The organism is Exiguobacterium sp. K1 (assembly GCF_033721435.1).
Lineage (GTDB): Bacteria > Bacillota > Bacilli > Exiguobacteriales > Exiguobacteriaceae > Exiguobacterium_A > Exiguobacterium_A artemiae.
In genome coordinates this window covers 287,077-344,130 of the sequence record NZ_JAOTIT010000003.1, presented here as the reverse complement: position 1 = coordinate 344,130, position 57,054 = coordinate 287,077, and the positions used below count along the sequence as shown (strand labels likewise).

Sequence of the window (57,054 nt, the reverse complement as noted above, 5' to 3'; positions counted from 1 at the left end):
AATTTTCGATAGCAGATAGAATAGGCTGGAGGCACAATTGTAAAAACTGAATGTTGTTCTGTTCTAACGAATTATATTTGTTCCTATTCGTAGAAATCATAGATTCAGGAAGATTAAACAGTCGTGCGATCTCAGAAATAAGCGAACTATTTTGTTCAACCATTTGCATATCTGCTAATGAATTGGAGATCGGTTCATATTCCATGCCACTCTCTAAGATAACGGTTTCACCTGAATTTTTAGCTCCAGTATAAATCTCTTTCCAAGATTCACGAAGTCTCTCAGCAACATCTTTTGTTAACTTGCTATCCGTTTTAAGCACACCCGCTGGAGAAGTTCCATTATATAAGGTCGAGGAAATTAGATTCAACCCATTGAGAGTTGCCCGAAGAATAACTTCTCCATTTTCTAAAATCCCGCTTTCAGCAATTTTAATAATGATTAATTTATCTTCTGGAATTACCTTTGTGGAATATTTAGAGTATTTATAAATGACTTCTCCAACTACTACCTCGGCTTCATCTGTATATTTTTCAAGTGACATATGCTTTGTATCTAACACATATAAATCTTGATCTGATTTATATATATAAGCAGTTCCATACAGTAGTAAGTTTTCAACAAGTTGTATTTTCATATAGAATGCAGTGTCAAAAGTATTTGGTTTAAAGTTAAATAGATAATGCAACTCATGATCTACAGGAATTACTTCATTATTTAAGTGTTCATAATTCTTGATTTCTAGATTTGCAATTGTGTTTGTAATAATGTCCATTGCCATTTTAAAAGCTGGAATCTTATATGCTTCATCAAGGCTAATTCCGCTATTATATGATTTCATGATGGCTAAAGATCCAATTTCTTCGCTAATAGTTATCAGAGTTTTTTGGAACAAGTTGTTAAAATTAAACGCCATTTAAATATTTCTCCTTTTTTAACTTTGATACAGTCTTCTTTACTTTTGATGAATAAGAAAGCTCTTTAAAAGATTCGGGAGTATTTAAATCTTCACAAGAAATATATTCCACCGCTCTTTGTACTGATAATTCTTTTTCAAGAAGTAAGTTAATCAAAGCTTCAGGTAATAGTTTTTTGTAAGTACCTTGAGATACATTAAGCTTAATAAATATAAATTCTTCAATGTAATCGTTTAGATTTTTTACAATTTCTGAGTTAAAAGCTTTCATCATTACCATCCTTTTGTAAAATTTAGTCTTACTTTATTTTTTGTGATATAATATTTGTGCGCTGATTGTCAGTGTGCTTGTCAATATGAGGTCACCTACTTTCGGTAGCAATACCGAGGAGGATGATATACATGACAAAAACGTATGCAGTACTATTAGTTCTATTAATGATGGGTGTAGTATTAAGCGATATTTTTTCCGTTTCTAACGGGAAGATCGTAGTGGATACGAAAGCCCTTAAAAGCTTTTATTTCACAACTGTTATACCAGTAATTGCAATTCTTGTTTCCATCTAAGAGGTTGCATCGTTCTCAGTGATGGGGGGCTGATTTAGCCCTCTAGAGAACACTTTATTTTATAGGAACGAAGCCCACATTAACTAGATGTACACGTGTACGGGTGTTAAGCTGAAACACAATTGGCGCTCAGCCACTTTGCTGATCCTTCTGTCGCACCTGTTATGTTATCGCTCTTCCCCTCGGTATATGAAACTTGCTCAAGAATGAAATTATTCTTGAGTAAGTTTCTTTTTTGTTTTTTTTCTAGGTTCCTTATAAGAATTGCACTTATATTATGATCTATCAGAAACAAGGAGAGTCCACCTTTAATTGCTTGAATTAAGGGTGAACAAATTTTTATGAAACAGCATGAAGTTATTAATGAGACTGATTAACTCTAATAGAAAAAACAATGACAATTAAATCTAAAAATAAATTAAAAGATGTTATTTCTCAGATATAAGATCTGATACTTTATTTTTAGATAAAATTACACTCGTAGAAATTTCAAAGAAGATTCAAATGAAGAAACTGATAACTATCTTAAAACTTTGATTAGAAAGTTTAACCAAAAGATAACCCAATTAACCATGGATAGTTAATTGGATCATATTCCAACATGGAAAAGGAGAAAACACAAACAAATTTAATGTTTACGCATTAAATACGCTTACACTATATAAATGCTTATTTAAGGCATTGTGCGTAACTTTTACAGACTTTTTTTCTTATTTTTAGCCCATTTTTCTTATTTTCAGCCTATATATTTAGGATAATTTTTATTTTGATTAACGATAATAAAAATTAATAATGTTTGGTATCTTAGTAGTATGGTTGCATACATAAATGAGCAGTTATGCGTAATTACAATCAAATAAAAAAGCCTAAGATTAACTCAGGCTAAAATTAATTATTTAATTATTTAATTATTCAAAATGTTAAATTAATTTTTTTATATGCTTTTTCTGTCAACGATTTAGAGAACATTCTTACGGGAAATCCTTCATATTGGACATAGATTTCATTATAGGCGTCAGTACTAAATTTTTGGGCAGCCAATTGCTTTGAGAGTCCTTTTGATAAGAACAAATAGTACTTAGATTGTCGGCCCTTATAATACTGAGCAAGAACAAATCTATATTGTGAGTAAGGAATTTCTGTTTTTTCTTTATTCCGACCGTATAAATAGTATTTATAGTCTTTTGAATCATTCAGATCTATTCTTTTCCCCATAATGATTTCTCCAGTTTCTAAATCGATTTCTCGAATACGTTCATACGGAAGCTTAAATTTTAAAATTCCTACCTCGCGAAATAAGTTTATATACTTACCGATTGTCTTACTCGATAGTTGCATTTTCTCCGCGATTTCTTCATCACTGCTCGTAGATAAATCCTCTTTAATGAATAAATATAATAACTTTTCCGCGGTCTTTTCATTAGGAAATTGAACTTCAACTTCTGCAATAGATTCAATTGTTTTCATAAAGTTACTCTTTTTATAAAAGTTCTCAATATGATAAACATAGGTCCCTTTACATAATTTTTCTCTTGTATAAACCCATATTTTTAGCTTTGTTTTATGTGCTTGTTGTAATGTCCGGAATGCAATATTTAATTCAATTGCCAAATCCTTTTCTGTAAACGTATCAATGTTTTTCTCCATAGTATTCTCTCCTAAGTTCATTTGTCTTTACATTTTTATTATGCTTACTATAAAAAAAACTAAGAAAGAAACAGAAAAAACCCTATATTTTAACAGCCAATTAAGGACGTTAAGATGTAGGACTGAATAAAAGGATTAATTTTAATGTATATAACCGTGGCTAAATAAAGCGCACATTAAGATTCATGCTCTGTTTATAATAAAATATAGAACTTAGATATGTACTTTTTATTAGCACTAAGAAACGTGATCTTAGTTTCTTAGTAAGGTGCTCAAACCTGTTTGAGTGCCTATATCTTGAACTTTTATAATAGTCGATCAATCTAATAATCTAAGTAAATCATATTAGTTCATTCATACAGACAAGCAATGGTCTTCTGCTTAGCTGTAACATATCTGAGCTTGCGAAGATATGTAATCTCTTGAACTTAGATGAGGCAATCTTATATGCTACTACCTTCTACGAATCCTTTATACAATTTGTATTTAGAATCAAGTTCAAGAGACTATTCATCGAAACGAGGAGCATGTTTCGATGAAGCAATTAAATTTAATTAATCTATTATGAAATCTACAATCCACTATAAATAGCTATGACATACTTAAAGACATTGTGTCCAAGCAAGCTTGAACACGTACTAACAAATGGTGGACCTATTTGTTAGTAGTAATCAATCATATAGTAAAACACACAGAATATAATTCTAGGTCTTATTTAAAAAACAGAGCTAGAACTTTATCGTGTGTTTTTTTAATAGTGCCGCTTAACTTATTTCACAGCCCCATTATTGCTTTACCTACCTCTAAAATCCATCGCTCATCAACAATAACTTTAGATACCGATTGAAGTAAAACTTGGTTTCCGAATTTCATTAACGAAGTAGCGATGTTATTTATTTTGTTTGGCTTATTCTTTTCGTCAGGGCTATTTAGTTCCACAACTAATGCTTTAATTAATTGATTCACTTCTTCTTCTTTACCATTTAAATCGATTTCATCATTCTTAATTTGATCTATCACTTCCATCACAAGCGAATCACTTTGGTTAGCAGTAATATTTTCAATGGTAGATTGAAAATTGTATATATTCCCTTTTGAAACTCCACCATTATGATTAATCGTTATAGATAGATTTTCTTTTTTTATTTCATTTTTATTTTCTTTTTCCGCTTCGAAATGATTATCAATTATCTCAACCATATATCTAAAAGTTGATCGAAGTATGTCAGATCTAAATTTTTTTTCATAAGAGGTCCTGCCATACACTTGATTAACGTAAGACACATAATTAAGATCATCTTTAGTAATTTTTTCAATGAGTAATAGCAGATAGATAATTCTTGAATCAACATTTGTTGGTAACTGTAAATCAAGCTGCCTCGTGATTCCTGAATGTTCATGAAAATCTTCAAGTGTTTTCCCGCTATTTAAATAGTCCTTTAATATCTCACTAATAATTAAATCATCATGGATCATATTATAAACGGTGGCTATATTTTCTGAAATAAAAAACGTATCAGAATTTATTACATTATCAATGGCATACTTAAGCATTTTAATCGCATGATTAACATTTTTTATATCAGTTTTTTCCTCCATTAAACTTTTCCTGCCCCCTCTTAATTAAAAGATAGCCTCATTTTTTAGTAAATTGAGGCTATCTAATCTTTACATTCGGAAGTCATATAGTTTCTATGTCAAAGAGTCATTTGAATTAATTTAATGATTAACGTAGAAGCCTGCAATAAAAACAATACTGTAGAAAATGATAACTTATTGGATTCATTTTCATCATTTGGTGTTTCTACTTTTTTATTCGGGCGGCTGATTTCCATATTAATTTTGAAATTGATCGAAGTTTTATTATTGTCATCGTTGTTTTTCATTTTGTTAACACCCTTCGTTTTTTATAATCAAGCATTTGAAATGTTAACAGGACGTCTCCCATTTCTCCGATCGGGCTATAAAACAAATTGTACTACACTATCTTAAATATAAAGCAGTCATTCCTTCAATATCGAGCATAAAATGTAAATCTGTGGATAACTTTTTAATTGTGGATAACTTGTTTTAATCATTTATCATTACTATCACCGTTTATTAACAATCTAAAACTATAGGCATTCTTTTAAAAAAATAATTCTTCTACATTTTTTATTTCTTAAAGAATATAAAGTTATTTAATCAATTTCAACTATAAAAATTGAATTAGATTTGAATCACTGCTTGTACATAAAGCTACTATGATACTTAAATTCTGTCTACCACTAAGACATGGAATGACAATCGGTCCTTTTTTCTCGTTGATTCTTAGTTTCTTATCACATTTCCCGCAGTATATTAACCCTGATAATGTGAAACGAGGATTTGTATTTCTACCAAAAGAATTCGCACTAGAATATACTTTTTGCTGTACGTCATTCCATAATGCTTCTGAAATAATAGCTTCATAATTATTTTCAATGGCAATAGGATTTTTCTGACCAAATTTTAATTTCCCAAAATAAATCTCGTTCTTAATAATTCTTTGAAGATGTGATAAATAAAATACTTTTCCAGGCTTGTTCGTTACATTCATTTCAATCAATTGATCGGTGACATTTAAAATCGATTTTCCTAAAGAAAGCTCTTCAAAGATAAATTTAATAATCTCAGCTTCTTTTTTATCTACATGAAGAAAATTTTTTTATCTTTAACATATCCATACGGAGGTCTTCTTAAAAATTTACCCTGATTTACGGCAATCATTGTTCCCATTTCTAGTCTTTTTTTAATAGATCGATGTTCATATTCAGCCAACATACTTTGTAAATCGTAACTAAATAAATCAGCATCATTTTTAAAATTATAAATTGCATTTGGAAGTACAAGTTCAATACTATGAAGCGCAAAATCTTGTTTAATAAGTTGTAAGTGCAAATTCGAACGAGATAATCGATCAATATCCATCGCAATAATTCTATCGTATTTATGAAGATTAGAGGTTAATAATTTAAACTGTAAACGGCTATCGTCGGAGCCTGACTCAATTTCTTCATATACATTATAGTCACCATAACTTTTTGCAATCGGAATCAAAATCGATTTATGTCTATCAAATAAATCCTTATCTAAAATGTCTTCATCATGTCGTCATTTTCTAAAATAAACAGCAGAAATCTTCATATTTTTTTGCATCTCCTCTTGTTTTGTACCTTACACCAATCATTATACGTAGGAATATAAAAGTGTAAAAAAGAACGGTAAAAAAATATGAACATTTCTAAATTTTATTTTCAGCAGAAATAAAAAACGCTGGTACACTCACGTTCGTAGTCCTCCTCTAATCCCTTTATAATTCATTTACTGTACCATATCGTCTGTCTCGAATGCTCTTTTGACGACGCAAAAAAAAACAATCCCCTGTTTTGACAAAGGATTGATGATATCACTGTATGGTTCAGACATTCGCCTGACTTTTCTTTATTTCTTCCATCGCCCAATCACACCAGTCGAGATAATTCAGCATCATGCGTAAGCCGTATTCACTCGTCAAAGTTTCCCCAAGCGTTGCCCCATTTTCCAAATGATCTTTCCGCCAGATCTTCATCATATCGACGGCAAACTGATGATGCCGCTTCGATTCTTCCAAATACAAAATCGCTTCATCCGGCGGCAACAGATGCAGCAAGGACACCCGCATCAAGTTTTCATCTTTCATCTTCGGCTTGAACTCACTTGGCGCACGCAACCAGGCGACAAGTGCCGTTTGTCCTTCTTCCGTAATCGAATAGACCTTTTTATCGGGTAAGTCTTCTTGAACGATGTACACACTGGTCACAAGCCGATCTTCTTCCATTTTCAACAATTCACGGTAAATTTGTGTATGATGCGCCGTCCAAAAATGAGTCATCTGCTTTTTGAACGTCGTACTTAAATCATATCCGGTCGCTTCTCCCTGAGTTAGCAGTCCGAGCAATGCAAATCGTAACGCCACTGGCTGCACCTTCTTTCATCAAATGTATATATTGTTAATTATCTCAAAGAAATGCCCATTATGCTACTTTTCGCCTAGCTTTACCGTAAAAAAACGAAAGGACCGTCGCATAAAAATGCATGACAGCCCTTTCGTTATGTCTGTTGGACACGATATGCTTGAATTCCTTCATTCACACGTCTAAAGTAGGCAGACGGATGCAGGACGAATTGATCGCGGCGGATGATTTCTTGATCCACGGTCTTAAACGTTTCTGCTGTCTCGTCTGCCAGCCGGTCAAACTCGGAAAATGGTAAGGCAATCAATCGACTGACTTCTTCTGTTTGCAACACGTAACGTTCGAGCGGCATCGATTCATCCGTCAGGAACAGATGGACACGTTCACGATCTTTTAAGTCCTCGAGTATCAACTCTTCCAAGAAGACGCCCAGTGGAAACAGTTGCTCAAACTGCCGGACGAGACCGATCTCTTCTTCGAGTTCGCGGATTCCATCCCTCGGCGTCTCACCTGCGAGCAAATGTCCGGCAGCCGTAATATCAATCAGCTCCGGGAAATCTTTTTTCTGTTTCGCCCGTTGTTTCAAGATCACGTGGCCTTCCTCCAGATTGATGACAAAACAATGAAACGTCTCATGCCACAACCCCTCATGGTGGATTTTCTTGCGGGTTGCCGGATACAGCGGTTGACCGGTGGAATCAACGACCATCAACTGTTCTGATTCGCTCATCGCAACACCTTCGAAGCTTGATAAAACCGCTCGCCGACCGTATACAATTCAGCAATCAAAAAGAGGATCGCAATCCAGATGATGGCGCTTGGAAACAGTAACATCGCAGTCAGAAAAAGGAATCCTTCCGTCCGTTCGACGAGGCCCGGTTGATACTGGAATGACTTAAATCCATAATTTTCGCTGACCGCTCCAATCGCAAGAAACATCGTCATACCAATCACGAATGAGGCGACGAGTAATAAAATGACGACTTGCGTCTCCGGAAAACGTAAGGCAATTCCGATCAGAACGGATAATTCCACAATCCGGTCGAGCACTAAATCGAGAATCGTCCCGATCGGTGTCGTTTTTTCCCGGCGTGCCATCGTTCCATCGACGACATCGAGTGCTCCGGACAGCCATAATAATAAAATTGCAATTCCCGTCATATCGTTATACACAAAGAAACCGGTCGAGGCACCGATGATGCCGGAAATGATGGTGACCTGGTTGGCAGAAAGCCCCATCTTCTTTAATAAGGTCGCCATCTGCTCAAAAAGGGGCTGGACGACTCTTCTCGCGCGTGTATCTAACATGCTACCCCTCCTTCCTCACAAGATAAGCTGTCACGTTTTCGAGGAACGTCTCTATCGTTTGAACAACAAGACGCTCACCTGTCTCGCGTTCGACTTCATAAAAACGAACACCGTACTGCGTCAGCTCTTTCGTAATCGTAACATGTTCCTGTAATCCATTCGTCGGTCTTAAGACCAACTTCACTTCCGATAAAGGATACCAATCACCGTCCAGGTACACACCGTCTCCGAAAAACGGACTTTTTTCCGCCAATTTAACCGGATGTCCCTGATCAATGATTTGTCCTTGTTCCATTACGTAGACATAATCCGCCATCGCCATCGCTTCCTCACGGTCGTGCGTCACAAGTAACGTCGTCACGCCTTTGGCGACCGTCAAGCGCCGGATTAGCGTCCGCAGTTCGCGGCGGCGTGGTAAATCGAGACTCGAGAACGGTTCGTCGAGCAACAGAAAATTCGGACCGCTGGCCAACGCCCGGGCAAGGCTGGCCCGTTGTTGTTCTCCACCGGACAGTTCATGGACAAAAGCATCTGCCCGTCCGGCTAATCCGACTTTCTCCAACCATTGTTTCAAATCCCCATGATGACCTTTTGCCATACCAAGACGGATATTTTGAGCGACCGTCAAATGAGGAAACAGTAACGGACGTTGAAACAACATTGTCACACCCCGTTGATTCGGAGCGGCATGTGTCATATCGATCTCTCCGAAACGGATGGTTCCGTCCGATACTTTCTCAAGACCTGCAATCAATCGCAGCAGTGTTGTTTTTCCGCTTCCGCTCGGACCGACCAAAGCGACACATTGCCCCGACGTAATGCGTAAATCAATGCCCTGCAAGACTTGTTTCTGACCAAATCGTTTATTGACGTGCTGAATCGTAACGTCCATCTAACAGCCTCCGAACTAATCGCACCCATGCTTCGAGCAGCATGAGTTGCACAAAATAAATCAAAAACGGTAAAACAAGCAGCCAGATCGTCGCTTCTTTCGCTGCAATCAAAGAATTTCCGGAATACAGCGGAAACGCTTCAAGCGCAATCATTTGAACGACACCGCCTCCGATCAGGGTGACGAGTGCATATTGGCTCAAGGCAATGACCGTTACGAGCAGAGTGACGGATTGGATGGCAGAACGCATCATCGGGCCTGTCAAAAAAACAAATCGTTTTATACGGCTCGGTTCAATCAACACCATCTGTTCCATCATCTGTTCCCCCAGTGCCTGAAACGCATTCGTATAGATCCGAATCGTATACGGTAACGTTGGAAGCAGTAAAACCAGCAACACTCCGACAAATTGATCGGCAAGTCCTAACCGGATCCAGGTCAGATAAAGACCAAACGACAATAACAAAACCGGTAAAAAGAGCGGTAAACTGATCAATAGTTCCATCGAGCGGATGAGTCGTCCCGCGCGAAACGCAATTGCCTTTCCAGTAATATAGCCGATCGAATGATTGAGCAGCGTCAAGGCAACAATCATCGAAATCGTCGTTGCCAAGGTTTCAAACAACCGCGGATTCCAAGTCCAGGTGGACGGAATCAATCCGAACAACGGAACGAGGATCAGGAATCCTGTCACTCCTGTTATGATCCGTCTCCTCATTCGATCCGCCCCTTACTGATCCGTTCCGTTAACGGACGAATCATTCGTGTGAACAGCAATAGCAGTAAAAACAGAAGGCCGGTCAAGAGGACACTGATGGCAAATGCTTCCGGTTGACGCGACAAATCGCCCTGCGTATACAAATCAAACGTATAGACACCAATCAGCTTCGGATACGTCACACCGAGCAACGCCGGGACTTCGTAAGCAAACAGGGTGAAGGCAAAAACGATAAAGGCTGCTTCCAGAACAGGAAACAGCAAAAATACCCCTTTTCCGTGCCAAAACCGTTTCATCCGTGACAAACCGAGCATCAATCCCAGTTCTTCATAGCGATGGTCGAGACGCCGATAGACCGGCAGTAAATAGAAAAAGACAAACGGGATTTCCTTGTAGAGATACGTCAAGATGATACTAAATTGATTCACCTCGTGCGGACCAATGACCGGGAAATCACTCAGGTAAAGAATGGCTAGATAGGCTGCACCAAGATGGGGCAAAAATAACGGGACGGCCAGGATTTGCGCAGCCCATCCCGTCTGTTTCGCAAAAATTCCGGCCAATCCTGCCCCGATCAATACAGCCAGTACGGTACTGCTGACTGCGACATACAGACTGATGCCGACACTTTCCAAAAATACCGGATCTGCGGACAATTGCTTGTAATCTCCCCAAGTCGTCATCGAAAGACTGATGAACAGACCATATCCGACCATGCCGGCAATCAGCAGCGTTGCTGGCCAGGCATTACCGCGCCACACGTTCCGGCCAGTCTTTCCGAATCATATCAAAGATGGCCGGATCAAGTTCAGCACGGACTTTCCCCTCAAATGCCGCCGGTTTCGGTGTCGATTCCGCCGCCGGAACCTCTTCAAACGCCTGCTGTTCCTTCTGGCTTACCGTCGTCAAATCGAGGCTCGTTCCGTCTCCCCAGTAAGTGCCGTCGAATTTCTTGAGTTGGGCGTCCGGTGACAATAACGTATTAATCGTAACGAGTGCTCCATTCGGATTCGGTGCGTTAAACGGAATCGACAGGAAGTGGGTCGATGCGATTGAACCGTCTTTTAAGATCAGCGGACGTGTTTCTTTCGGGAATGTCCCTGACTTCACTTCCTGTTCCGCCCGTCGTTCGTTAAAGCCCATCGTGAAGGCGACACTTCCTTTGGCATACAGTTGGTCCAGCTGAGCGAGCGTCTTCGGATACGTTTTGCCTTCTTTCCATAAATAAGGCTTCAATTCGTTTAAATACGACCATGTTTTCTTAAAGTCCGCTTTCGGGTCCTTTAACGTCTCTTTTGACTCGAGCCCGTACATGACGTGTCGGACAAACGCATTCCCCGTAAAGTCCGTCACTTCCGGATACGTGAATTTGCCGGGATTTTCTTTGACCCAGCTTTTGAGTTCCTGCAAGTCTTGGGGCGGATTTTTGACACTGGCTTGATCGTAGTGGAACGTGTATTGAACTTTACCCCACGCGGCTTCGAGATGATCCGTCGGTGTTCCGCTGTCCGATCCTTGTGCCTGCGGATCGACGTATTTCATGTTCGGCAACACTTTTGTGATTTCACCGTATAACAAGCCGTCCTTTTTAGCGTTCCGGAAGTTGTCGCCGTTAATCCAGACGACATCGATGACACCCGTTTCTTTCCCGGCTTTCTTTTCCGCCCGCAGTTTTTGAATCAAGTCAGCCGTTTCAATCGGAACCCGCTTCAATGTAATCTTGTGCTCTTTTTTTAATTTTGGCGCCACGTATTCATCGATATAAGCGTTGATCCCCTCATCGCCGCCCCACATATACATCCGGACGGTCGTCGCATTAGCGTCTTTCGCAATCGACGTATAGGACGATCCTAATACTTTTTCTTGGACCGGTGCTGCCGGAGAGGCACATCCGGCAAGCAGCAGTCCTGTTGCTGCGATGGCAGTCATCTGTTTTATCATGTGTGAAAATCTCCTTTATTTTTTATCGAAGCCTGACTTCCCGAGCCATTCAATGACCCGCGGAAACAATCCGTAGGCCTTTGCCGAACCTTCCATCCAAAACGGCGCATTCACCTCGCGTTTTTCCCGGACCATGGCCCGCGTCACCGTTCGTGCTAATTTTTCTTTTGACAGGACGATGTTCGCAACGTTCTTTTCGTATTTCCGGCTGAGATCCGCCCGGACAAAAAATTCCGTCGCAATCGGTCCCGGATTGACCGTCATGACATGAAGACCCTGCGGCTTCAGTTCGAGACGCAATGCATTTGAAAACTGATATAACGCTGCTTTCGTCATGCAATAAATGCTCGACTTCGGTGTAGGTAACTTTCCGGCCTGACTTGCCACGTTGACAATCATGCCGTGCGGACGAAACAGCGGAAGACAGGCTTTCGTCAACCGGATCGGAGCCAAAACGTTGACCCGGTTCATCGATTCAATGGTTTCAATCGTCGTGTCCTTCAAAAAACTGAACTCCCCAAACCCGGCATTGTTGATCAGTACATCAATCATGCCATACCGGTCGGCGATTTGATCAGCCAGACGCTCCGGTGAATGTTCTAAATCGTAAACGATGTATTCCGCCTGAAGAGTTTTCGCCATCTGTTGGAGCCGATCTTCCCGCCGGGCGACTAAAATCAAATTTGCCCCGTGCCGGTTCAGCTCGTAAGCGAGTGCTTCCCCAAGACCGCTCGAGGCACCGGTCAAGACGACCGTCTTATTGATGAGATTCATGCGCACTGCCCTTTCTCATATACCGTAAAATTCCGTCTTGTTTTTCGACAACGATCTGTCCGCTGGCTACAAGGTAGTCGAGACGAGCTTTCATCTCACTCATGACAAGCGGGAACGATTTCTTCAACCGGTTCCCGTACGTCACTTGCGCAAGCTCAAACAGCGTTTTTGAACCTGTGATATGCTTCAACAACTGTTCACCGCGCGCTTTCCGTTGTAACAGACGTTCTTCGATTAAAGACGGGACATCGCGAATCGGTTCGCCGTGCCCGGTATAGGCAATCTGAATCTGTTCGCCCTGCAGTTTACGGAGGGAGCGCATGTACGCGAGGACCGGTCGTTTCATATCCGATTCATCTCCCGGCTGCGGCTGCTCCAGCAACGGATTCGGTTCGACGCGCGCCAACAGATGATCGGCTGCAAACAGAACACCCGATTGACTGAGAATGCCGATTTGATCGCTCGCATGCCCCGGAAGTTCAATGATCCGGTACGTGCCTGACGCCGTGATCGCATCCCCTTCCTGCAGGACATGATCAAGTTGTCCTTTGCCCAGCCATTTTAATGCCGATAAGTAACTCGGTAAAAGTGCCCGTATGTCGTCCGGTACTCCGAACGACAAGGCCAGCCGTTGCAGGAAGTCATCCCCTCTGCTCAAAAAGGCTTGGTCTTGTTCTAAGTAGGGACGCAGTCGCGCATGTCCATAAATCGGAATCCCCTGTTCAGAAAAACGGTAGGCAAGCCCCGCGTGATCCGCATGGTGGTGGGTCACGATCACTTTATCAAGCATCGAAACCGTCAATCCGATTTTTTGAAGACCTTCCTGCATCGCTTGCCAGGCTTGTTCCGTATCCGGACCACAATCAATTAAAATATTTTCCGAATCGGTCCGTAACACATAACAATTGATATCTCCGACCGGGAATGGTGTCGGAATCGGTAAAGTAAAGATTTCATCCTCTTGTCGCATCGGTAAACCCCTCTTCTCTCTGGATGGTTTCCTTCATTATAGAGAGAAAGAAGCGGCAGCGGCAAACTTTGTCGCCCTCAAACCGTTAAACCTTTAAAAAGAATACGCAGGATACTGTCCGTTGGATGCAAAAAAGCGACCTTTCCGCAGATTGAAAGGTCGCTTTGATCAAACTATCTTATTTTAAGTTAAGCACTGTTAATTTATCACGTGTCATTGAAGCGAGGCTTCGTCCGACACCTTGAACGCCAAGACCCGATGATTTAACGCCGATGAACGGGAAGTGATCGGGACCACGTTCCGTCCGACCGTTGATTTGGACAGAACCTGTTTCAAGCGCATCCGCGACACTGAATGCTGCATCGATGTTTTCCGTGAAGACACTTGCTTGAAGACCGTATTCCGATTCGTTCGCATACGCGATCATTTCTTCAACCGAGTTGACACGAATGACAGGTAAGACCGGTCCGAACGGTTCTTCCCATGCAATTCGCATATCGCGTGTCACATGGTCAAATAATGTCGGCTCAATCAAGTTCGCTGTCCGGTTGCCGCCTGTGACAAGCGTTGCGCCTTTTTCTTTCGCATCTGTAATCAAACCTTCAACGAAATCAGCTGATTTTGTATCAATCAACGGCACGACAATACTTTCGTCTTCCGGTGAACCGACTGTCAATTTCGCGATCCGGGCTGATAACTCTTCTACCAACGCATCCGCCTGTGGTTCAAGAACGAAGACCCGTTTGATGGCTGTACAGCGTTGACCGGAGTACGAGAACGCACCGCTGATGATGTGGTCTGCCGCTAATGACAAATCGGCATCCTCAAGAACAAGCGCCGGATCTTTTCCGCCGAGTTCGAGGACGAGCGGAATCATCGCTGATTGACGTGACAAGTGTTGTCCTGTCGCTGTTCCGCCTGTGAAGGTAATCATGTTGATGCCCGGGTGAGCCGTCAAATAATCTCCGATGACTGAACCGCGTCCAGTCACGAGGTTGACGAGACCTGACGGCAATCCTGCTGCGACAAGGGCTTCGACCATTAACGTCCCACTGATCGAACCTTGTGTTGCCGGTTTGAAGACGACGGCATTTCCTGTCATCAAAGCAGGTGCCAGTTTCGCTGCTGCCAGGTTGACCGGGTAGTTAAACGGTGAAATTGCAAGGATGACACCAAGCGGCGCTTTTTTGATGATGGCGATTTTTTTCGCACTTCCGCCCGGGAACGAGTCCCCTTGCATCATTTGACCGTCAAAACGAAGACCTTCCTCTGCTGTGTAACGGATGATTTCTGCCGTCCGCTTGACTTCTTTAATTCCGTCAGCTAGCCCTTTACCGACTTCACGCATGATGACTTCGCCAATCTCGCTCGCACGCTTTTCAAGTTCTGTTGCCCAAGCATGGAGCAATTCAGCGCGTTTATTGGCAGGGACTTTCGCCCATTCTGCCTGTGCTGTTTTAGCAGACGCGATTGCCCGGTCTACTTCTGTTTTTGTCATCGCTTGAACACGACCGACTGTATCTTCTTTATAAGGTGAAGAAATTTCAATGGTTTCATTGGATTCACTTTCCTGCCATTGCCCGTCTAATAAGTATGTGTATGTTGTTGCTGTAGTCATTCCACTCGACCTCCATTTATTTTTTCTCTCTCACTTCAGTGTGTGGCTGCATAGCCTATTGTAATCAATTGGTCAGACAAATGCCAAACTTTTTGCTTAACATAAAATGAAAGCGATTTCAACAACTTTTTTATTCTTTTTACGGTGGAAGAATTGCTTTTTTCTGCCGATAACTAGTCAGAAGTGTAGTGCAGGATGGAAAGGGGCTCGATTACGTGTACAATCAACACGATATTTTATTAGAAGCTGGAACAAATGAGTTGGAAATCGTTATTTTTCATTGCGGACCTTACACGTTCGGCATCAATGTCATGAAAGTCCGGGAAATCATCGTTCCGTTACCGATGACACCACTCCCCGGCACACCGGATGCCGTCAAAGGTCTGATTGAACTACGCGGTGAAGTCATGACGGTCATCGACTTACCGACGGTCATCGGTGTCGCCCATGAGGAAACGACAGATGACCGGTTGATCATCTGTGAGTTTAACGGTGAAAAAAGTGTCCTCCGCGTCGATTCTGTAACGGAAATCCGCCGTATTTCGTGGGAACAGATTGATACGCCGAATGAACTCGCCCGAGGCATCGAAGGATTAACGAATGGTGTCGTTAAGACGGGAGATAAGATGATCATCTTGCTCGATTACGAGAAAATTGCGCTCGAGCTGTCACGCAAGGATATCTTCGCCCGCGAAGAAGGCCGTCGTGTTTCGCCCCGCAACCGCTCCAATAAAACCATTTGGATTGCGGAAGATTCGGAAATGCTCCGGACGTTAATCATCGAAACGTTAGAAGAAGCCGGTTATGACGGCTTGAAGTGGTTTATCAACGGTAAGGATGCCTTCGATGCGTTTGAGGCAGGCAGCAACTGTGATCTCTTGATCACCGATATCGAGATGCCGAAAATGGATGGACTGCACTTGACGAAACGATTACGTGAAGATGACCGTTACACGGATTTACCGATCGTTGTCTTCTCGTCCTTGATTTCGGATGACCTCCGCCATAAAGGCGAGTCTGTTGGTGTCAACGCCCAGATTACAAAGCCGGAAATCGGTCGATTGATCGAAACCGTCGATACATACGTCCTGTAATCACTATTTTCCTAAACAAAAAAACCGTCTCCTGTCTGATCAGGAAACGGTTTTTTTAAATCTCTTTTATTTTAAACAAAATCACTGTTTTTTTCCGAGAAATACATTCAGCCAAGTTTTTCTGAACCCTGTCATGCAGTCTTCAATCCGGGTCAAAACACCGGCCGCATTCTCGACTGAGCCTGTCTCAGCCTCTTTTTCCAGCAATTCAAAGTCATCCGCTAAGTCATCCGCCGCAACGGAATAGGAGGCACCCTTAAGTAAATGAGCTAATTTTTTCTGTCTGTTCGGCATCTTTTGCTTCGACCGCTTCCTTTAATTCCGGAAATTTCCGATCAAACTGGGCAATATACGTCTCACCGATTTTTTGCAAGAATACGTCATCGCCGCCGGCAATCAAACGCAGTTCCGCTAACTTCTTTTCATTAAAAAAAGGCATCTTTTCCCCTCCTCTTTTTCTATATTATCATTAATCGTCTTAAAAAAAAATCGGAGAATCATTTACACGGTCTATAGAGTATTCCTATAATAAAAAAGTGAAGAGCAGGAGGGATAGACAATGTTGACGATTTATCGAAGTGATGTGACGGGGGCAGTCAACGAAATTCAGGAGTTTACGAAAGGTTCCTGGATTCATCTTGTCAATCCGACAAAAGACGAAGCCGATCAAGTCATCGCTGCTACGAAAATTCCTGAGGATTTTATTTATGACCCGCTTGATGTCGAGGAAAAACCTCGTTTTGAGAAAGATGATGAAGGTTTGTTGATGATCGTCGACGTTCCTTATATCGAAGAAGAATCATCCGGACGCCGTTACAATACGATTCCACTTGGTATCATCGTGACCTCAAGACACTTCATCACTGTCTGTTCGCAACAGCTGGATGTCTTGACGTTGTTCTCAGGGGGAAAACTCCGGGCGTTCCGGACGAATTACCGTTCCCGGTTCGTCTTTCAGATCCTCTATAAAGTCAGTTCGTCGTATCTTCGATTCCTGCGGCAGATTGACCGTCGAATGGATGAGCTCGAAGAAGAACTGCAACGTTCCATGCGAAATCAAGAAATTTTCCAATTAATGAACTTACAAAAATCACTTGTGTACTTCATGACTTCCTTGAAGTCAAACGACGGCGTACTCGATCGAATCATCAAAACGCCGAGTCTTGAGAAACATGAAGACGACGAAGACTTACTCGAAGATGTGTTCGTTGAACACCGGCAGGCTATGGAAATGGCCCAAATCTATAAAGATATCATCAGTTCGACGATGGATACGTTTGGTTCTGTCATCTCGAACAACGTCAACTTCGTCATGAAGTTTCTCGCTTCCATCACGATTGTCATCTCGATTCCGACGATGATTTCCGGAATGTTCGGGATGAACGTGCATGTACCGTGGGAAGGCGAAGTCATCGGCTTTTGGATTGTCTTCGGCATGATGATTTTCTTCTCGGGGCTGGCAGCCTTTATTTTATGGCGCCGCCGTTTCTTTTAGTTGAACTCCTTCAAAGTCGTAAAAAAATTAAAAAACCACTTCCTTTTGAATGCTTTAGTTTGAAAAAGAGTTCGGAGACGATTGTCTCTTCAGCTCTCTCCGGCTAAGTTCATCAAAGGAACGTGGTTTTTTGTTTCATTTAATTAATTTCGACGGTCACGAGACATAAATCGTCCGCATCATCACTTTGATCCGGTTGAATCAATTGATGGATGGCAGGACCCTGCTCGTGAATCAATTCACGGATGGCACTGATGCCTTCATCAATGCCTTTACTGTATAACTCCATGAAGCCGTCGGTATACAAGTAGACACAACCTGGCGAAACGAGGTCAATCGTTTGGCTTGTATACTCCGAATCTTCGAACATTCCGACCGGCAGTCCCGTATTCTCAAGCGGAATGATTTGATTTCCCATCCGTAACAAGCCCGGTGGATGTCCGGCATTGGCATAACTGAGTTTCATTTCATCCAGTTCGATGTACAAGTACACGGCCGTAAAATAAATCTCCGTTTCATCGCCCGGGAACAGGCGGCTCATCTGTTTGTTTAACTCCTCAAGGACTTTCGCCGGATCGCCGATGCGATGTACGAGCTCAAATAAAATCGAACTCATCCCCATCGTGATCAAAGCGGAGGATACACCATGTCCCATGACATCAAACAGAATGATCCCGTATTTTTGCGGCGAAATCCGGTACCAGGCATACATATCACCCGCCAGTTTTTTCGACGGAATGTACGTCGCCATAATCCGGATGTCTTCGTCCTCGATATTGGCACTCAGGACACTCTGTTGCAACTTTTGTGCTAAATCAAAGTCTTCCTGCAATACCTTTTCATACCGTTTTCGGGCGTCGATCGCTTGTTTGAGTGACATGGCGTTCCGGACACGGGCCAACAGTTCCGTTTTCCGGATCGGCTTCGTCGTATAGTCGGAAGCACCGGCATCCAGTCCGTCCGCAATATCCTCTTCATTTGATCGGCCGGATACGATGACGATCGGCAACTCATCCAAACCAAAGCGTTTACGAATTAAGCGGGTCGCATCGATACCGCTGATTCCGGGCATTTCGACGTCAAGTAATACAACATCCAGTGTTTCGATGAACAATGGATCTTCCATCAGCTCCAGCGCTTCTTCCCCGCTCATCGCTTTGACGACATCGTACCCCTCGTTTTCAAGCAAACGTTCTAAAATCATCAAATTCGTAAACTCATCATCTACGACCAGTATACTCATGTTGTCACCTCACTCTATCCATATATTCATTGAAAATAGTTTAGCATACAATTTACATTTTCGTTTAGACGAAAGATGCTTTTTCCGTCATACTAAAGAAGAATGAAAGGAGGAATGGATCATGTGGCTTTATGTCGTCTCCATTCTAATCATCGTCTTCGTCTTAGTCGCTTCAATCCTCGTGATTTCAAAGGGTTACGGCTACAAAGGCAATAAAGATGACATCGAAATTGATTACGATGAAATCAACCGTAAATTATCTGAAAAACACGATGATGAACATCGACCGTAAGACAATCAGACTGTCTCAGACCATCATATCATTGGATGGTCTTTTTGTTGTATTACAAATGCATGTTTTTAGTTGTGAGATAAGGGTATATTCCTATCATGGTCAAATCATATTCTAAGGGAGTGTCAATCATGCAACCAAACTTACCAAACGATCCACATGCCGTCCACGCTGAAAACCCGAACCGTCAGTTCGATCAGGAAACTTCATCTGGTCGTCAAGTCAGTTTACTTACAGGAATGCTGCTTGGCGCAGTCGTCGGTGGTCTCCTGACGTTACTCAGTTCTTCGAGCCGTCAAAATACGAAGCAAAGCCTACGTGGCGCGAAAGACTCGGTCTCGACGCTTGCTTCATCGATTAAAGAAGATCCGTCTGGCAAAGCATCACAAGTCATCAACCAAGTGAAGAGCGCTTCAAGCATCATTCAAGAAGTCGCATCAGACGTTCAAAACGTCTACGATAAAGTCAACACAGAACTCGATACGGTCAAATCAGACGCTTCATCGGTCAAAGAGACTGTCAATGAAGCGAAAGGTGACCTAAACTCCATCAGCAGCAAAGTCGTTGAAGCAAAAGATGTGGCGCTCGGAAAAGAAGAAGCACCTCCTGAGCATCAACCGAACACTACTCATCAAAACGATTCTAATCAAGATGACTCTAAGTCAAATGATTCGCAACTCAACAAATAAATTCGACGACACCTTTCCGAGTAACGGAAAGGTGTTTTTCATTGAAAATATTTTACGACAATCGCGACACGTTCCCGCATACCATAACGCAGTACACCGGACAGTGGTGTCGCAGCAGGAATCGCGTTGGTCTTCAGATTCATTTGCGCTGCCTCTTTCCGGGCCCGGTACAAATGAAAGTCCGACGTCACGATCGAGACACGGTTTTCGGATGCCGGCAACAGCCGTTTTGAGAAAGTCAGATTTTCGGTCGTCGAAGTCGATTGATCTTCAAGCAATAAACGTTCTTCGCTGATTCCTGCTTGAATCATCCCGCGCCGCATCGCTTCCGCTTCTGAAATCGCTTCTCCGTCTCCTTGTCCGCCGCTTAAGATGAATGTCGTATCCGGGAACTGCTTTCCGTACCGGGCAGCCGCTTCAATCCGGTTACTTAAAATCAACGAGGGTGTCTCTCCTTTGACACCGGCTCCAAGCACGATGACATATGGATGTTTGCCGTTTGCAAGCGGCCGTTCTCCTTTCGCGACGAACCAGCCAATACTGAACCAAAAGACAGCGAGCAACAGAAGCAGCCCAAGACCAGTCTTATAAAAACGTCCTCCGATGCGTTTCATCGCTTTTTTCATTATGCTATCCCCTCAGTGGTAAAAGTCCTGCCGTTTAATTTTCACTTCTTTTTATACGCCGGATCTAAAAAAAGGTTTCACATCGTTTTCTCAGTCAAAAAAAGAGACACGTCCGAAAAAAATCGGTGTGTCCCTCTTTCAGATCTGTCTGACATTAATTTCCCCAAATTGATGTCACGTATTCCGGATGATCGATAAATGGATTCCGGTTTTTTTGCCACTTTTCAAAAATGATGTCATTGCGTCTGATTTCCGTCGCATCGACCGGATCCAGCTTATTCCAGGCTTTTAATGTCGACAGTTTTCCGTGAAGTGGATTCGTGCCATTGCTGACATTTTCTGATGCTTCCAAATCAATTTCACCGCCGCCTTCATAGCGGACAGCCATATAGAAGATCATACGTGCGATATCGCCTTTGACACGTGTCGGCGGTTCCCATGAATCGCTGTCACGGTAGCAGTCACAACCGGCATACTTCGTGCCGCCGTTATCAAAATCAAGATTCCCCCGGGCACTGTTGACAACAACGTCTTCCGCCCGCAGATGATGCAGATCCGTTCCCGGTCCGTTGCTTGTTCCGAAATCACCGTGCGACTTCGCCCAGACGTGCTCACGGTTCCATTGACCGACGTTCCCGCCGTTATTGCTCTTCGCAATCGATTTCCCCGTGTACAGTTCAATGACATTATTCGCATTGTTCGGATCTTGGTCCGTTTCCTTCAGAGCAGTCCAGACCGTGTCGTACGATACTTGTGTATGGTTATCAATGATGTCATGTAACGAGGCTTTTAATGCCGCTCCTGTTTTACCTGACGCCGGCAGATAATATGCGTCGATCGTCGATTGTGACGTGACCATCTGCGGTCCGGCAACGATTTTGGTCGGTTCTGTCTTAGCAATGACCGGTGTAAACGAAATTGACCCAAGTGCAAGTGCCGCGACAAGCGCCCCGCTGATTTTCGACTTCCAATTCATACTGTGTTTCCCCCTTGGTTACATATGTATGTGCTCGTCTTACCTCCTCATTTTCACACCTCCTTTCACATCTGAGAAGCTGGACAAAAGACCTTGAAATCCCCGAAAAGAAACTGAATCAAAATTCATTCGGTTGTTCAAGAGTCCGATGGTCCTGTTTTTTTCTTTAGAACAGGTCAACCGACCAGTTATTCTTCTCTTTAAAAAATATTCCAGGTTCAAAAGTCACGAAAACAAGATGTTCAGAAATAAACGCCACGGGTGATACAGCAACTTTCAAGACTTGCTATACTATAAATGCAAACGCTTTCATAAACTTACAGGAGGTCTTTTCATGAAACAAAAACGCTTGATTGTCGCGACACTCGCGACCGCCACTTTTTTAGCGCCACTTGTGCAACCGATTGCAGTGGGTGCGACAGCGGATAACGGTACGATGATGCAGTATTTTGAATGGTACGTTCCAAATGACGGCAACCACTGGAATCGTCTCGGCAGTGATTCAACGAAACTCGATCAACTCGGAATCACGTCTGTATGGATTCCGCCCGCTTATAAAGGAACCACACAAAATGATGTCGGTTACGGAGCTTATGATTTATACGATCTCGGCGAATTTAATCAAAAAGGAACCGTCCGGACGAAATACGGAACGAAAGCTCAACTCAAAACGGCCATCAATCAACTACATACAGCCGGCATCGATGTCTACGGGGATGTCGTTATGAACCATAAAGGCGGAGCGGATTTCACGGAAGCCGTCACAGCCGTCGAAGTAAACGGCAGCAACCGGAACCAGGAAATCTCGGGTGACTATCAAATTCAAGCCTGGACCGGATTTGATTTCGCCGCGCGGAACAATACCTATTCGAACTTTAAATGGAAATGGTATCACTTCGACGGAACGGACTGGGATCAATCCCGTTCGAAAAGTGCCATCTATAAATTCCGTGGGACCGGAAAAGCGTGGGATACCGATGTCTCGACCGAGAACGGAAACTATGATTACCTGATGTATGCCGATATTGATTTCGATCATCCGGAAGTCCAGCAGGAAATGAAGAACTGGGGCAAATGGTATGTCAACGAACTCGGTCTCGACGGATTCCGTCTCGATGCCGTCAAACATATCAAACACGGTTACCTTGCCGACTGGCTCGCAAACGTCCGTCAGACGACCGGAAAACCGTTATTCACGGTGGCTGAATATTGGCAGAACGACCTCGGAACGCTGCAAAACTATTTGAGCCGGACGAACTATCAGCAATCGGTCTTCGATGCCCCGCTCCACTACAAGTTCGAGCAGGCAAGTAAAGGCGGCGGCTATTATGACATGCGGACGATCTTTGACGGCACACTTGTCAAAACGAATCCCGTCCAGGCCGTCACACTCGTCGAAAACCATGATTCCCAACCCGGACAGTCGCTCGAGTCAACGGTACAGTCATGGTTCAAACCGCTTGCTTACGCCATGATTCTGACACGTGAACAAGGATATCCGTCGGTCTTCTACGGCGATTACTACGGGACAAAAGGCACTTCGAACCGTGAAATTCCGGCGCTTGCCTCTAAAATCGATCCGTTGTTAAAAGCGCGGAAAGACTTTGCCTTCGGAAAACAAAATGATTATCTCGACAATGCGGACGTGATCGGCTGGACGCGTGAAGGTGTGACCGACCGGGCGAAATCTGGTCTTGCAACGATTCTGTCGGACGGTCCGGGCGGCAGTAAATGGATGTATGTCGGTCTTCAAAACAAAGGTGAAGTCTGGACGGACATCACCGGTAACAACACCGCTTCCGTCACGATCAATCAGGACGGCTACGGTCAATTCTTCGTCAACGGCGGCTCGGTTTCCGTATACCGCCAGCAGTAAAGTGCATACAAAAAGCCGATTTCCGAAGGACTTTTTCCGTCCTTTGAAAATCGGCTTTTCTTATTCGGCCAGTCCGACGCTGCTCCGGACATGTTCCCCCTGCTCAATCGCTTCGAGCAAAAAGTGGGCGACGTCTGCCCGGTTGATTTGCTTCGCCTGTTCCGGGACACCATTGTCCGCCTGACGATACAAACCGGTCAACGGACCGTTCATCAATCGAAGCGGTCGCGCGACCGTATACGCTACATCGGCCTGTTTCAACAGTTCAATCGCCTGCCGGTGATCCTTTAACGGATTCTTGAGAATTTGTTGGGCAAGTAATCCTTGTGCACCCGGAAGCTCCTGATCGACTCCGGCAGAAGCGACATAACCGATCCGGTCGACGCCATTCACCTTCATCGCGTTCACGATTCGTAAGAGACTCCGCTCGAGAAAGCCGCTGTAAGACAGACTCTCGGTTCCGAGGGCTGTCAGCACCGCCTCTTGTCCCTGCATGGCTTGATTGACCACTTCCTGATTAAGTACATCCCCTTCGATGACGTGCAATTTCCCGTCCGTCAATTCGAGTTTATCCGGATTGCGAACGAATGCCGTCACCGTATGCCCGTGGGCGATTGCCTGTTTGACCAACTCCTGTCCGGTTTGTCCGGTCGCTCCGAAAATAATCAGCTTCATACAAACTGCCTCCCTTTATCTGTTCTCTTATTCAACTACCCTTCCCTTTCAGCCCGTAATCGTCCGGTCTTTTTTCCTGAATCAGAAAATAGTTTCTTCTTGTTTTCAATTTGTGCTAAAATTCAGTTAATATTATTGGATATTTTTTCCTTAAGATGATGTATTTTCTGGATTTCTGATAAAAACAGCTGTTTGAATTTTATTTCATGATATGGAGGCGTACATAGTGAAACTACAACAATTAAAAGACCAGCTCAATACGATTTATCTGGGAAAGTCCGATGTCATCGATTTGTGTTTAACGGCCTTGATTGCCGAAGGCCATATTCTGCTCGAAGATGTGCCGGGGACCGGGAAGACGATGCTCGCGAAAGCTCTTGCCAACAGTTTTGACAGTGCCTTTTCCCGGATTCAGTTCACAGCGGACCTCCTGCCATCTGATGTCATCGGCTCCGACTTCTTTAACATGAAAACACAGGAATTTGAGAACAAACGCGGACCGCTGTTCGCGAACGTTGTGTTGATCGATGAAATCAACCGGGCTGTCCCGCGCACCCAGTCAGCTCTGCTCGAAGCGATGGAAGAACGCCAAGTCTCGATTGGTGGAACGACCTATCAGATGCCGGCTCCGTTTTTTGTCATCGCAACGCAAAACCCGATTGAATCCGCCGGAACGTTCCCGCTACCGGACGCCCAGCTTGACCGGTTCATGGTGGCGATTGAAGTCGGTTATCCGAATCTTGAACACGAACGGCAACTGTTGAACGAAGTCTTGGCCAATGTCCGGAAACAGGCAATCGGCATCGCAACAGGCGGTGACCTGATTACCTGGCAGGAAGAAGCCCGGCGTGTCCACGCCTCTCAGGACGTCCTCGATTACCTGCTCGCCATCGTCCAAGCGACCCGTCATCACGCCCTTGTCGGAGTCGGAGTCAGTCCCCGCGGGGCGATTGCTTTGCTTCGGGCATCACAAAGCTTTGCGTTCCTGAGCGGCCGCGATTTTATCATTCCGGAGGACGTCAAATACTTGGCAAAACATGTGTTGTCCCACCGCTTGACGCTGACACTCGAAGGCGGTATCAAAACGACAAAATCCGATTTGTTACTTCATCTGCTTGACGATATCCCGGTTCCGGTCGAAATGGGGTGACAGGATGTACATCGAACGTTCCGTTCCTTTTTGGCTCGAGCGCCGGCTCTTTTCCGTCTATGTCATCTTGACGTTCGTCTTCTTATTTATCCCGGGACTCTCGTTGATTGGCTTTCTGTTTGCTGCCGTTGGAACCATCCATTATGTCGTCGGTCAGACCGAAAAACAATTACGGCGGGACATTGCCTTAGAGTGGAAACATTACGAACCATTGATGTTTAATCAGGAATCGGCCTCATTACGCCTGCAGCTTTTTGGTCTCGAAGCCCTGCAAAAGTTGGGGTTAAAAACCACGCTGCGGTTGCATACGGAAGATGGCCTGATTTTTCCCGACATGGACCCGCTTCATCCACATACCTATCACGCCGTCATTGAATCGGACGAACAACTCGAGATTCCGATTCAGGCGATGCGGCGGGGACCGGCTCATTTTGATGAACTCACATTAACCATCCGGCTCCCTTGGCGGATGGGTGTCTATCTTTTTACCTTTGATGACTTTCCTCAATTTACGGTCCTTCCTTCGTTGACGGCACAGGCGACACCGCTCCTGTTAAACCGCCTGCGGATCGGGGACCGCGCGGATCGCTACTCACCGCTGAAAAACAAACTGGTTCAACTGGGCGCTAAACCGTATACGTCAGAACCATCCAAGGAAATTGATTGGTATGCGACAGCGAAGACCGGCCGGTTGCAGGCAAAAGTCTTTGAAACGAGTAACCAGGATACGTTCACGCTCGCCTTGAATCTGTCCGGACCAAGCGGTTACGGATTGCATACGAATTTCGAGACGTTCCTTGATCAGACGGCCTTTCTGGTCAGTGAACTGATCAAGGAAGGATGTAAGGTTGAATTGTTCATCAATCATCTGGATGTAAACAACCGGATGACTCATTTGAAGTTGCAAGAAGGACAGCCTCAACTGAAACAAATCCTATTGACGCTGTCGACGCTGTCGACGCGGGATACCTATATTCCGACCGGACAATTCGAGCGGTATGTCACACGCCGGAAACACCGCAACAGTCAATTGATTCAAATTGGCAATGATCTCATTCAGGCTATCGGTTAAACTGCTAATGTAGGAGGAACAATATGTCGTCGTTTATCATTCGTAAAACTACTCAACTTGTTTTTGCTTTTCTTGTTTTAGTCGGGATCAGCGCTCTGCCGGGTTTAATCGTTCAGATGCGGCCGGATTTTCCGGGCTATTTCAAAATGGTCCAACAACAGCTCGGTCTGTTGACGACCTCCGCCCCGTTGACTTATTACAATGTCACCGCTTCTGAAAAAAGACCGCTGATGCCTGATCTCCAGCCGTTCATCCAGGAAACGCTCGTCATTTTCACCAGTGCGCTGATCTGTTCATCGGTCGTGGCGTTGCTTTATGCCTTTTTGTTTTACCGGACCGGATCAAAAACCCGGTCCGTCCTGACACAATCCGCCCGGCTCCTTGAAATGATTCCCGATTTGTTTTGGATCATCGTTTCCCAGTCCATCATCGTTTTTTTATTCAAAACGACCGGATTTAATCAAATTGAAATTGCCGGCGGATTCGCAGACTCGATTCGTTTCCTGCCGATTTTGACCTTATCATTGACGACTGTCTTTTTCTTCATCAAATGGTTGACCGGCCGGATTCAGGAAGAACAGCATGCGAGCTATCTGGAGTTGGCCCGTGCTAAAGGCATGCACTCGAACCAACTGTTTTGGCAACATTTGATGCCCAATCTGTTTTATCGGTTTTATCTGTTTTTCCGGACCAACACCATTACGATTCTGTCGAGCCTGGTCGTCATCGAGTATGCTTTTAACGTCCAGGGACTGTTCCGTTTTATCTTGATTAATCAAGATTTTTCGGTATTACTCGTCTTGTTGCTCCTCATTTACGTACCCTTTTTCATTTTGGATACAGTGGCAGAACTTTGTATCCCTCGCTCGTGGAAAGGAGAGATCTCATGAGACGTGTTTTACTGCGTGACCCCGTCTTTTGGATGTGTCTGCTGTTCTTCGGGACCTTACTGATACTCAGTTTTGCCAATTCCGTCTTTCGTGATGGACAGGTCGATCAAATTCAGAATCTCTATTCAAAGGATGGCACATTTATCGCCACCTCGCCGCTTGAACCGTCTGCGGAGCGGTGGCTCGGGACGGATCGTTCCGGAAATGATTTGTTTCAGGTGATGATTGAAGGTGCCAAGTGGACGATCGGTATTTGCGTCAGCATCGCTTTCGCCCGAATCGCTCTTGCGCTGCTGATTGGCATCCCGCTTGCTTTTCGGAAGAAACGGCTGTACACGGCATTACGACTGCTGTTAGACGGTTTCTTGATCCTCCCGATTTCGCTGATTGCGTTATTCATTCTGTTACCGGCGTTCCAGTTCGTCGATCCCGCCGAGATTCCGTCTACGTTCTCACGGGTCTTGCTTGAAATCAGTGTCTTGACGTTACTCGGTTTACCGGCACTCGTGCTGTATTTCATCGGTGAAACCCGGCAGCTGCTCGCTCAAGAGTTCATGCTTGTCGCCCGGACACTCGGCGGGCGTCCGGGCTATCAATTCCGGACACACATCTGGCCGCACCTGTTGCCGACGTTGACGATTGTCTTCATGCAACAGTTTGTCCAGACATTGATGGTCCTGATCCATCTCTCGTTGTTTGGCATATTTTTCGGCGGAACACTTGTCTTGTTCGAAGGTAATGCTGCCCCGACGATTTTTGAATGGGCTTCCCAGTTCGGTTATTATTTCTTTCAGTTCACGGCCGTTTCCTGGATCAACCATCTGTTTTTAGTCCCGGCGATCACTTTGGCTTTGCTCGTGTTCTTTGCCAATCTACTGACGAGCCGCCTCGAGCGTGCTTACCGCTTGCGGCGACAACAAATGATTCCCACTGTCCCGCTTGCTGCAGCAGACGCGGAAGCCGCAGCGAGCCGCTTATCCGACCCGTTTGATCCGGTCGACATCTCAATCAAGTCTTAGGAGGATGTATGAAACGAATAGCTGTTGGTACCGTCATGGTAGTGTATATGACGGTTTTTAGTTTTTCACTTTGGACTTATCAACATCCGGTCCTGACTAGTTCCGACCAGTCGAAGTTACTCCCGACCCGTGTCAAACAGATTCGTTCGGCAACATCGACGAACGATCTCAAGTCCTGGGTTGTACAAGCAAAACAGCGGCAGGAAACCGTTTCTGTCGCCGGTATGCAACACAGCCAGGGCGGACAAACCTATCTCCCGGATACGACAGTTCTCGATATGACGGATTACGACCGGATTTTGGCATATACACCGGACACCCATCGGATTACAGTCCAAAGCGGAATCACCTGGGCCGAAATTCAGGAGCGGATTCAGCCGGACGGACTGGCGGTTCAGGTCATGCAATCCCAAAACATCTTTACGGTCGGTGGTGCCCTCAGCGTCAATGTCCATGGCCGGGATATCCGCTACGGTTCCCTGCTCGATACCGTCGATTCCTTCCGGCTGTTGAAGGCAGACGGTACCGTCGTCCATGTCAGCCGAAACGAAAACGCGGATTTATTCCGCCTCGTTCCCGGCGGATACGGACTGTTCGGCATCATTTTGGATGTCACCCTGAAACTGACCGACGACGAATGGTATACCGAGCAGACCGTCGCTTTGGACTATCATGATTATCCGACTTATTTCCGTCAACATGTACTCGGTGATGCTGACGTCCGGATGCATATCGGACGTATTTCCGTCGCGCCGGACGGGTTTTTCAAAGAGATGTATGTGACGAATTATCATAAAGCCGAACGAACGGTTCCGATTGAAGAGGAACCGCTTAAGCAGGAAACAATCATTGCCCTGCCGAAAGCCTTACTCGGTCTCTCCCGGTACAGTGACTTCGGCAAAAATAAGTTGTGGTCCTTCCAAAAGTCGTATTTCCTGCAGCAGAGCGGGACGTATGAATCCCGGAATAATGTCATGCGGTCCGACAGTGCTTTCATGGAATATACCAGTCCCGGCCGGACGGAGTTACTCCAGGAATATTTTGTTCCGGTTGATTCGTTTGTTTCCTATATCGATCAGTTGCGGACGATTTTAACGACCGACGAATTAAATGTCTTAAACATTACGATCCGCTATGTCGAGCAGGATAGAACGGCCGCCTTGTCTTATGCCAAACAGGATATGTTTGCCCTCGTCTGGCTGATCAATACGGAAACGGATCCGGCATCCATCAACGAAACGAAGCGGATCGTCCAGAAATTGATCGATGCGACACTCGAACATCAGGGCAGTTACTACCTGCCGTACTATCCGTTTGCGACACGCGATCAGTTCACCGCAGCCTATCCGAATGCCGCTGCTTTTAAAGCCGCGAAACAACGACAGGATCCGAAAGGACTTTTCATGAACCAATTCTATCTGGACTATTTGAAGTAAGGAGACAACGATGAATTATCCACTTTTTGTTCGTATTCAAAGTATGACCTTAATGAGCAGCAGTATCATTTTCCCCTTTTATTTGTTACTCGTCCGGCAAATCGGGGATTCCTATGCCCAGTTCGGTCTGGCCTACGGTCTCTTCACGCTGACGTCAGCGTTCGCCTATCTCGGTATCGGTCGTTTAAGCGACCGGTTCGGCGACCGGTCCCTGCTGATTTTCCATACGTTCGGTATGGCACTGATTTTATTGTATGTTCCGATTGTCACGTCCATCAGTCACGTCTACCTGATTCAAATCATTATGGGAATACTCGGGGCATTCCAAAAGAATACGGAAAAAACCATTCTCGCCCGGCAGGAACTCGCTCTGACAACGGTCGGTCGGACAATCGGCCGCTATCACTTTAAGACGTCCCTCTGGTCGGCGCTCGGCATCATCGCCGCCGGTTATCTGATTGATTTTTTGACGATCGGCAGTCTCTTTTATATCATCTCTGCCGTTTATTTTTATGTAACGGTCCGTTTACTTTGGGATCGGCCGCGTTCCGAAAAAAAACAGGCGGATCCTTCATCGTCAAGCAGCGAAGCGGGTATAAAGAAGTAGAAGGGATGTGATGGCATGATTGATGTAACCCATTACTCACAGACATTCGGAAAACGAACGGTCTTGACCGATGTCCAGTTTTCAATCGGTCGGGGGGAAATCGTCGGATTGATCGGACCAAGCGGCTCCGGCAAAACGACTTTAATCAAGTCCTTGATCGGTCTGCAGCAACCGACGACCGGGACGATTACCGTTCTCGGAACACGACAACCCTCACTCGCACAAGCCGAGAAAATCGGTTATATGGCACAATCTGATGCGCTCTATGAAGACTTGACGGCAAGAGGGAATCTCAAATACTTTGGAAAATTGTACGGTTTGAAAAAAGCACGGCTTCGGGCCCGGATCGAAACCGTCCTTGAATTCGTCGATTTAAAAAAAGATGCCGAGCGTCCGATCCATCAGTTTTCCGGCGGAATGAAGCGTCGGCTCAGTCTTGCCATCGCTTTGATTCATGAACCGAGTCTTTTACTGCTCGATGAGCCGACGGTCGGGATTGACCCCGCCCTAAAAAAAACATTTTGGCATGAATTTGAACAACTGCGTCAATCCGGTGTAACGGTACTCGTCACGACACACGTCATGGATGAAGCCGAGCGTTGCGATCGTCTGTTATTAATTCAGCACGGTCGCCTGATCGAAGCCGGTACACCGGACGATCTGATTCAACGCTTTGGTTCCATCGATGAAGCTTTCATTCAAAAGGAGCGAGTCTGATGCAAACTCTGACGGTAGCGGAACGTGTCATTTCACAAATTTTTCGGGATAAACGGACGATTGCGATGATGTTTCTCGCTCCACTGTTTGTCCTGTTCTTACTGTCAACGATTCTCGGGTCGAGCTCGGATGATGTGACGATCGGTACGGTCGATCTGCCGACAGCCTTTCAAGATACGTTAAAAACAAAAACCGATACCCGCACCTTTAAAGACAAAACGGCCGGTGTCACTGCCATGAAGGATCGCGAAATCGACGCCCTGATCACCTTTCAACAGAATCAGCCGCAAGTTTTGATTGAAGGTGGCGATATTTCAAAAAATGCAGCGGCGCTTCAAGTCATTCAGGAGACATTGATTACTATCCAGGGACAACAAGCGTCTGCTGCCAATACGAAACTTACGGCAGCCGTTAAACAGTTGCAGCAACAGCTGACTCAATTGACGAATCAAACGTTTGAAACACCGCAACCTGTCACACCGGCCGTCACTAAACCCGACATCCAGTTTTTATACGGCAATCCGGACGCTGAATTGTTTGACCAAATCGCTCCTGCCTTAATGGGCTTTTTTATCTTCTTATTCGTTTTCATCATTGCCGGTGTCAGCTTTTTACGGGAACGGTCGAGCGGCACACTGGAACGGACACTTGCGACTCCGCTCAAACGGTCGAGCATTGTCTTCGGTTATTTCGTCGGTTTTTTTTTATTCGTCACGATTCAAACGATTCTCATCCAACTGTTCATCGTCAACGTACTTGACGTGACGCAACAGGGGAACTACTTCCTGCTTTTGTTCGTCAATCTTCTGACGGCAAGTGTCGCCTTGTCACTCGGCTTACTGCTGTCGAGTTTTTCCCGGACGGAATTTCAACTGATTCAGTTCATCCCTTTAGCAATCGTACCTCAGATCTTTTTCAGCGGACTGTTTGATTTGAGTGATGCGCCACTTTGGGTGGAAGTCATCAACCGATTGATGCCGTTGACTTATGCTGCGCACGCCTTGCAAAATATCATGACTCGGGGCTACGGGTTGCAGGACATTTGGATCGACCTCGTCGTGCTGGCAGGATTTGTTGTGTTATTCGTCGCCCTCAACATGCGGGCACTCAAAAAACAACGCCCGGTCTGAGTTCATTGACCTCATTTGCCCGATTCCATTGACAATCCATTTTTTTCCTTATACAATCAAAAAAAAACGCGAAATGAGGCTGACCGATGTAAATTCATCTATTTATCCACCCACTAACTAAATACGAACGATGTGGAGGTTTTATAGATGAACCGATTTACAACTTTACTGGTCAGCCAGTGGGTAGCAAATGCGGGAGATGCGCTCTACATCGTCGCTCTCATCGCTACCCTGTATGCTGAAACCGGACAAGCAAGTACTGCCGCCCTGTTCCCGATTGCCGTGACGGCAGGCATGACGCTCAGCGGATTTTTCTTTGCCGATCTCGCAAGACGGTTCCGTCATGCTTCGCTTTTGTTATCCAGTCAGCTTTTAAAAACGATCAGCCTCGGTCTGATTGTGTTTCTCGATTTACCGTTCGGTTATCTGCTTGGATGCGTCGTCTGGATTGCCTTTCTCGACGGGTTTGCCCGGCCTCTCGAAAGTGCCTTCCTGCCGCGGATCACGGACAACCTTCAAAAAGCCAACAGTCTGGTTCAAGGGACAAACCAAGTTGTCCAACTGGTGATGTGGCCGCTCGGTGCGATTTTTGTCAGCCTCGGCTCCCCCGGTCTCGTCCTGACGATTTCGTTCGGCTTATTTGTTTTGGCAAGTCTTTGGACCGGTCTGTTTCGTCATCAGGTCCGTCAACTCGCGGATCCTGTCGAAGAAACGCAGGAAACACCGTCGTTCCGGTCGAGCTTCCGCTATACGTGGACGACTGAACCGGCCCGGCTGAATACGACGTTGCTCGGCATCGATGCCTTTGCCAGTACCGCCTGGATTTCAGCGTTATTCCTTGTTTATATTGATACGCATCTCCATGTGTCTGACAGCTGGTGGGGCATCTTAAATGCCTTTTACCTGCTCAGCATGATCGGCGGCAGTTATTACATGCTCCGCCGGACCAAGTCCGCTTCCCTGTTAACGCTGAGCGTGGCGTTATCGGTCGGAGCCACCGTCTTATTTGCGTTCGCACCGTCTGTGGTCTTTGCCGTTGTCGCCTGTGTGTTGCAGGGTGTCTCAAGCCAACTACGGGCAATTGAGCTGACTACCCGTTTGCAGGAAGCGACGCCATCCGCCCGCTTACCGTACGTCTACAGCATGCAACAAACCGTCTATACGCTCAGTTTTTGTCTAGGCAGTCTGCTGTTCGGATTGCTTGCGGACCGTTTGAGCATCGAGACCGTCTACTGGATCGCGGCCGCGGTCGCTCTGCTGATGTTCCCGGCAGCCCGGCGTTTGCATGATACCGTTTTGATCAAGCAGAAACAGCGCATCTCGTAGGACAAGCACCCAAAAGAGAGGTTTTTTCAGGTATCGCCCCTGGAAAAGACCTCTCTTTTTTATCTGTTCGTTCCTATCTTTTTTGGTGAAATACCAACAACCCTATTCCCATCAACAGACAGACAAGTCCAAGTGAGAAATAGGCTCCGCCAAGACCTGAACTTTGACTGATTTGACCAAACCCCAATCCGATACCGATCGTCACCAAACTCTCAAGCATCGACAGCATCGAGCTACCCGTCGCCCGAACATCATCCGTCAAAATGCCCTGCAACCATGTCGTCAGGACTGGTTCCGACCAGCCGTAAATCAAAAACAGACCTATTAAGACAAGGACGGACCATCGACTGTCCATCACAGCGAGTAAGATAAAACCGCCTCCATACACAAGCAGAAGAACGATGAGCGGAACGAACGGACGGTCCGGTTTAGGCAAAAGATTACCGAGTCCCTGGGCAACCATCAAGCCAATCAAGATAATCCCAAACCAGGAAACGGAAATGCCTTGATCCTGAACATACAATTGCCAAAACTCGTCCAAGAACGTCAATGTCGCCCCAAACGAAATGCTGAGTAACGTAATCCGGATGAACGAAGGAACAAGGTTCCACCGACGCCAGTCGTAACACGTAACAGAAACTGCCGGTCGTCCGGATTTGTCCGGTTCAGTCAACAAGCAACTGACAAAAACAGCCGCCGTCAAACAACCAAGCGAGAGATAATAATGCACCGTCAGCTCATACGATGTCGCAAGCCATGCTCCAATCAGCGCCGCACTACCGGTTGCTGCAAGGCCTGCCGCGTTTATCCGACCAATCGTTTTCTCAAAACGGTCCTTTTCCTCTAGTTGCTCCATCGTTTCGTAAATCAATGCCTCTTCCGCTCCGCTGACAGCGGCACTTCCGATTCCGGCTAACACCATGCCGAGTAAAAAGGACGACAGTTCGTACGCCTGAAGCAAGATTACAAACGATAACGTTTCAAATAGTGTTCCTGTCAGCAGACTGATTTTCCGTCCCAACCGGTCAGCGAACAAACCAAATGGGACTTCTAGCATCACCAATGTCAGGGCAAAGACGATTTCAGCATAGACGACGTCCTGAACCGTCATGCCGCGTTGTTGCCAAAACAACCGCTCAATAACGTAAGCTGGCAGACACGCAGTCAAGAAACGAATCAGATACATCAGTCGAATGTTCCGCCGAAGTCGAACTTAACAAGGCGGTCGTATATGTTTCATGATGGATTCCTCCTTTTTGAATGTTATCCTGTCACCTGTTTTTTACTTTTCCCGTTTCTGTTTCTTCCGAATCGGGTTACACAAAAAAACAGACAACGGATAATCCGTTGTCTGCTTCTGTTTCAGTCTGCTTATCTTTTATGGTCTTTCGTATGTTCCGTTCCGGTAATCGTTTCAAGCGAACTGATTTGTTCGAACGGCAGTTCAATCGTAAAGATTGAACCGCTCCCTACTGTTGATTCCACATGGATCAACCCGTCATGGGCCCGGACGATTTCCTGGCAGATCGCGAGGCCGAGGCCGGTCCCGCCGATTTTCCGGCTGTCGGAATTATCGACCCGGTAAAACTTACTGAACACTTCCGGTAAGGCGTGTTGCGGAATCCCGATTCCTTCATCAATGATTTGGATCCGTAATCGGTCCTCCAGCTCTTCCAGCTTAAGCTCAATCTCTCCGCCGTCCGGTGAATACTTAATGGCATTATTAATCAAATTCCCGAATAATTGCCGCATTTTTGGTTCGTCCGCTTCAATCCAACGAAGCGGCCGGTCCCCGGTTTCGAGTGTCAATTGGTGATGACTCGTTGAACCGGCATGGAATTCGGCAACTTCCTGAATCAAGTTCCGAAGATCGAGTTTCACGAACTGATACTGTTGCTGACTCGATTCCATGCGCTGAACATCAAGAAAATCATTGACGAGACTCGTCAGACGTTGCGTCTCCGAATGAATCGTCGTCAAGTACCGTTGCTGACGGTCGACAGGCAAGTCTTTTGCGAGCATCAGCTCGGTGTAACCAAAGATCGAGGCAAGCGGCGTCCGCAACTCATGGGATACTGTCGAAACGAACTCTGACTTCATCCGGTCGATACCGGTTTCGATCGTCACGTCCCGCAGGACAAGCATCGTTCCCCGGAAACGACCGCCGTATTGAATGCCTTCCGCGTAGACTTGAACGAACCGTTCTTCTTTGTTTAAGGATAAAGACAAGCCTTCGGTCGGAATATCGTGACGACAGACCCGGCTCATATATTCAAGAAACGCATCGTGCTGGTCGACCTGGACAGCCAACTCTTCGATTTTGACATCGAGTGTCATCAACCCCTCGTTAAATTGATCGTGGGACGGATGATGGAATAAGGCCAGTAATGGTTTATTGGCAAAAATCTTGTCATCTTCGATATAAATGACCGCTTCACGGATCGAGTGCAACAGCTTCGATGTTTTCTCGCGTTCCCGCTCGATTTCATCAAACACCCGCATCCGAAGCAGAGACAAGGCCAACTGACGGGAGAACGACCAGATTTCTTCCGTTTGTTCTTCATTGAACTGATCCCGGTAACGGACCAGATAAATGCTGGCAATCATCGTATTGGTCGACGGATCCATCACCGGAACGACCGTTTCATACATGCTGTACGGGTACGGCAACGGATGATCACTCGTCACTTGTTTCGTCGAACGGACGGCATGCTTATGCATCCGGGCCCGTTCCAGTAACGAAATCGAAGAGTGTAACAACTGATGCTGCTGATCCGGTGTCATACCGTACGATACGATATCCGTATAGCGGTCATCGTCAAGGAAAACAATCGCCCCGAGCTCAGCATCTGTAATCGTAATCAACTTTTCAATGATGGCCGGATACGCCGTCAACGTCTCACGTGAAGCGAGCGTTTCCGTCAACTCGTTGCGATACCGCAAATGCGTTTCGTTTCGCAACGTAGTGTCGAGTGCTTCTTCCAGTTCCTCTTGTTGCATCTGCAGCTCTTCCTGCTGGGCAACGAGTTCTTCCTGCTGACTCTGCAGTTCGTCGTTACTCGACACGAGTTGCATTTTCTGCGAAGAGATCGAGGCAGCCATCTGATTGAAGGTGGTCGTCAGTTCGCCGATTTCATCCCGGGCATTTACGACCTTGATCGGTGTCGCGTCCTCGCCTCGGGCAAGACGGCTGCTTTCACGGTTCAATTGACGCAACTGTCCGGTTAACCGTGAAACAAACGGTCGGACGAGCAAGGCAATGATCAACAGCAGGACAGCAAGATTAATGAATCCCAATACCTGTGAAGCGTTAACCTGTTTTCCGAGCTTTTCTTGTGCCGCGAGCTCTTGTTTGTTTAAGGAGTTGCGGTACTTTGTAAAGACGGTCTCCATGTCGACGATACTTGAGCTCATATCCGCCGCACTTTTCGTCTTGATGTTGAACTTCCGTTTCGGATCGAGTTTAGGCGCCTTCGTAACTTTTCCGAGCGTTGCCATCTGCAGGAACGGTTCGGTTACGTCTCCGTCTTTTTTGGCAGCGACGTAGTTCGTCAGACTCGGCATGACACGTTGTGTGTACGCCGTATACAGCGATCGGGCGTCTTTTGCATACTGCTTTTCTTCTTTAAAACGGGCATTTTTCTCAAACCACGTAGTTTGTTGATTGATATTTTCTTTTTTCTTTTCAATCTCTTCAAGCATTGCTTCATCACCTAATAAGACGAATCCGCGCATTTCATACTGAAGACTTTGCCATGATTCATATAAGTTCGTCGCACGTGTCCGATGATCGTTTAATGTCAGCAGTTCCTGACGTGACGTCTGAACCTGATTTTTCGTATAAAAATAAACGCCGGCTGAGGTCAGCACGAGTGTCAATATAATCATATAGAAGGCAGACATAATTTGGCGTCCAATCGTTCGATTAAGCCATGACTTCATCTATTCATCCCCCTCTACTTGTAAATACTTAAAATAATGTTTCTAAACCTTATTCTAAAGGTTTTTTAAGCAAAACCACTAAATATGCTCAAAAAAGACCACTTTTCATCTAACTTTAATCTAAATGCTTGTATATTACAAAGAGATGTCAAAAAACGGGGGATTTTAGGACGATTCATCAAAAAATCCACTCCAATTATTGGAGTGGACGGATCATTAAAAGTTAGAATGATTGGAGTGATCATTCTGTTGCTGATTGACGTGCATCTGATGATGGTCATGGTGATGATGCGTACTCGAATGACGGCGGACAGGTTCTTCATCCGCGAGCGGATCCCCCATCAACACACCGAGTCGTGCATATTGTGCCGCGATGTCTTGTTTGGTGGCCTCCTGTACCTGATCCGTCTGTTGAATCAACGATAAAATCCCTTTCGCCAAACGAATCGGTTCGAGATTCGTCTTTTCGACCGGAAACGATGACAAGGAGCGGAGATAATCCAGATACCGCTGTGCACTTTCCTCCGACGGTGTCACGAGTTCCGAAGCATGATGCCGGAGCGACTTCGTCAGACTGTGTGTCGAGGCCCCCTGTGTAATCATCGAAAACAGACCGATGACGAAAACACATACGATGATTCCAAAAAAGATCATCATAAAAACCGGCATTCCGGAAAAAAAGCCGTCACCTTCGATATACAGCAACAGTCGGTTGCCGTTAAGCGATGAAGCGATTCCTGAAAACGACATAAAAGCCCTCCTCGTTTCGTGTGATAGTTACTCTTACGCAACACGAACCAGGAGGGTTTCCGTTTTTTTGTTAAGTTTCTAAGGAAACTTCCGCATTAAACCAATCTTCGACGAATAAAAAGCCATCCGGCCGGTCAATCCGGTACGAATAGAGGACGGCGAAATCACCGTCTGTCATCATCGGCAAGGTCAATTCCCGTAAGACTGCTTTCACCTCTTCCGTCATCACCGTTTCGTAACGGACGAAATCGTCTTCCCGGGTTTCCTGCTCCGTTAAATACGGCAACAGCAAGGATTTTCCGAACGATTGCGGATCATCGATGACTTCGGCCGTCACCCCGAACAATTCCTCCGCTTCTTCGATCAAAGCATCCGCCTGCCCGATCGTCACTTCGTTCGGAAACCAGACCGTCAGCTTTGTCCCCTCTTTTAAAAATTGTTCAAACATCGGGATAAAGGTTTTATTCTCCATTAAATCGTAATACATCAAGCTTCTCCCTTCACGAACTCAAATTTCAATTGGTGTTGTTCCAAATACAGCATCGCCTGGAAAGTCCGCCCGTTCTTTTTCATCTCAAGCGGTTTTGTTTTTCCGTTCGCGAGCATTTTTTTCAGCTCGGTTTGTGTCAGACGCGCCCCGAGTATCGTCTTCGGCAGGGTAAACCCGCAATTGTTTTTCTGATAGGCACTGCACCCGTAAAACTTTCCACGATCAAGCAGTTCCGCCTGACAGACGGGACAGATGCCGACCGGCCGGTTCGTGGCGCCGCGCGCCCGTTTAGCCGGAACTTGCGTCGGATCGACTTCCAGTTGTTCCACCCGTGTTTTCGCATCCTGGACTAAATGCTGGGACAGCTTCTTCGCCTGATCGACAAATTGGGCCGCGGATGCTTCCCCTTTGCCGATTTGGTCGAGCCGGCTTTCCCACTTTGCCGTCATCTCCGGGGAAGCGAGGATACTGCCGCTGACGGCTTCAATCAAAATCCGCCCTTTTGCTGTCGGATGGAGTTCTTTTTTCTTGACTTGAATGTATTCCCGGCGTTTCAGTCCGTCGATGATGCCGGCGCGTGTCGCTTCTGTTCCCAGGCCTTCGATTTCCTTCATGATGGCTTGCAGTTCATTTTCGAGCACTTTCCCGGCTGTCTTCATTCCGAGAATCAGCGTCCCTTCCGTATAGCGTTTTGGCGGTTCCGTCTGTTTCTCGAGCAGCTTTGCTCCTTTGATTGGTACCGGCTGACCGACTTCCACTGCCGGCAGCTCCTGCTCTTTTGCTTCGATTTTCAAGACTTTCTTGAAGCCGAGTTCAAGCGACCGGCTGCCTTTCGTCAGGAAACGGTCCTGTTCCCGTTCCGTGATGATTTCCGTTTTTTCCGACCGGGCATCCGCTGCAAAGGCAGCTAAGAAACGGCGGACGATTAAATCATAGACTTGCGCATCGCGTCCGGACAGTTTCGCAACGGCTCCCGCTTCTTCCGTCGGGATGATGGCATAGTGATCACTGACCTTCGCGGAATTGACGTACCGTTTATTATTCATCAGATTGTTCGTCACGAGATCCGTCAGTTCGGTATACTCCGGCTGTTTCAGGAGCCGGTTTAAAATCGCCGGAAACTGGCTCGCCTCGTCTTTTGAGACGAAAGACGAATCCGTCCGCGGATAACTGATCCAGCCCCGGATATACAGTTTTTGCGCGATATCGAGTGTTTCCTTTGCCCCGAGTCCGAAACGGCGACTGGCTTCCGTTTGCAACAGCGATAAACTGAACCAGAACGGCGGTTTTTCGACTTGTTCCGTCTTTTCGACCGCTGCAACGGTACCGGTTCCTGTTGTTCGGGCAACGATTGCTTCCGCAAGGCTCCGTTCCGTAATCTTCGTTTGTTTTTTCGGATTGATGTACTTTCCGGTATACCGGGTAAAATCGGCCTCGACTTCAAAAAACGTTTCCGGACGGAAGTTCTCAATTTGTTTTTCCCGTTCCACGATCAATGACAATGTCGGCGTCTGCACCCGTCCTAGTGAAAAGACATCGGCGATGCCTTTTTTCTTGAGCAGCGTCGTATAGGCCCGGGAAGCATTCATCCCGATTAACCAGTCGGCACAGGCGCGGCTCATCGCCTCATGAAACAGATTCTCGGTTTCTTTGCCGTCGAGCAGGTTCGCGAAACCGTGATCAACGGCCTGTGGTGTCAGACTGGAAATCCAAAGGCGCTGAATCGGTTTTGCGTTATTGGCCAATCGGAGAATCAATCGGACGATTGCCTCTCCCTCTCGCTCGGCATCCGATGCTATAATGATGGAAGTTGTCGTCCGTTCGTTCAGTAACTTCTTGATGACTTGAAAGGTTTTGCTTTTTCCCCGGGATAACCGGTAGTCGAACCGTTCCGGGATGATCGGAAGATGGTCATAGTTCCATCGTTTCCATTTGGCATCGTAATGGGCCGGTTCCTGGAGTTCACATAAATGGCCGACGGCATAAGCAAGCTTTGCCCCCGCCGGAAACCGGTCACACGGTTTGATTTCAATATATCCGTCCCGCTTGACCGATGGATACGGTGCTGCGAGTTTTTCAGCTTGTTTTGGTTTTTCCGCAATGATTAATTGCATTGGTTCACCCTCATTTCCTTACTTCAGACACGCGGAGGTTAACATGCCCTATTTCACTTTATTCATGGCACTCTTTTTTATCTCGACATCTGCAATTTTCGTTAAATGGGCCGAAACCCCAATCGAAGCGGTTGCTTTTTACAGAATGTTGTTTTCGACACTGTTACTGTTACCGTTGATTCACCTGAAAGAATTACTTAGTCTCAGTTCAACGACCATCCGACATATGATTTTAAGCGGAATTCTCTTAGCCGGTCATTTTTGGCTGTGGTTCCTGTCCCTTGATTATACGACAGTTGCCAGCTCGACGCTCTTCGTAACCGCGAGTCCAATTTTTGTTTTGATCGGCAATGCCGTCTTCTTCAAACAGCATCCGTCGAGAAAAGCTCTCTTTTTCGTCGGTGTCGCTTTAATCGGCGGCGGACTTGTCGCTTATGGTGACATCGCGGTTGGTCCAAGAGCACTGATCGGAGATGGACTCGCCTTGCTTGCGACGATTCTTGTCGCCGGTTACTGGCTGCTCGGTCAACACGTCCGGACAAGCGTCTCGACGAATACGTATTCATTCGGCGTCTATGCCGTGTCTTCCGTCGTTCTGTTACTGTTTTCGCTCATTCAATCGGTCAATCTAGTCGGTTCATTCCAAACCGATTGGAAAATCTATATTTTACTCGCTGTTTTCCCGACACTGCTCGGCCACAACTTATTCAATTGGGCCTTGTCACGTGTCAGTGCCAGCATCGTCAGTATTACGATTCTCGGGGAAGCCGTTTGGGGAATGATTTTCGGATACTTCCTGTTCCAGGAATCATTGACGTGGATTCAAATCACCGGTGCTGCCTTACTGCTCGTCGGAATCGGTCTGTTCCTGCGCCGCAATGAACGTGATATCCGGGAACAATTTGCCAAACAAAATGCCGCGACGACTGCGGAATAAAAAATAAATACCAGTCAGCAGTCTTCTGTTAGAAGATTGTCTGACTGGTATTTTTTAATTGGTCGGATCTTCCGGACGGACTTTCGGCAGTCGGAAGGTCATGAAAAAGGCAAGAATGGCACAGACGAGGCCCCCGATGAAGACGAGATGCAGTCCGTTTGCGAGTGCTTGTTCCGCGGCCGATTGAACGTCTGCTCCGTAACGGGAGGCCGTACCCGACTGGAAAAACGGATCAATCGAGTAGCCAGAAAGCAGTTTCGAGTCGGAAAATGCCTGGATGATCGACACATTAAACAAGGTGCCGAAGATCGCCACACCAAGCGTTTGTCCGGTCGTACTCAAAAACGAGTTGACGGCAGTCGCTGATCCGCGGAGCGACCAGTCGACCGAAGTCTGCAGGACGACCATAAAGACGGGTTGCGCTAGTCCGAAACCGATTCCGATCAACGAAACGGCAAGGTAGATAAAGACATCACTCGATTCCCGGCCGATTCCAATTAAAATCGCCATCCCGATGACGAGTAAACCCATTCCGGTCATCGTCCGGTAGCGCGGCGAGGCAATTCCGATCGTCCGTCCGCCGACGATTGCCGTCAGTGTCCAAAACAACGACAGCGGCATCAGCATAAAACCAGCTTCCGTCGGACTTTTTCCGAGCACGCCTTGCGCGAAAATCGGGATGTAGGCCGACATCGAGACGAGTACCCAGGCAGAAAAGAAGACCGCCAAATTGATGACGAGAATGACCGGATGCCGGATGACCGCCGGTGGCAACAGCGGATCCGACGCTTTTTTCTCGACCCGGTAAAACCAGAACAGCAGGATCACACTGACTGCAAAACTGATTAAAATCAGCGGCTCGGCAAATGATTCGGATTCACTTCCCGATAATAATCCGTACAGTAACGCGCTCATGCCAGTCGCAAATAAAATGGCTCCCCGGTAATCAATCTTCCGTGACGTCTCGGTGACATTTTCTTTATAAAACAAAACAATCATGATGAATGAAATCAGAGCAAACGGTACATTTAATAAAAAGATGTAACGCCACGATAACGTCTCGACTAAAAAACCGCCGACGAGCGGACCGGCGACACCCGAGATTCCCCAAACCGCACTTAAAACGCCTTGAATTTTTCCGCGTTCCTCGTATGTATATAAATCCCCGATGATTGTCATCGCAATCGGCAAGACGGCTCCCGCTCCGATTCCTTGCGCGGCACGGAACAGAATCAGCATTTCCATCGATTGCGCCAATCCACAGGCGAGCGACGCGACCGTGAAGACACCGATTCCGAATAACAGGACACGTTTTCTTCCGTACAGGTCTGCCATCTTCCCGTAAATCGGTGTTGAGACGGCCATGAACAGTAAGAAACCGGCGAAAATCCAGCTGACGAGTTTCGCGCCGTTTAACTCACTTGCCATGACCGGTGTTGCCGTCGCAACGATCGTACCTTCAATCGCCGCTAGAAATGTAGCTAATAACAAAGCAATCGTGACATTTTTCCTCAAGAGACTCAGCTCACTTTCTGTAGGTGTATCCTTTTTTTATCATACCTTGAATCGGCGGACTTCTAAAAGGAGATGCTTATCGAGCAGGAATCAAGGGAACAATAGGGAATGATAAAGATTAGAGAATGAGTCATCAATTGAATGGAGGAGTATGATATGTTACGAAAAACCGCTTTGATTACAGGTGCTTCCGGTGGAATCGGTCTTGATTTGGCTGTTTTGGCGGCACGCGACGGGTTTGATTGTGTATTGATTGCCCGCAATGAAAAGAAACTGACGGAGCTTAAGCATGTCCTTGAAAAACGTTACCAAATCAAGGCTTATACATTCGCAGCCGACCTTTCAAAACCGGACAGTGTCTCGCGGATCCTCAGTTTCCTTGAGGAACATGAGCTGACGGTCGATCTGTTGTTCAACAATGCCGGTTTTGCGACATCCGGCCGCTTTGCAGAAATCGATCCGTCCGAAGATTTAAATTCCATCCATGTCAACGTCGTCGCCCTGACGGAACTGACGAAACGGTTGGTGCCGGGAATGCTTGACCGCGGATTCGGCCGGATCTTGAATGTGGCCTCTGTTGCTGCCTTCATGCCGGGACCTTACATGAGTGTCTATTACGCGACAAAAGCGTATGTCCTATCGCTGTCTGAGGCACTCGCTTCTGAACTGGACGGTTCGGGTGTGACGGTCACCTGCCTTTGCCCGGGACCGACGGATACGAACTTTTTTGACCGTGCACAGATTACGTTACCTTTCAAAAGCATGCCGTCCCACCTCGTCGCCTTTGCCGGATACCGGGGAACGTTGAAAGGTAAACGGGTTGTCGTACCGGGAGCGAGCAACCGCGCCATGGTGACATTTGCAAAATTCCTGCCGCGCCGCCTTTTGACGGAAGTCACGGGACGCATTCAAAATCCGGATCAGCAACAACAAGAAACGCCTGTTGAAGAATTCGCAGTCTCCAACTGATTCAGACATAAAAAAAGGCGTCCCTTTTTTCCACACCGGAAAAGAACGGACGTCTTCTTTGATTCAGTTCGGTTTCGGACGATGCATATGATCCGTCATCCATTTTTGAACATTTTTCGGAATCGAGGTGTAGCGGTATACATACCGAAGCGTGACTGCTCCCGTCACCATGACCAAATAACCGCTCGACAGGACTAATAACCAGGCGACAATCGACAAGAAGAGATCCGTTTCAAAAAAGAGATGCCCGACTAATCCGCCTTCTGCAGATGTAATCAGCATCGCTCCGGGAAAAATGGCTGCTGCCAGTAAGTAAAACCCTGCATACCGCCCCCGAATCGTTTCCTTCAACAATAAAATACTCCCAAATGCCAGACCCAAACCAGCAATAAGTAACAACCCGACGAGATACGTTATGGACAGCGGCGAACTCAGCATCACGCTTCACTCCAATCGAATGGGATTACTTATCATATACCCTGTTTTCCAGCAAACGAGTGCAGAATCCGTAAAAAAATTGGATAGAGCAACCAGATGAAAACAGCGTTCGAAACACCGTGCAACAAATCAAAAAAACCGCCTGTCAAAAGGAGTGTAAAAAACGCTTCCCGCGAAAAGTCCGTAAAGATCAAAAAACCCAAATTGCTGATCCATCCATAAAAAAAACCTGCCGCCAGTCCATAAGCCGTTAGAATCCACCGCGTCTGCATGCCCGGTAAAATACAGAAAAGACTGATGACCGTATAGGCAATGATTTGAAATAATACGAAAGGACCACTTCCTAAAAATAAACTCGTCAACACGACTACAAGCATCCCGACAATGGCGCCGGTGACCGGACCTACACAGGCGGCGACCAAAAGGACCAGTGCCGTCGCCGGCTGGACGTTCGGAATACTTGCAAAAATCAGCCGTCCGACAATCGCTGCCGCTGTGACCAGCGCAATGAACCGAAGCATCGCCTCTGACATCGGACGCTTTTCAAAAGATAAAACAACTACACTAATGATGAGGACTGCTACTCCGATCAGTTCCATTCGTATAACCTGCTTTGCTCGATGAAAGTCGAAGTTGGACCGTCAAAAGCAATTTCCCCCTGAACCAGATAGACGACTCGGGTCGCATAAAAAATCAAATCAGGATCGTGCGTAGCGAATACAATCAATTGATCCGGATGATCGAGCATATTTTGAATGAACGCAGACCGTTGCCGATTGGTTAATCCGGCCGTTGGTTCATCAAAATAACAGGCTTCTTCCTTCCAGGAAAGCCGTTCCATCAATTGTTGTTTTTGTTCAGAAAACGTAGCAATCGGCTCATCGAGAACAGGTGCAAGCGCCGGATGTGCCGGAACATAACATTTTTCGCCGGTCCGGCTAACCTTTCCGTACAGCGGCCGTTCCACACCGAGTAACAGACGGAGCAAGGTTGATTTTCCGCTTCCGTTGGCTCCGATCAGGGCCACCCGTTCCCCTAGATGAAAGGATAATCGTTCAATCGACAAGGCATACTTTTCCTGTAACGGATAACGATGCCGGATGCGCCATATCTCGTCGATGACCTTTCCTTTGACCGGTTCTATTCCTTCCAGCTTTTCGAGCGGCTGCTGTTGGATGACGGAATAGGTGATCTGGCAGGAAAAACGGCGTTCGATTTCCTCGAACAACAGCATCAGCCGGGTTTTGCGGACTTGATCTAAAAATAAAAATGGCTCTGCCAAGAAGATTTTTTCCGGTAAGCCGGACAAGGTATACCCGAGCGAGACCAGTTGCTGTTCTCCCGAGGATAATTCACTTGTCTCCCGGTCAAAGAAAGCTTCTAAGCCGAGTAACGTCGCCAGTTCTCCAGCGACGAACAGACTGGTTGTCGCCAACATATCGCGGACACGGCCATGCAGCAGGCGATCCGGTTGAATCACTTCTGTCCCGGCCGCACGAGCCAGTTGTTCCAGACGCTTACGTGACCCTGTTTCGTCGGTAATAATGGTAGGCATCGCGTATCCCTCCTTTCGAGAACATCAACAGTCCGGGTAACACTAAAGCGGCTACTACTGCTACAGGAGACCAGAAGGCAAGATACATTCCTGTAATTAAAAGCCCGGTCATCCAATCAGAACGCGTCAAACGCCGTAACGAACTGGGGACCGCTTCGACGGGCAACAGGTGGTACAGTGCCACCCGTTCCATCTTTTCCGCCAGCGGTTGTTTGGCATGGCTCATTTTCACTTCCGGCCACGTCCGGAGCAATGAAGGTAAGATTGCCAAAACCATTCCCGTCAAACGGGTCAGGCGCGGTAAAACCCGGAATAACGGTCCCATTTGATCAAGGCGGACCAGGGTGAAGGTCAGTTGACTGGATGTTACGAACAATGCCACCGTCAGACCGGTCAACCAAATTCCGTATGGATCAATGGAAGCACCGACAAGCAAAGGAACATACATCATTCCGATATAAATCAAGGGTAAGGTTAAATAACGCAGGACATTCCATTGCCGAATCCACGTAAAGAACAGTAGATGTCCGCTCAAGACAATCAGAATGCTGACATGCGTCTGCAAAAAAAACGGGACCGATAACATCGCCACTAAAAAAAGAGCGACATTCAGTGGATGAAGTCGCTCCCGTTCCGCCTTACTGAAAATAAGCCATTGCATCTTTTTCAAATCGCCATTCCAGACGGTCGCCGTCTTTTAATTGATACGCCCCTGCCCCGACTTGTGCCGGTTTGTCATTGACGCCGAACACCCAGCCGCTGCTTGCTCCGGCTGATTTTTCACGGATGCCGTCAACGGCCGTCACGTATGCCATCTCACCCTTACCGGTTTTGACGACTGGAAGATCCGTTTCTTCTAACGCATCAAGTGCCGTCTCTGATTTCTTGAGACACATGTCTTTTTCATATAATGTCTTATCACTTGCATGATTGACGACCGATACTTCTACCAAACGTTCACACTTCTTTGATTCAGCAGCTTGATCTGTCGGTTGTTCCGCACATCCTGCCAGGAGGAGGACTCCCCCGATCAATATCCATTTTTTCATCGTACGACTCCTTTTCGTCTTGAGGTCTCAAAACTGTAATTGTATAAAAGTATGGTTTTCTCCCGTAACGATTGACCGTCAGAACGCAAGTACGTCAATCGAATCGCGTTGGCTAACACATCGTCTCCCGTGTTGACATACGGAATCAGTTCGCCTTGATCGTTAATCAAGAGAACTGTCGCATCCTGTAAGCTGAACGTTTCATACAACCCGTCCAAATCCATCTCGACATAAGGAGTCTTCGATTCATGAAGAATCTGTTTGATGGATAACGTCTTCAATGTCTGAAACGAGGTTGAAGCATCAATTAATTTTTGATAATAAACCTCAAGCGAACGCGTCAGGACTTCTTCCCGGGGACGATACGTTAATGTGCCCGTCACTTCCTGATACGACACTTCGTACCGGATGAACCGTTTCGGACTTTTCGCAATCAACTCAAATGTCGCATTCCGCAAGTTGCCTCCCTGATCAAATAACAACTGACTTTGTTCAAGTCGCAAAGAGTCATCTCCGATCCGCCGGTCAATGTGCGTCATCAGCGTATCAAAGGATTCATCCGTAATCGTGACCTGTCCCATTTGTTGCGTTTCTTCCCGCAGCGTAAACGTATCAAACGGTCCCATGATGAGCTGAAGCAGAAAAAAGAGGAATCCGAATAAGGCCATATATCGTTTGTACCGTGAATTTTTTTTCGGATGCAGGACAATCAGAAACAAAATAATGCCAAGCGGCAATTGAATATCGTAAACAGGAAACGACACTGATCCTAAGCAAGCATAAAAAACAAACTTCAGGTAAAGATATTGTTCTTTTTCCGTCCGTTTTTCTAAAAAGAAACTGAGCAGGATACTTGCTAACAGAAACAATGACCATTGGATAAGAAAGTCCATGTTGGTTACCCCTTAATCACGACAGATTGATGATCCGTCATGAGGTATGACTCTTCAAATACTTCCCGCGCCTCCGCTTCCAACCGTTGTTCCTGATCGACATACCGCGCCGAAATATGCGTCAACAACAGTTTCTTCGCCCCTGCTTTCAAAGCGATTTCAGCCGCTTGTCTGGCTGTTGAATGACCGAATCGTCCTGCATGGTCCTGTTCCGAATCGGCAAACGTCGCCTCGTGGACAAGAACATCGACTTTTTCCGCCAACCGAAGGCTTCCTTCACACGGTACCGTATCTCCTAATACTGCCAACTTGATGCCCGGCTTTGGTTCTCCGAGAAAATCCGTTGACTGATATTCTGTTCCCTCGAAAACAAACGTTTCCTCCTGTTTGATTTGTCGATAAAGTGGTCCGGAAGGAATGCCCAGTTGTTTCAACGCTTCGACGCGTAAGGCACCTTTTTCTTCCTGCCCTTCAACCCGGTAGCCGTAGGCCAAAAAGCGGTGTTCCAATGCTTCGACGTGAATGTGGAACCCTTCCTGCTCGTACGATTGACCGGCTTCTACTTCAATGACATCAAGCGGATAACGTAAGTACGTACCGGTGATACGCAACGTTGCCTCGAGCCACTCCTTGATTCCTTTCGGACCGAAAATCGTCAATAACGTCGTTCCTTCGAGTGCAGCCCGCGTACTGATGAAGCCGGGAAGACCGAAAATATGATCTCCATGCAGATGTGTAATGAAAATCGTACTGACTTTGCGCGGTTTAATCGGACTGTGCAACATTTGGTGTTGTGTCGCTTCTCCACAGTCAAACAACCAGGTCATTTTCGGATGCAAGAGCGCAATCGCAGACACATTCCGTTGTTTGGACGGCATTCCTGCACCGGTCCCTAAAAAATAAAATTCCATCTTTTTCCCCTTTTCGTAAAATTAGCATTTTTAATACATAAAATACACCTTTCTTGGTCCGAAGCATGCTAAAATGGGCCTATACTGATTCGAAAGGTGGTTTTTCCATGACCAAAATCGAACGGACTTATGCACGTGTCGTACAAGCTGCTCGTTTATTGAACGAGAACTATCGGCAACAGTACGGAAAATCGATTCAACTTCAAGAAATCGCAACGACTTTACTCTGTACCGAGGAACTCATTCTGGAGTCGATGGAATTTTTCGAACGTCCTCAATTAACTTAATCGTAAACGAACAAAGAGTGTACCGCAATGTCGCGGTACACTCTTTTTAGTCTGTCATCATTTATTTGTGATGTAATCGACTAACGTCACGCACAATTCTGCTGTTTTCACGAGCTCTTCAATCGGCATTTTTTCATTCGTTGTATGAATGTCTTCATAGCCGACAGCCAGGTTGACGGTCGGAATACCGAAACCGGCAATCACGTTTGCATCTGATCCCCCGCCAGAGTGCAAGAGACGTGGTGTCCGACCGAGTTGTGTAATCGCTGCTTTCGCAACCTCGACAACTTGATCACCGTCTTCAAATTTGAAACCAGGATACATGACTTTAACTTCGACTTCGGCACGTCCGCCAAATTCAGCGGCAACGTCTTCAAATGCCGCTTTCATTTTCGCTGTTTGAGCTTCCATTTTAGGCGCAACGAGCGAGCGGGCCTCGGCAAAAATTTCCACGTAATCACATACGATGTTGGTCGATGGACCACCACCGCTGAAGCGTCCGATATTTGCCGTCGTTTCTTCATCGATGCGGCCGAGCGGCATTTTGGCAATCGCTTTTGCTGCAATCGTGATGGCCGAAATTCCTTTTTCAGGTGCTACACCGGCATGAGCGGTTTTACCGTAAATTTTGGCATTTACTTTCGCTTGGGTTGGCGCAGCCGTAATGATGTCTCCGACTTTCCCGTCCGAGTCCAAAGCAAAACCGTAATCCGCATCAATCTTCGAAGGATCGAGAACCATGGCGCCGACTAAGCCTGATTCTTCCCCCACCGTGATGACGAATTGAATTTTACCGTGCGGCTGGTTCGTTTCGTTCAAGACATGGACCAGTTCGATCAACGAAGCGAGCCCCGCTTTATCATCTGCCCCGAGAATCGTCGTTCCGTCCGTCTTCACGTAACCGTCCTCGATGATCGGTTTGATTCCCTGTCCGGGGAAAACTGTATCCATATGGGAAGTGAAATAAATTTTATCAACGCCGTCTTTTGTTGCCGGAAGCGTGATGATTAAGTTGTTCCCTTTATGCTCGGTTTTGGATGAAGCGTCATCTTCGAATACGTCACACCCCAGTGCCGTAAACGTCTCTTTCAAATGGGCACAAATTCGTGCCTCTTCTTTTGATTCCGAATCAATCTGGACCAGTTCTAAAAAGGTGTCGAGCACACGTTGCTCATTAACCATGTTGCATTCCTCCTCATTTTTTCAGTTCATCTAGCGCTTTTTTAGTATACCATCTATAGGCAGATTTGCACTTCGCAAGCGTTGTTTGTACAATGGCTATAATCAATGGAAGTATGAAAGGAGCGGTCTTGCTATGGCAAAACCATCAAAACAACAACGAATCATTAAGTGGACGACGATTACGATTTTGACAATTTTCCTGCTGGGCACCTTTGCCTCGACGATGTTCTACCTCTTCTGATTGACGAATCGTTGCTTTAATTGCAAATATTGCTCTGCTTCCTGCAACATATGCAGTAAAGCGGACCGGACTTCAAACTCATCCCGTGTCCTCGGGAGCGGTGACTCGCGAAACTCTTCGAGCAGTCGTTCAAGTTCCGCTAAAAATAACGTTGCGTCGGCATCGGGTCGGACATTGTCACCAATTGTCCGGAACAGGCCGGCGACTTTTTTTCCTTCTTCTACGACGAGGACAAGATCATCGACGTTGCGGACGATTCCGTTTAATAATTCAAACTGTTGTTCACGCATTCGGAAATACAGGTAGTCTTCATCATCATTCCGTCGACCGATGGCATTGCCCATCCGTTTCAGCGAAGCATCCTTTCCTTCCTTCAACAGCCGTTCCGTCTCGTGCAGTGTCAACGAATGCCGATTGATCCATCCCGTTTCAATCGCGGCTGCGACTTCAAAGAACAAGGCGGCAATCCGTTGATCGATCTGCAACCGTCGCTCGGCAATCGTCCGGTCGAGACTCGGCATATACATGTTCACGAGTAGTCCTACACCGACACCGATCAGCAGCAAATAAATTTCGTTTAAAAAGATGGCCAGATTCAATTGCTGTGCGACGTAAAGATGGGTGAGAATGACGACACTCGTGATAAAACCGTCCTGCAGGCGGAGGCGTTGCGTCAGTGGAAGAAATAGAATGAAATAAAGTGCAATTGCAATCGGACGGTAGCCGATGACTTCGAAGATGACAAAACCAAGTCCAATCGCGAGAATGGACGCCATGATCCGTTCATATGACGACCGAAATGATTTTTTTCTTGTCGCTTGAATACTCAAAATGGCGATGATGGCTGCAAAGACGTAGTAATCCAGCTGCATCTTTTCCGCAATCCACATCGCCAGTGCCGCTGCGACAGCGGTTTTTAACGTTCGATATCCGATAAACACAGACTTCCCTCCATTCTTTGTTAGGTTACCTATTCTTTACCCAGGTTGTCGATTGATTTTTTTGAAGGACGTGATTTTTTGACTAAACGTACAATTCGCCCCGCCCGCCCGGTCCGTCGAACGGGTTCTTTCAAGGGGCTTGTCTTCTTTTTCTTACTCGGTTGCGGATTGTTCCTGCTGTTACGGGAGAAACCGCAAACCATTCTTCCTCCGGCTTCTCCTTATGTTGCGGAATTATATCGGGACGGGAAAGTCATCCGGGAAGAAGAATTCGATTCTGCCGAAAAAGCGAAGGCCTTTATCGACGGACGCCGCGGGGCCGTCAAACGGACGGCGGATGAACGTTATATCTATTTGACCGGCAGCGGGATCGGCATCGTCAAGCCGAATCAGACGCTGAACATCTACACCGACCGCGCTCTAAAAAAACGACATACGTATATCGCCCCCGGCAGCCGTCTTTCCCTGCTTGCGTACACAGATTCCGTCAGCCGGGTTGAAATTGCCGGTCTGACCGGTTACGTTGCTTCCGATCGGCTGACTCTTTACCCGCTTGAACAATCCAGTAACCGGTCCTATTATGAAAAGCAAGGCGATCGTCTGTTGCATTACATCGTCGCCGATGCCGGACTCGGCGGTTTGATCACAGCCGGGGAAGCACCAGCGTCGTTAGATGACCGAACGATGCAGTACGTTGAATCGAAAACACTAACGCAGGATTTACGGAAACCGACCGCTTTGACAGCGAAACAACTCGATGCCTACATTAAAAAAAATGCTCCCGACAGTCCGTTGATCGGGAAAGGAAAGACCTTTAAGCAAGTTGAACGCACCTATCGAATCAATGCGGCTTATCTGCTTGCCCATGCGATTCACGAGTCCGATTACGGACGGTCGGACATCGCAAAAGACAAGTTCAATCTGTTTGGCGTCAATGCAACGGATATTGCTCCCGGTCAAAATGCGACGTCATATGATTCGTTTGAAGACTCTATCCGGAAAACAGGCCGCTTCATTGCCCGCGACTATCTTTCGAAAGACGGGAAATACTACCGCGGTCCGTTTCTTGGAAACAAGGCACGTGGAATGAATGTTTTTTACGCATCCGATCCGTATTGGAGCGAAAAAATCGCCGGCATCCTCTTGAAAATGAACGCCGTCTAAAACGGACTTATGGTACACTAATGGGCGAGACATCAATCATTTAGGAGTGAATACACATGGAAAAAGTTTTAGTATTTGGTCATAAAAATCCGGACACGGATACGATTGCATCGGCGATCGCCTATGCCGAATTAAAAAAAGAGCTCGGTGTTCATGCTGAAGCCGTTCGTCTTGGTGAAGTCAACGGGGAAACACAATTTGCCCTCGACTACTTTAAAGTTGCTCGTCCCCGCCTCGTAACGGAAGTATCAAAAGAAGCACAACACGTCATTCTTGTTGACCACAATGAACGTCAACAAAGCGCGGATGATATCGATGCTGTCAAAGTGACGGAAGTCATCGACCATCACCGGATTGCCAACTTCGAGACATCTGATCCGGTTTATTACCGTGCGGAACCAGTCGGTTGCACGACGACAATCTTAAACAAAATGTACAAAGAACACGGTGTTGCGATCAAACCGGAAATTGCCGGTTTGATGTTGTCAGCCATCGTTTCCGATTCCTTGTTGTTTAAGTCGCCGACATGCACGGAGCAAGACGTCATCGCAGCACGTGAACTGGCGACGATTGCCGGTGTCGATGCCAACGTCTATGGTCTCGACATGTTAAAAGCAGGTGCTGATCTATCGAAGAAAACGATTGACGAGTTGATTGCACTTGATGCAAAAGAATTTTCAATGGGACCATTCAAAGTCGAGATTGCCCAAGCCAACACGGTCGATACAGCGGAAGTCTTGCTTCGTCAGGCAGAGCTCGAAACGCGGATCGAAGCCTTGATTGCCGAAAAAGATTTGGATTTATATATGTTACTCGTTACGGACATCCTGACGAACAATTCGGTGGCGCTCGTCCTCGGACCTGAAGCTTCGCTTGTCGAACGGGCCTTCGGACTTGAAGCGACGAACCAACTTCTTTATCTCGAAGGTGTCGTGTCACGTAAAAAACAAGTTGTTCCTGTCTTGACAAATACGGCAGCAGCTGTCGAATAATTTCTGTCCAAAAGAAGGAGTTTACTCCTTCTTTTTTGAATACTTATATTGAATGGCTATTCATTCAGTTTATAAGGGGGTTTTGGAAATGGCAAAAACAGTACTTGTCACAGGTGGAACGAGCGGAATGGGGAAAGCGATGGCGATCGCTTTAAAAGAGGCCGGGTGGAATGTCGTCGTGACCGGTCGGAATGCCGAACGGTTGCAGCAAACCGATCAGGATTTACAAGCGATTGGTGGACACCACAGTGTCATTCAAATGGACGTCCGGGATCCGGATGCCTGTATCGCTGCTGTCAATCAAACCCGACAACAGTTTGGACAACTGGAAGCCCTCATCAACAATGCTGCTGGTAACTTCATCTGTCCGACGGACGAACTCTCACCGAACGGATGGAAAACGGTAATTGATATCGTCTTGAACGGGACATTCAACTGTTCCCATGCCCTCGTCAAAGGCTGGCAGGAAGACAACGTATCGGGCGGACAAATCTTGAATATCGTTGCCTCATACGCGTGGCAGGCAGGTGCCGGTGTCGCACCGAGTGCTGCGGCAAAAGCTGGTGTCCTGAACCTGACACGAACACTTGCTGTCGAATGGGGATACAAATACGGAGCCCGCATCAATGCAATCAGTCCGGGACCGATTGAACGGACCGGCGGCGCCGATAAACTTGCCATGTCACCGGAACATGCGGAACGGATTCGCCGCAACGTCCCGCTCGGCCGATTCGGCACACCGGAAGAAATCGCCGGACTAGCGACCTGGATGTTGTCCGATCAAGCGAGTTATTTAAATGGGGAATGTATTGCCCTCGACGGCGGGCATTGGTTAAATAAACAACCGTTTTGATCATACAATACGCCTCTCGCCTTTTCAGCGAAAGGCGTTTTTCCTTGTTTCCGGATTACCTTTTCTGCTTTTTTAACTAGCTATGTTTATCAATCATTTTTTTAGGAAAATAGTAATACAGATAGGGAAAGAGCTAAGGAGGATGTTTACATGGGAATCGCTTTTATGTGGGGGGCCATCGCTGGAGGAGCCGTCGTCATCGGAGCTTTGATTGGTTTGTTTCTCCCTCTTAAACAACGGTTGATCGGATACGTGATGTCGTTTGGAACAGGGATTTTAATCGGGGCGGCAACGTTTGAGTTATTGGATGAAGCCCTAAATAAATCCACGACGAAGATTGTCGGCATCTCCTTCATCGTGGGGGCACTCGTGTTCACTGCTTTTGATATGTTTGTTTCCTCACGTGGGGCCAGTAAACGAAAACGCTCATCCGGCGGAAACGAAGGGACAGGAACTGCCATCTTTTTCGGAACGATTCTTGATGCGATTCCGGAATCGATCATGATTGGTGCCAGTTTATTATCGGGAAATGTCAGCGCCGCGCTTGTCGCAGCCATTTTCGTCAGTAACATCCCGGAAGGTTTGTCGAGTACGACCGGATTACAAAAAGACGGTTTCTCGAAGAAAAAAATCCTGGTCATGTGGGGAGTCGTCTGGTTGATTTCCGCGCTCGCCTCCCTTGCCGGGTATTCGATTTTATCAGAATTGCCGGATATGCAGTTTGCGATGATTGGTGCTTTTGCCAGTGGCGGTATCATTGCCATGCTCGCTTCAACAATGATGCCGGAAGCGCATGAGGAAGGCGGAGCCATCGTTGGTCTGTTCGCTTCCCTCGGTCTGATTACAGCTGTCATCTTAAGTTAACGAACAGGGATCCGCTCTATCAGGAGCAGATCCCTGTTTTTATCATTATTGACCGTTCCATTCCTGCTTGAACCGTTCGACGAATTCCCGCATATACTGATGACGATCTTCAGCAATGATCTTCGCTGTCTTCGTATTCATCAAATCTTTTAAACGGAATAATTTTTCATCGAAATGGTGTAAGGCACTTGTCGTCCCTGTCCGGTCACCCGGCTCGCGGGGAGCGAGTCCCGGTACATACATCGGTTCCTGAAAGTGACCGGCAAATTGAAATGTCCGGGCAATCCCAATCGCACCAATCGCGTCCAAGCGGTCCGCGTCCTGGACAATCTTCCCTTCCAGTGTCTTCATCGGCGGACGGTCACCCCCTTTAAACGATAAACTGTTGATGATGTCGAGGATATGCAGGCGGTCCTGCTCCGAGACACGTGGTCTTAAATACTGGTCGACATTTTCACTTGTCCCGCCGAGTTTACTGTCCGCGACGTCGTGCAGCAGTGCAGCGAGTTCAATGATACGGACATTCCCGCCTTCGATTTCGGCAATCCGTAAGGCCATCTTCCGGACACGTTCGATGTGGGAAAAATCATGTCCGGAAAAATCATTTGCATGGAATTCCTGAACGAACCGTTCCGTCTCTTTGTTAAGCATAAAAAACCTCTCCCTGTCTTAAAAAAGCGCCGACTCATTGAATCGAGTCGGCGCTTTTCGTTATAACACTTTTTCCAAGAATTTTTTGGCGCGATCGGTTTTCGGATGATCAAACAGTTCCACCGGACTGCCTTCTTCCATCAGAATGCCTTCATCGAGGAACAGGACGCGGTCGGCAACTTCTTTTGCAAAGCCCATCTCGTGCGTAACGATGACCATCGTCATGCCGCTTTCTGCCAGTTGTTTCATGACATCAAGCACTTCGTTGACCATTTCCGGGTCAAGCGCCGATGTCGGCTCGTCAAACAGCATGACGTTCGGTTCCATCGCGAGAGCTCGAGCAATCGCGACCCGTTGTTTTTGACCGCCCGACAGCTGGTTCGGGAAGTTGTCACGCTTTTCGGCCAAACCGACACGTTCGAGCAGGACTTCCGCCCGTTTGACAGCCGCATCTTTCGAGAGACCAAGCACGTTAATCGGTGCATAAATCAAGTTATCGAGGACCGATTTATGCGGGAACAGATTAAACTGTTGGAACACCATGCCAATGTTTTGACGAGCCTTGGCGATGTTTGCTTTCGGTTTCGTCAATTCAAAACCATCGACGTTAATCGTGCCGCTTGTCGGCTGTTCCAACAAATTAATGCATCGTAAGAACGTTGATTTCCCGGATCCCGA

Annotated in this window: 62 protein-coding genes (2 of these 62 cut by a window edge); 22 read left to right on the top strand and 40 right to left on the bottom strand. The window is 46.4% G+C overall.

The window, feature by feature from the left end; all coding sequences use genetic code 11:
• A protein-coding gene (locus tag N7U64_RS09380; RefSeq protein WP_318929578.1) for a phage portal protein crosses the window boundary here: on the bottom strand, positions 1–916 show its 5' portion. The gene continues 158 nt to the left of window position 1, outside the view; the window shows 916 of its 1,074 coding nt (coding positions 1–916); its start codon is at positions 914–916; its stop codon lies off the left edge, out of view.
• A complete protein-coding gene (locus N7U64_RS09375) occupies positions 906–1,187 on the bottom strand; it encodes a hypothetical protein (protein WP_318929576.1) in 282 nt (93 codons plus the stop codon). Before N7U64_RS09375 ends, N7U64_RS09380 begins: the two co-directional genes overlap by 11 nt.
• Positions 1,188–1,318: 131 nt before the next feature.
• On the opposite strand from N7U64_RS09375, the gene N7U64_RS09370 reads away from it, so the two are divergent.
• Positions 1,319–1,483, top strand: a complete 165-nt coding sequence (locus tag N7U64_RS09370) for a hypothetical protein (RefSeq protein ID WP_318929574.1) — start codon at positions 1,319–1,321, stop codon at positions 1,481–1,483.
• A gap of 912 nt (positions 1,484–2,395) precedes the next feature.
• Here N7U64_RS09370 and N7U64_RS09365 read toward each other — a convergent pair.
• From N7U64_RS09365 to N7U64_RS09300, 15 genes are all read right to left on the bottom strand, one after another.
• Positions 2,396–3,130 (bottom strand): hypothetical protein, encoded by a 735-nt coding sequence (locus N7U64_RS09365; protein WP_318929571.1) that lies wholly within the window; start codon positions 3,128–3,130, stop codon positions 2,396–2,398.
• 774 nt (positions 3,131–3,904) lie between these two features.
• On the bottom strand, positions 3,905–4,729 hold the full coding sequence (locus N7U64_RS09360; RefSeq protein ID WP_318929570.1) for a hypothetical protein: 825 nt from the start codon (positions 4,727–4,729) through the stop codon (positions 3,905–3,907).
• Between the two features lie 98 nt (positions 4,730–4,827).
• Entirely contained in the window at positions 4,828–5,016 is a 189-nt protein-coding gene (locus tag N7U64_RS09355; protein ID WP_318929568.1) for a hypothetical protein, read from the bottom strand.
• Positions 5,017–5,324: 308 nt separating this feature from the next.
• Entirely contained in the window at positions 5,325–5,780 is a 456-nt protein-coding gene (locus tag N7U64_RS15405) for a recombinase family protein (protein WP_413230434.1), read from the bottom strand.
• 17 nt (positions 5,781–5,797) lie between these two features.
• A complete protein-coding gene (locus tag N7U64_RS09350; RefSeq protein WP_318929567.1) occupies positions 5,798–6,208 on the bottom strand; it encodes a recombinase family protein in 411 nt (136 codons plus the stop codon).
• Between the two features lie 361 nt (positions 6,209–6,569).
• On the bottom strand, positions 6,570–7,106 hold the full coding sequence (locus N7U64_RS09345) for a PadR family transcriptional regulator (RefSeq protein ID WP_318929565.1): 537 nt from the start codon (positions 7,104–7,106) through the stop codon (positions 6,570–6,572).
• Between the two features lie 134 nt (positions 7,107–7,240).
• Complete coding sequence (locus N7U64_RS09340; RefSeq protein WP_318929564.1) at positions 7,241–7,834, bottom strand: NUDIX hydrolase; 594 nt, start codon at positions 7,832–7,834, stop codon at positions 7,241–7,243.
• Entirely contained in the window at positions 7,831–8,412 is a 582-nt protein-coding gene (locus tag N7U64_RS09335) for a CDP-alcohol phosphatidyltransferase family protein (protein WP_012369896.1), read from the bottom strand. Before N7U64_RS09335 ends, N7U64_RS09340 begins: the two co-directional genes overlap by 4 nt.
• A 1-nt stretch (position 8,413) precedes the next feature.
• Positions 8,414–9,304 (bottom strand): ABC transporter ATP-binding protein, encoded by an 891-nt coding sequence (locus tag N7U64_RS09330; RefSeq protein WP_318929561.1) that lies wholly within the window; start codon positions 9,302–9,304, stop codon positions 8,414–8,416.
• A complete protein-coding gene (locus N7U64_RS09325) occupies positions 9,276–10,022 on the bottom strand; it encodes an ABC transporter permease (protein ID WP_318929559.1) in 747 nt (248 codons plus the stop codon). The genes N7U64_RS09330 and N7U64_RS09325 overlap by 29 nt, the downstream gene beginning before the upstream one ends.
• Positions 10,019–10,783 (bottom strand): ABC transporter permease, encoded by a 765-nt coding sequence (locus N7U64_RS09320; RefSeq protein ID WP_318929557.1) that lies wholly within the window; start codon positions 10,781–10,783, stop codon positions 10,019–10,021. Before N7U64_RS09320 ends, N7U64_RS09325 begins: the two co-directional genes overlap by 4 nt.
• Positions 10,770–11,963: an ABC transporter substrate-binding protein gene (locus N7U64_RS09315; RefSeq protein WP_318929555.1), complete on the bottom strand. Its 1,194-nt coding sequence runs from the start codon at positions 11,961–11,963 to the stop codon at positions 10,770–10,772. The genes N7U64_RS09320 and N7U64_RS09315 overlap by 14 nt, the downstream gene beginning before the upstream one ends.
• 15 nt (positions 11,964–11,978) lie before the next feature.
• Positions 11,979–12,737 (bottom strand): SDR family NAD(P)-dependent oxidoreductase, encoded by a 759-nt coding sequence (locus N7U64_RS09310; protein ID WP_214765348.1) that lies wholly within the window; start codon positions 12,735–12,737, stop codon positions 11,979–11,981.
• Complete coding sequence (locus N7U64_RS09305) at positions 12,721–13,707, bottom strand: MBL fold metallo-hydrolase (protein ID WP_318929552.1); 987 nt, start codon at positions 13,705–13,707, stop codon at positions 12,721–12,723. Before N7U64_RS09305 ends, N7U64_RS09310 begins: the two co-directional genes overlap by 17 nt.
• Positions 13,708–13,885: 178 nt before the next feature.
• Positions 13,886–15,325, bottom strand: a complete 1,440-nt coding sequence (locus N7U64_RS09300; protein ID WP_318929550.1) for an NADP-dependent glyceraldehyde-3-phosphate dehydrogenase — start codon at positions 15,323–15,325, stop codon at positions 13,886–13,888.
• A gap of 215 nt (positions 15,326–15,540) precedes the next feature.
• Here N7U64_RS09300 and N7U64_RS09295 point away from each other — a divergent pair, with 215 nt between their 5' ends.
• Positions 15,541–16,419, top strand: a complete 879-nt coding sequence (locus tag N7U64_RS09295) for a chemotaxis protein CheV (protein WP_214765352.1) — start codon at positions 15,541–15,543, stop codon at positions 16,417–16,419.
• Positions 16,420–16,500: 81 nt separating this feature from the next.
• Here the strand turns inward: N7U64_RS09295 and N7U64_RS09290 are convergent, their stop codons facing one another.
• Both N7U64_RS09290 and N7U64_RS09285 read right to left on the bottom strand, forming a co-directional pair.
• Positions 16,501–16,713 (bottom strand): hypothetical protein, encoded by a 213-nt coding sequence (locus N7U64_RS09290; RefSeq protein ID WP_318929549.1) that lies wholly within the window; start codon positions 16,711–16,713, stop codon positions 16,501–16,503.
• Positions 16,676–16,858: a hypothetical protein gene (locus N7U64_RS09285; protein WP_318929548.1), complete on the bottom strand. Its 183-nt coding sequence runs from the start codon at positions 16,856–16,858 to the stop codon at positions 16,676–16,678. The genes N7U64_RS09290 and N7U64_RS09285 overlap by 38 nt, the downstream gene beginning before the upstream one ends.
• A 120-nt stretch (positions 16,859–16,978) precedes the next feature.
• Between N7U64_RS09285 and N7U64_RS09280 the strand changes: the two genes are divergently transcribed.
• Positions 16,979–17,914, top strand: a complete 936-nt coding sequence (locus tag N7U64_RS09280; RefSeq protein ID WP_012369886.1) for a magnesium transporter CorA family protein — start codon at positions 16,979–16,981, stop codon at positions 17,912–17,914.
• A 139-nt stretch (positions 17,915–18,053) separates the two neighbouring features.
• Here the strand turns inward: N7U64_RS09280 and N7U64_RS09275 are convergent, their stop codons facing one another.
• Positions 18,054–19,157 (bottom strand): PP2C family protein-serine/threonine phosphatase, encoded by a 1,104-nt coding sequence (locus tag N7U64_RS09275; protein ID WP_012369885.1) that lies wholly within the window; start codon positions 19,155–19,157, stop codon positions 18,054–18,056.
• Between the two features lie 121 nt (positions 19,158–19,278).
• Between N7U64_RS09275 and ytzI the strand changes: the two genes are divergently transcribed.
• Positions 19,279–19,449, top strand: a complete 171-nt coding sequence (gene ytzI, locus N7U64_RS09270) for a YtzI protein (RefSeq protein ID WP_012369884.1) — start codon at positions 19,279–19,281, stop codon at positions 19,447–19,449.
• A gap of 131 nt (positions 19,450–19,580) precedes the next feature.
• Positions 19,581–20,138: a hypothetical protein gene (locus N7U64_RS09265; RefSeq protein ID WP_318929544.1), complete on the top strand. Its 558-nt coding sequence runs from the start codon at positions 19,581–19,583 to the stop codon at positions 20,136–20,138.
• A gap of 38 nt (positions 20,139–20,176) precedes the next feature.
• Here the strand turns inward: N7U64_RS09265 and N7U64_RS09260 are convergent, their stop codons facing one another.
• Positions 20,177–20,764 carry a YdcF family protein gene (locus N7U64_RS09260; protein WP_318929542.1) on the bottom strand — a complete coding sequence of 196 codons (588 nt, stop codon included), beginning with the start codon at positions 20,762–20,764 and terminating at the stop codon, positions 20,177–20,179.
• Between the two features lie 154 nt (positions 20,765–20,918).
• A complete protein-coding gene (locus tag N7U64_RS09255; protein ID WP_214766008.1) occupies positions 20,919–21,740 on the bottom strand; it encodes an endonuclease I family protein in 822 nt (273 codons plus the stop codon).
• Positions 21,741–22,074: 334 nt separating this feature from the next.
• Between N7U64_RS09255 and amyS the strand changes: the two genes are divergently transcribed.
• Positions 22,075–23,616: an alpha-amylase gene (amyS, locus tag N7U64_RS09250; protein ID WP_012369880.1), complete on the top strand. Its 1,542-nt coding sequence runs from the start codon at positions 22,075–22,077 to the stop codon at positions 23,614–23,616.
• A 60-nt stretch (positions 23,617–23,676) separates the two neighbouring features.
• Here the strand turns inward: amyS and N7U64_RS09245 are convergent, their stop codons facing one another.
• Positions 23,677–24,291 carry an NAD(P)-binding oxidoreductase gene (locus N7U64_RS09245; protein WP_318929539.1) on the bottom strand — a complete coding sequence of 205 codons (615 nt, stop codon included), beginning with the start codon at positions 24,289–24,291 and terminating at the stop codon, positions 23,677–23,679.
• A gap of 226 nt (positions 24,292–24,517) precedes the next feature.
• Here N7U64_RS09245 and N7U64_RS09240 point away from each other — a divergent pair, with 226 nt between their 5' ends.
• From N7U64_RS09240 to N7U64_RS09200, 9 genes are all read left to right on the top strand, one after another.
• Positions 24,518–25,441, top strand: coding sequence for a MoxR family ATPase (locus N7U64_RS09240; RefSeq protein ID WP_318929537.1), 924 nt, complete (start codon positions 24,518–24,520; stop codon positions 25,439–25,441).
• 4 nt (positions 25,442–25,445) lie between these two features.
• Positions 25,446–26,513 carry a DUF58 domain-containing protein gene (locus N7U64_RS09235; protein WP_318929535.1) on the top strand — a complete coding sequence of 356 codons (1,068 nt, stop codon included), beginning with the start codon at positions 25,446–25,448 and terminating at the stop codon, positions 26,511–26,513.
• A 23-nt stretch (positions 26,514–26,536) separates the two neighbouring features.
• Positions 26,537–27,403: an ABC transporter permease subunit gene (locus N7U64_RS09230; RefSeq protein ID WP_318929533.1), complete on the top strand. Its 867-nt coding sequence runs from the start codon at positions 26,537–26,539 to the stop codon at positions 27,401–27,403.
• On the top strand, positions 27,400–28,422 hold the full coding sequence (locus tag N7U64_RS09225) for an ABC transporter permease (RefSeq protein WP_318929532.1): 1,023 nt from the start codon (positions 27,400–27,402) through the stop codon (positions 28,420–28,422). The genes N7U64_RS09230 and N7U64_RS09225 overlap by 4 nt, the downstream gene beginning before the upstream one ends.
• Positions 28,423–28,430: 8 nt before the next feature.
• Complete coding sequence (locus N7U64_RS09220; protein WP_318929531.1) at positions 28,431–29,858, top strand: FAD-binding oxidoreductase; 1,428 nt, start codon at positions 28,431–28,433, stop codon at positions 29,856–29,858.
• Positions 29,859–29,868: 10 nt separating this feature from the next.
• Complete coding sequence (locus N7U64_RS09215; RefSeq protein WP_318929528.1) at positions 29,869–30,465, top strand: MFS transporter; 597 nt, start codon at positions 29,869–29,871, stop codon at positions 30,463–30,465.
• A gap of 15 nt (positions 30,466–30,480) precedes the next feature.
• Positions 30,481–31,182 carry an ABC transporter ATP-binding protein gene (locus N7U64_RS09210; protein ID WP_318929527.1) on the top strand — a complete coding sequence of 234 codons (702 nt, stop codon included), beginning with the start codon at positions 30,481–30,483 and terminating at the stop codon, positions 31,180–31,182.
• A complete protein-coding gene (locus N7U64_RS09205; protein WP_318929525.1) occupies positions 31,182–32,312 on the top strand; it encodes an ABC transporter permease in 1,131 nt (376 codons plus the stop codon). The genes N7U64_RS09210 and N7U64_RS09205 overlap by 1 nt, the downstream gene beginning before the upstream one ends.
• Positions 32,313–32,459: 147 nt before the next feature.
• Positions 32,460–33,638: an MFS transporter gene (locus N7U64_RS09200; protein WP_318929523.1), complete on the top strand. Its 1,179-nt coding sequence runs from the start codon at positions 32,460–32,462 to the stop codon at positions 33,636–33,638.
• Between the two features lie 73 nt (positions 33,639–33,711).
• Here the strand turns inward: N7U64_RS09200 and N7U64_RS09195 are convergent, their stop codons facing one another.
• From N7U64_RS09195 to N7U64_RS09175, 5 genes are all read right to left on the bottom strand, one after another.
• Positions 33,712–34,824, bottom strand: coding sequence for an MFS transporter (locus N7U64_RS09195; protein WP_318929520.1), 1,113 nt, complete (start codon positions 34,822–34,824; stop codon positions 33,712–33,714).
• 185 nt (positions 34,825–35,009) lie between these two features.
• Positions 35,010–37,580 (bottom strand): ATP-binding protein, encoded by a 2,571-nt coding sequence (locus N7U64_RS09190; RefSeq protein ID WP_318929519.1) that lies wholly within the window; start codon positions 37,578–37,580, stop codon positions 35,010–35,012.
• A 216-nt stretch (positions 37,581–37,796) separates the two neighbouring features.
• Complete coding sequence (locus N7U64_RS09185) at positions 37,797–38,330, bottom strand: hypothetical protein (RefSeq protein ID WP_318929517.1); 534 nt, start codon at positions 38,328–38,330, stop codon at positions 37,797–37,799.
• A gap of 70 nt (positions 38,331–38,400) precedes the next feature.
• On the bottom strand, positions 38,401–38,817 hold the full coding sequence (locus N7U64_RS09180) for a hypothetical protein (RefSeq protein WP_012369866.1): 417 nt from the start codon (positions 38,815–38,817) through the stop codon (positions 38,401–38,403).
• A complete protein-coding gene (locus N7U64_RS09175; RefSeq protein WP_012369865.1) occupies positions 38,817–40,934 on the bottom strand; it encodes a DNA topoisomerase III in 2,118 nt (705 codons plus the stop codon). The genes N7U64_RS09180 and N7U64_RS09175 overlap by 1 nt, the downstream gene beginning before the upstream one ends.
• 43 nt (positions 40,935–40,977) lie before the next feature.
• Between N7U64_RS09175 and N7U64_RS09170 the strand changes: the two genes are divergently transcribed.
• The gene (locus tag N7U64_RS09170; RefSeq protein WP_012369864.1) at positions 40,978–41,871 is read left to right on the top strand and encodes a DMT family transporter; all 894 of its coding nucleotides are present in this window, start codon (positions 40,978–40,980) and stop codon (positions 41,869–41,871) included.
• A 54-nt stretch (positions 41,872–41,925) separates the two neighbouring features.
• On the opposite strand, the gene N7U64_RS09165 is transcribed toward N7U64_RS09170, so the two are convergent.
• Positions 41,926–43,386, bottom strand: coding sequence for an MDR family MFS transporter (locus N7U64_RS09165; RefSeq protein WP_214766037.1), 1,461 nt, complete (start codon positions 43,384–43,386; stop codon positions 41,926–41,928).
• A 156-nt stretch (positions 43,387–43,542) separates the two neighbouring features.
• On the opposite strand from N7U64_RS09165, the gene N7U64_RS09160 reads away from it, so the two are divergent.
• On the top strand, positions 43,543–44,355 hold the full coding sequence (locus N7U64_RS09160) for an SDR family NAD(P)-dependent oxidoreductase (RefSeq protein ID WP_012369862.1): 813 nt from the start codon (positions 43,543–43,545) through the stop codon (positions 44,353–44,355).
• A 63-nt stretch (positions 44,356–44,418) separates the two neighbouring features.
• Here the strand turns inward: N7U64_RS09160 and N7U64_RS09155 are convergent, their stop codons facing one another.
• The 7 genes from N7U64_RS09155 to rnz are packed head-to-tail and all read right to left on the bottom strand — an operon-like array spanning position 44,419 to position 49,201.
• Complete coding sequence (locus N7U64_RS09155; protein WP_318091918.1) at positions 44,419–44,793, bottom strand: hypothetical protein; 375 nt, start codon at positions 44,791–44,793, stop codon at positions 44,419–44,421.
• A 32-nt stretch (positions 44,794–44,825) separates the two neighbouring features.
• A complete protein-coding gene (locus tag N7U64_RS09150; protein WP_318929510.1) occupies positions 44,826–45,392 on the bottom strand; it encodes an ECF transporter S component in 567 nt (188 codons plus the stop codon).
• The gene (locus tag N7U64_RS09145) at positions 45,383–46,348 is read right to left on the bottom strand and encodes an ATP-binding cassette domain-containing protein (RefSeq protein WP_318929507.1); all 966 of its coding nucleotides are present in this window, start codon (positions 46,346–46,348) and stop codon (positions 45,383–45,385) included. The genes N7U64_RS09150 and N7U64_RS09145 overlap by 10 nt, the downstream gene beginning before the upstream one ends.
• On the bottom strand, positions 46,311–47,009 hold the full coding sequence (locus N7U64_RS09140) for a hypothetical protein (RefSeq protein ID WP_318929505.1): 699 nt from the start codon (positions 47,007–47,009) through the stop codon (positions 46,311–46,313). Before N7U64_RS09140 ends, N7U64_RS09145 begins: the two co-directional genes overlap by 38 nt.
• Positions 46,987–47,397: a DUF4430 domain-containing protein gene (locus tag N7U64_RS09135; RefSeq protein WP_318929503.1), complete on the bottom strand. Its 411-nt coding sequence runs from the start codon at positions 47,395–47,397 to the stop codon at positions 46,987–46,989. Before N7U64_RS09135 ends, N7U64_RS09140 begins: the two co-directional genes overlap by 23 nt.
• Positions 47,394–48,290 (bottom strand): hypothetical protein, encoded by an 897-nt coding sequence (locus N7U64_RS09130; RefSeq protein ID WP_318929501.1) that lies wholly within the window; start codon positions 48,288–48,290, stop codon positions 47,394–47,396. Before N7U64_RS09130 ends, N7U64_RS09135 begins: the two co-directional genes overlap by 4 nt.
• Positions 48,291–48,295: 5 nt before the next feature.
• Complete coding sequence (rnz, locus tag N7U64_RS09125; RefSeq protein ID WP_318929500.1) at positions 48,296–49,201, bottom strand: ribonuclease Z; 906 nt, start codon at positions 49,199–49,201, stop codon at positions 48,296–48,298.
• Positions 49,202–49,308: 107 nt separating this feature from the next.
• On the opposite strand from rnz, the gene N7U64_RS09120 reads away from it, so the two are divergent.
• Complete coding sequence (locus N7U64_RS09120; RefSeq protein ID WP_012369854.1) at positions 49,309–49,488, top strand: hypothetical protein; 180 nt, start codon at positions 49,309–49,311, stop codon at positions 49,486–49,488.
• A gap of 57 nt (positions 49,489–49,545) precedes the next feature.
• Here the strand turns inward: N7U64_RS09120 and N7U64_RS09115 are convergent, their stop codons facing one another.
• Complete coding sequence (locus N7U64_RS09115) at positions 49,546–50,670, bottom strand: M20/M25/M40 family metallo-hydrolase (protein WP_318929499.1); 1,125 nt, start codon at positions 50,668–50,670, stop codon at positions 49,546–49,548.
• 228 nt (positions 50,671–50,898) lie between these two features.
• Positions 50,899–51,852 carry an aromatic acid exporter family protein gene (locus tag N7U64_RS09110; protein WP_318929497.1) on the bottom strand — a complete coding sequence of 318 codons (954 nt, stop codon included), beginning with the start codon at positions 51,850–51,852 and terminating at the stop codon, positions 50,899–50,901.
• A 78-nt stretch (positions 51,853–51,930) separates the two neighbouring features.
• Here N7U64_RS09110 and N7U64_RS09105 point away from each other — a divergent pair, with 78 nt between their 5' ends.
• From N7U64_RS09105 to N7U64_RS09090, 4 genes are all read left to right on the top strand, one after another.
• Positions 51,931–53,016, top strand: a complete 1,086-nt coding sequence (locus N7U64_RS09105; RefSeq protein WP_318929495.1) for an N-acetylglucosaminidase — start codon at positions 51,931–51,933, stop codon at positions 53,014–53,016.
• A gap of 56 nt (positions 53,017–53,072) precedes the next feature.
• Complete coding sequence (locus tag N7U64_RS09100; protein WP_318929493.1) at positions 53,073–54,008, top strand: manganese-dependent inorganic pyrophosphatase; 936 nt, start codon at positions 53,073–53,075, stop codon at positions 54,006–54,008.
• Positions 54,009–54,096: 88 nt separating this feature from the next.
• Positions 54,097–54,861, top strand: coding sequence for a 2,4-dienoyl-CoA reductase (fadH, locus tag N7U64_RS09095; protein WP_214766056.1), 765 nt, complete (start codon positions 54,097–54,099; stop codon positions 54,859–54,861).
• 150 nt (positions 54,862–55,011) lie between these two features.
• On the top strand, positions 55,012–55,725 hold the full coding sequence (locus N7U64_RS09090; protein ID WP_012369847.1) for a ZIP family metal transporter: 714 nt from the start codon (positions 55,012–55,014) through the stop codon (positions 55,723–55,725).
• A 45-nt stretch (positions 55,726–55,770) separates the two neighbouring features.
• On the opposite strand, the gene N7U64_RS09085 is transcribed toward N7U64_RS09090, so the two are convergent.
• Positions 55,771–56,376: an HD domain-containing protein gene (locus tag N7U64_RS09085; RefSeq protein WP_318929490.1), complete on the bottom strand. Its 606-nt coding sequence runs from the start codon at positions 56,374–56,376 to the stop codon at positions 55,771–55,773.
• 60 nt (positions 56,377–56,436) lie between these two features.
• Positions 56,437–57,054, bottom strand: the 3' portion of a protein-coding gene (locus N7U64_RS09080) for an amino acid ABC transporter ATP-binding protein (protein WP_041261856.1). 105 nt of this gene lie beyond the right edge of the window; only the last 618 of its 723 coding nucleotides appear in the window; its start codon lies off the right edge, out of view; its stop codon occupies positions 56,437–56,439.

Bases quoted from the DNA above. Each gene is read 5' to 3' on its own strand.
- N7U64_RS09305 (WP_318929552.1), bottom strand. From the start codon at position 13,707: ATGCGACAAGAGGATGAAATCTTTACTTTACCGATTCCGACACCATTC.
- ytzI (WP_012369884.1), top strand. From the start codon at position 19,279: ATGTGGCTTTATGTCGTCTCCATTCTAATCATCGTCTTCGTCTTAGTC.
- N7U64_RS09130 (WP_318929501.1), bottom strand. From the start codon at position 48,290: ATGGACTTTCTTATCCAATGGTCATTGTTTCTGTTAGCAAGTATCCTG.
- N7U64_RS09255 (WP_214766008.1), bottom strand. From the start codon at position 21,740: ATGAATTGGAAGTCGAAAATCAGCGGGGCGCTTGTCGCGGCACTTGCA.
- N7U64_RS09145 (WP_318929507.1), bottom strand. From the start codon at position 46,348: ATGCCTACCATTATTACCGACGAAACAGGGTCACGTAAGCGTCTGGAA.
- N7U64_RS09225 (WP_318929532.1), top strand. From the start codon at position 27,400: ATGAGACGTGTTTTACTGCGTGACCCCGTCTTTTGGATGTGTCTGCTG.
- N7U64_RS09245 (WP_318929539.1), bottom strand. From the start codon at position 24,291: ATGAAGCTGATTATTTTCGGAGCGACCGGACAAACCGGACAGGAGTTG.
- N7U64_RS09340 (WP_318929564.1), bottom strand. From the start codon at position 7,834: ATGAGCGAATCAGAACAGTTGATGGTCGTTGATTCCACCGGTCAACCG.
- N7U64_RS09290 (WP_318929549.1), bottom strand. From the start codon at position 16,713: ATGCCGAACAGACAGAAAAAATTAGCTCATTTACTTAAGGGTGCCTCC.
- N7U64_RS09180 (WP_012369866.1), bottom strand. From the start codon at position 38,817: ATGTATTACGATTTAATGGAGAATAAAACCTTTATCCCGATGTTTGAA.
- N7U64_RS09330 (WP_318929561.1), bottom strand. From the start codon at position 9,304: ATGGACGTTACGATTCAGCACGTCAATAAACGATTTGGTCAGAAACAA.
- N7U64_RS09365 (WP_318929571.1), bottom strand. From the start codon at position 3,130: ATGGAGAAAAACATTGATACGTTTACAGAAAAGGATTTGGCAATTGAA.
- N7U64_RS09325 (WP_318929559.1), bottom strand. From the start codon at position 10,022: ATGAGGAGACGGATCATAACAGGAGTGACAGGATTCCTGATCCTCGTT.
- N7U64_RS09085 (WP_318929490.1), bottom strand. From the start codon at position 56,376: ATGCTTAACAAAGAGACGGAACGGTTCGTTCAGGAATTCCATGCAAAT.
- N7U64_RS09210 (WP_318929527.1), top strand. From the start codon at position 30,481: ATGATTGATGTAACCCATTACTCACAGACATTCGGAAAACGAACGGTC.
- N7U64_RS09135 (WP_318929503.1), bottom strand. From the start codon at position 47,397: ATGAAAAAATGGATATTGATCGGGGGAGTCCTCCTCCTGGCAGGATGT.
- N7U64_RS09090 (WP_012369847.1), top strand. From the start codon at position 55,012: ATGGGAATCGCTTTTATGTGGGGGGCCATCGCTGGAGGAGCCGTCGTC.
- N7U64_RS09150 (WP_318929510.1), bottom strand. From the start codon at position 45,392: ATGGAACTGATCGGAGTAGCAGTCCTCATCATTAGTGTAGTTGTTTTA.
- rnz (WP_318929500.1), bottom strand. From the start codon at position 49,201: ATGGAATTTTATTTTTTAGGGACCGGTGCAGGAATGCCGTCCAAACAA.
- N7U64_RS09335 (WP_012369896.1), bottom strand. From the start codon at position 8,412: ATGTTAGATACACGCGCGAGAAGAGTCGTCCAGCCCCTTTTTGAGCAG.
- N7U64_RS09190 (WP_318929519.1), bottom strand. From the start codon at position 37,580: ATGAAGTCATGGCTTAATCGAACGATTGGACGCCAAATTATGTCTGCC.
- N7U64_RS09355 (WP_318929568.1), bottom strand. From the start codon at position 5,016: ATGAAAAACAACGATGACAATAATAAAACTTCGATCAATTTCAAAATT.
- N7U64_RS09285 (WP_318929548.1), bottom strand. From the start codon at position 16,858: ATGCCTTTTTTTAATGAAAAGAAGTTAGCGGAACTGCGTTTGATTGCC.
- N7U64_RS09115 (WP_318929499.1), bottom strand. From the start codon at position 50,670: ATGGTTAATGAGCAACGTGTGCTCGACACCTTTTTAGAACTGGTCCAG.
- N7U64_RS09155 (WP_318091918.1), bottom strand. From the start codon at position 44,793: ATGCTGAGTTCGCCGCTGTCCATAACGTATCTCGTCGGGTTGTTACTT.
- amyS (WP_012369880.1), top strand. From the start codon at position 22,075: ATGAAACAAAAACGCTTGATTGTCGCGACACTCGCGACCGCCACTTTT.
- N7U64_RS09235 (WP_318929535.1), top strand. From the start codon at position 25,446: ATGTACATCGAACGTTCCGTTCCTTTTTGGCTCGAGCGCCGGCTCTTT.
- N7U64_RS09140 (WP_318929505.1), bottom strand. From the start codon at position 47,009: ATGCAATGGCTTATTTTCAGTAAGGCGGAACGGGAGCGACTTCATCCA.
- N7U64_RS09205 (WP_318929525.1), top strand. From the start codon at position 31,182: ATGCAAACTCTGACGGTAGCGGAACGTGTCATTTCACAAATTTTTCGG.
- N7U64_RS09370 (WP_318929574.1), top strand. From the start codon at position 1,319: ATGACAAAAACGTATGCAGTACTATTAGTTCTATTAATGATGGGTGTA.
- N7U64_RS09310 (WP_214765348.1), bottom strand. From the start codon at position 12,737: ATGAATCTCATCAATAAGACGGTCGTCTTGACCGGTGCCTCGAGCGGT.
- N7U64_RS09175 (WP_012369865.1), bottom strand. From the start codon at position 40,934: ATGCAATTAATCATTGCGGAAAAACCAAAACAAGCTGAAAAACTCGCA.
- N7U64_RS09220 (WP_318929531.1), top strand. From the start codon at position 28,431: ATGAAACGAATAGCTGTTGGTACCGTCATGGTAGTGTATATGACGGTT.
- N7U64_RS09120 (WP_012369854.1), top strand. From the start codon at position 49,309: ATGACCAAAATCGAACGGACTTATGCACGTGTCGTACAAGCTGCTCGT.
- N7U64_RS09260 (WP_318929542.1), bottom strand. From the start codon at position 20,764: ATGAAAAAAGCGATGAAACGCATCGGAGGACGTTTTTATAAGACTGGT.
- fadH (WP_214766056.1), top strand. From the start codon at position 54,097: ATGGCAAAAACAGTACTTGTCACAGGTGGAACGAGCGGAATGGGGAAA.
- N7U64_RS09275 (WP_012369885.1), bottom strand. From the start codon at position 19,157: ATGAGTATACTGGTCGTAGATGATGAGTTTACGAATTTGATGATTTTA.
- N7U64_RS09300 (WP_318929550.1), bottom strand. From the start codon at position 15,325: ATGACTACAGCAACAACATACACATACTTATTAGACGGGCAATGGCAG.
- N7U64_RS09280 (WP_012369886.1), top strand. From the start codon at position 16,979: ATGTTGACGATTTATCGAAGTGATGTGACGGGGGCAGTCAACGAAATT.
- N7U64_RS09100 (WP_318929493.1), top strand. From the start codon at position 53,073: ATGGAAAAAGTTTTAGTATTTGGTCATAAAAATCCGGACACGGATACG.
- N7U64_RS09315 (WP_318929555.1), bottom strand. From the start codon at position 11,963: ATGATAAAACAGATGACTGCCATCGCAGCAACAGGACTGCTGCTTGCC.
- N7U64_RS09160 (WP_012369862.1), top strand. From the start codon at position 43,543: ATGTTACGAAAAACCGCTTTGATTACAGGTGCTTCCGGTGGAATCGGT.
- N7U64_RS09230 (WP_318929533.1), top strand. From the start codon at position 26,537: ATGTCGTCGTTTATCATTCGTAAAACTACTCAACTTGTTTTTGCTTTT.
- N7U64_RS09195 (WP_318929520.1), bottom strand. From the start codon at position 34,824: ATGTATCTGATTCGTTTCTTGACTGCGTGTCTGCCAGCTTACGTTATT.
- N7U64_RS09375 (WP_318929576.1), bottom strand. From the start codon at position 1,187: ATGAAAGCTTTTAACTCAGAAATTGTAAAAAATCTAAACGATTACATT.
- N7U64_RS09360 (WP_318929570.1), bottom strand. From the start codon at position 4,729: ATGGAGGAAAAAACTGATATAAAAAATGTTAATCATGCGATTAAAATG.
- N7U64_RS09185 (WP_318929517.1), bottom strand. From the start codon at position 38,330: ATGTCGTTTTCAGGAATCGCTTCATCGCTTAACGGCAACCGACTGTTG.
- N7U64_RS09170 (WP_012369864.1), top strand. From the start codon at position 40,978: ATGCCCTATTTCACTTTATTCATGGCACTCTTTTTTATCTCGACATCT.
- N7U64_RS09215 (WP_318929528.1), top strand. From the start codon at position 29,869: ATGAATTATCCACTTTTTGTTCGTATTCAAAGTATGACCTTAATGAGC.
- N7U64_RS09200 (WP_318929523.1), top strand. From the start codon at position 32,460: ATGAACCGATTTACAACTTTACTGGTCAGCCAGTGGGTAGCAAATGCG.
- N7U64_RS09265 (WP_318929544.1), top strand. From the start codon at position 19,581: ATGCAACCAAACTTACCAAACGATCCACATGCCGTCCACGCTGAAAAC.